The sequence below is a fragment of the Sphingomonas phyllosphaerae genome (genome assembly GCF_029623345.1).
GTDB lineage: Bacteria > Pseudomonadota > Alphaproteobacteria > Sphingomonadales > Sphingomonadaceae > Sphingomonas > Sphingomonas phyllosphaerae_C.
The window spans coordinates 230,687-288,357 of sequence record NZ_JAPYKH010000002.1 but is presented as its reverse complement, the minus strand read 5'-3'; the positions used below and the strand labels follow the sequence as shown (position 1 = coordinate 288,357).

Annotated in this window: 40 protein-coding genes and 1 pseudogene (1 of these 41 cut by a window edge); 25 read left to right on the top strand and 16 right to left on the bottom strand. The window is 69.1% G+C overall.

All coding sequences use genetic code 11. The features are described from left to right. Positions 1–139: the end of an amidohydrolase family protein gene (locus QBJ89_RS03150; protein ID WP_277979087.1), read on the top strand. Its footprint begins 947 nt before the window's first position; 139 of the gene's 1,086 nt are visible here — the last part of the coding sequence; its start codon lies beyond the left edge, outside the window; the stop codon is at positions 137–139. A 156-nt stretch (positions 140–295) separates the two neighbouring features. Here the strand turns inward: QBJ89_RS03150 and agaR are convergent, their stop codons facing one another. Then, complete coding sequence (agaR, locus tag QBJ89_RS03145; protein ID WP_223010620.1) at positions 296–1,075, bottom strand: transcriptional repressor AgaR; 780 nt, start codon at positions 1,073–1,075, stop codon at positions 296–298. Positions 1,076–1,230: 155 nt separating this feature from the next. Between agaR and QBJ89_RS03140 the strand changes: the two genes are divergently transcribed. The 3 genes from QBJ89_RS03140 to QBJ89_RS03130 all read left to right on the top strand — a co-directional run bounded on the left by QBJ89_RS03140 (position 1,231) and on the right by QBJ89_RS03130 (position 5,743). Beyond that, positions 1,231–4,149 (top strand): TonB-dependent receptor, encoded by a 2,919-nt coding sequence (locus QBJ89_RS03140; RefSeq protein ID WP_277979086.1) that lies wholly within the window; start codon positions 1,231–1,233, stop codon positions 4,147–4,149. Between the two features lie 137 nt (positions 4,150–4,286). Further along, positions 4,287–4,916 carry a pseudouridine synthase gene (locus tag QBJ89_RS03135; protein ID WP_277979085.1) on the top strand — a complete coding sequence of 210 codons (630 nt, stop codon included), beginning with the start codon at positions 4,287–4,289 and terminating at the stop codon, positions 4,914–4,916. Continuing rightward, positions 4,913–5,743, top strand: a complete 831-nt coding sequence (locus QBJ89_RS03130) for a 23S rRNA (adenine(2030)-N(6))-methyltransferase RlmJ (protein ID WP_277979084.1) — start codon at positions 4,913–4,915, stop codon at positions 5,741–5,743. The genes QBJ89_RS03135 and QBJ89_RS03130 overlap by 4 nt, the downstream gene beginning before the upstream one ends. Positions 5,744–5,814: 71 nt before the next feature. Here the strand turns inward: QBJ89_RS03130 and QBJ89_RS03125 are convergent, their stop codons facing one another. Continuing rightward, positions 5,815–7,266, bottom strand: coding sequence for a glycoside hydrolase family 125 protein (locus QBJ89_RS03125; protein WP_277979083.1), 1,452 nt, complete (start codon positions 7,264–7,266; stop codon positions 5,815–5,817). Positions 7,267–7,441: 175 nt separating this feature from the next. Between QBJ89_RS03125 and QBJ89_RS03120 the strand changes: the two genes are divergently transcribed. Continuing rightward, positions 7,442–8,869 (top strand): glycoside hydrolase family 125 protein, encoded by a 1,428-nt coding sequence (locus QBJ89_RS03120; RefSeq protein ID WP_277979082.1) that lies wholly within the window; start codon positions 7,442–7,444, stop codon positions 8,867–8,869. 10 nt (positions 8,870–8,879) lie between these two features. On the opposite strand, the gene QBJ89_RS03115 is transcribed toward QBJ89_RS03120, so the two are convergent. Further along, entirely contained in the window at positions 8,880–10,067 is a 1,188-nt protein-coding gene (locus tag QBJ89_RS03115) for an ROK family transcriptional regulator (RefSeq protein ID WP_277979081.1), read from the bottom strand. A 260-nt stretch (positions 10,068–10,327) separates the two neighbouring features. Here QBJ89_RS03115 and QBJ89_RS03110 point away from each other — a divergent pair, with 260 nt between their 5' ends. From QBJ89_RS03110 to QBJ89_RS03085, 6 genes are read left to right on the top strand one after another with little or no spacing between them, the layout of a single operon-like run. After that, the gene (locus QBJ89_RS03110; RefSeq protein ID WP_277979080.1) at positions 10,328–11,665 is read left to right on the top strand and encodes a sugar porter family MFS transporter; all 1,338 of its coding nucleotides are present in this window, start codon (positions 10,328–10,330) and stop codon (positions 11,663–11,665) included. Next, complete coding sequence (locus QBJ89_RS03105) at positions 11,662–12,591, top strand: ROK family protein (protein ID WP_277979079.1); 930 nt, start codon at positions 11,662–11,664, stop codon at positions 12,589–12,591. The genes QBJ89_RS03110 and QBJ89_RS03105 overlap by 4 nt, the downstream gene beginning before the upstream one ends. Continuing rightward, the gene (locus tag QBJ89_RS03100) at positions 12,578–14,311 is read left to right on the top strand and encodes a class I mannose-6-phosphate isomerase (protein ID WP_277979078.1); all 1,734 of its coding nucleotides are present in this window, start codon (positions 12,578–12,580) and stop codon (positions 14,309–14,311) included. The genes QBJ89_RS03105 and QBJ89_RS03100 overlap by 14 nt, the downstream gene beginning before the upstream one ends. 38 nt (positions 14,312–14,349) lie before the next feature. After that, on the top strand, positions 14,350–17,136 hold the full coding sequence (locus QBJ89_RS03095; protein WP_277979077.1) for a TonB-dependent receptor: 2,787 nt from the start codon (positions 14,350–14,352) through the stop codon (positions 17,134–17,136). Further along, positions 17,136–18,287: a glycoside hydrolase family 76 protein gene (locus tag QBJ89_RS03090; RefSeq protein WP_277979076.1), complete on the top strand. Its 1,152-nt coding sequence runs from the start codon at positions 17,136–17,138 to the stop codon at positions 18,285–18,287. Before QBJ89_RS03095 ends, QBJ89_RS03090 begins: the two co-directional genes overlap by 1 nt. After that, positions 18,254–19,093, top strand: coding sequence for an SGNH/GDSL hydrolase family protein (locus QBJ89_RS03085; RefSeq protein ID WP_277979075.1), 840 nt, complete (start codon positions 18,254–18,256; stop codon positions 19,091–19,093). Before QBJ89_RS03090 ends, QBJ89_RS03085 begins: the two co-directional genes overlap by 34 nt. Before the next feature lie 110 nt (positions 19,094–19,203). Here the strand turns inward: QBJ89_RS03085 and QBJ89_RS03080 are convergent, their stop codons facing one another. The 3 genes from QBJ89_RS03080 to QBJ89_RS03070 all read right to left on the bottom strand — a co-directional run bounded on the left by QBJ89_RS03080 (position 19,204) and on the right by QBJ89_RS03070 (position 21,159). Next, positions 19,204–19,539, bottom strand: coding sequence for a hypothetical protein (locus QBJ89_RS03080; RefSeq protein WP_277979074.1), 336 nt, complete (start codon positions 19,537–19,539; stop codon positions 19,204–19,206). A gap of 161 nt (positions 19,540–19,700) precedes the next feature. Then, a complete protein-coding gene (locus QBJ89_RS03075; protein ID WP_277979073.1) occupies positions 19,701–20,897 on the bottom strand; it encodes a DUF2252 family protein in 1,197 nt (398 codons plus the stop codon). A gap of 106 nt (positions 20,898–21,003) precedes the next feature. Beyond that, positions 21,004–21,159, bottom strand: coding sequence for a hypothetical protein (locus QBJ89_RS03070; protein ID WP_277979072.1), 156 nt, complete (start codon positions 21,157–21,159; stop codon positions 21,004–21,006). A 213-nt stretch (positions 21,160–21,372) separates the two neighbouring features. Here QBJ89_RS03070 and QBJ89_RS03065 point away from each other — a divergent pair, with 213 nt between their 5' ends. Both QBJ89_RS03065 and QBJ89_RS03060 read left to right on the top strand, forming a co-directional pair. Further along, complete coding sequence (locus QBJ89_RS03065) at positions 21,373–21,807, top strand: pyridoxamine 5'-phosphate oxidase family protein (protein ID WP_277979071.1); 435 nt, start codon at positions 21,373–21,375, stop codon at positions 21,805–21,807. Positions 21,808–22,022: 215 nt separating this feature from the next. Next, complete coding sequence (locus QBJ89_RS03060) at positions 22,023–24,110, top strand: catalase (RefSeq protein WP_277979070.1); 2,088 nt, start codon at positions 22,023–22,025, stop codon at positions 24,108–24,110. Positions 24,111–24,642: 532 nt separating this feature from the next. Here the strand turns inward: QBJ89_RS03060 and QBJ89_RS03055 are convergent. Further along, on the bottom strand, positions 24,643–24,843 hold the full coding sequence (locus QBJ89_RS03055) for a hypothetical protein (protein WP_277979069.1): 201 nt from the start codon (positions 24,841–24,843) through the stop codon (positions 24,643–24,645). 213 nt (positions 24,844–25,056) lie between these two features. Between QBJ89_RS03055 and QBJ89_RS03050 the strand changes: the two genes are divergently transcribed. Then, positions 25,057–26,859, top strand: coding sequence for a glycoside hydrolase family 9 protein (locus QBJ89_RS03050; protein WP_277979068.1), 1,803 nt, complete (start codon positions 25,057–25,059; stop codon positions 26,857–26,859). A 14-nt stretch (positions 26,860–26,873) separates the two neighbouring features. Further along, positions 26,874–28,007, top strand: a complete 1,134-nt coding sequence (locus QBJ89_RS03045; protein WP_277979067.1) for an endo-1,4-beta-xylanase — start codon at positions 26,874–26,876, stop codon at positions 28,005–28,007. Between the two features lie 45 nt (positions 28,008–28,052). Here the strand turns inward: QBJ89_RS03045 and QBJ89_RS03040 are convergent, their stop codons facing one another. Beyond that, the gene (locus QBJ89_RS03040; protein ID WP_277979175.1) at positions 28,053–31,526 is read right to left on the bottom strand and encodes a TonB-dependent receptor; all 3,474 of its coding nucleotides are present in this window, start codon (positions 31,524–31,526) and stop codon (positions 28,053–28,055) included. A 310-nt stretch (positions 31,527–31,836) separates the two neighbouring features. Here QBJ89_RS03040 and QBJ89_RS03035 point away from each other — a divergent pair, with 310 nt between their 5' ends. Genes QBJ89_RS03035 through QBJ89_RS03015 form a run of 5 tightly spaced genes read left to right on the top strand, consistent with a single transcriptional unit; the run spans position 31,837 to position 38,957 of the window. After that, a complete protein-coding gene (locus QBJ89_RS03035) occupies positions 31,837–33,351 on the top strand; it encodes a tryptophan halogenase family protein (protein WP_277979066.1) in 1,515 nt (504 codons plus the stop codon). Next, complete coding sequence (locus QBJ89_RS03030) at positions 33,348–34,835, top strand: tryptophan 7-halogenase (RefSeq protein ID WP_277979065.1); 1,488 nt, start codon at positions 33,348–33,350, stop codon at positions 34,833–34,835. The genes QBJ89_RS03035 and QBJ89_RS03030 overlap by 4 nt, the downstream gene beginning before the upstream one ends. After that, positions 34,832–36,433 carry a tryptophan halogenase family protein gene (locus QBJ89_RS03025; protein WP_277979064.1) on the top strand — a complete coding sequence of 534 codons (1,602 nt, stop codon included), beginning with the start codon at positions 34,832–34,834 and terminating at the stop codon, positions 36,431–36,433. Before QBJ89_RS03030 ends, QBJ89_RS03025 begins: the two co-directional genes overlap by 4 nt. Continuing rightward, positions 36,430–37,956 (top strand): tryptophan halogenase family protein, encoded by a 1,527-nt coding sequence (locus tag QBJ89_RS03020; protein WP_277979063.1) that lies wholly within the window; start codon positions 36,430–36,432, stop codon positions 37,954–37,956. The genes QBJ89_RS03025 and QBJ89_RS03020 overlap by 4 nt, the downstream gene beginning before the upstream one ends. After that, the gene (locus QBJ89_RS03015) at positions 37,953–38,957 is read left to right on the top strand and encodes a cupin-like domain-containing protein (RefSeq protein WP_277979062.1); all 1,005 of its coding nucleotides are present in this window, start codon (positions 37,953–37,955) and stop codon (positions 38,955–38,957) included. Before QBJ89_RS03020 ends, QBJ89_RS03015 begins: the two co-directional genes overlap by 4 nt. Positions 38,958–38,993: 36 nt before the next feature. On the opposite strand, the gene QBJ89_RS03010 is transcribed toward QBJ89_RS03015, so the two are convergent. The 3 genes from QBJ89_RS03010 to QBJ89_RS03000 form a co-directional block, all read right to left on the bottom strand. Next, positions 38,994–40,025, bottom strand: coding sequence for a cupin-like domain-containing protein (locus QBJ89_RS03010; protein WP_277979061.1), 1,032 nt, complete (start codon positions 40,023–40,025; stop codon positions 38,994–38,996). A 351-nt stretch (positions 40,026–40,376) separates the two neighbouring features. Continuing rightward, the gene (locus QBJ89_RS03005) at positions 40,377–41,414 is read right to left on the bottom strand and encodes a PEP-CTERM sorting domain-containing protein (protein WP_277979060.1); all 1,038 of its coding nucleotides are present in this window, start codon (positions 41,412–41,414) and stop codon (positions 40,377–40,379) included. Between the two features lie 82 nt (positions 41,415–41,496). Continuing rightward, positions 41,497–43,335, bottom strand: a complete 1,839-nt coding sequence (locus QBJ89_RS03000) for a toll/interleukin-1 receptor domain-containing protein (RefSeq protein ID WP_277979059.1) — start codon at positions 43,333–43,335, stop codon at positions 41,497–41,499. A gap of 236 nt (positions 43,336–43,571) precedes the next feature. On the opposite strand from QBJ89_RS03000, the gene QBJ89_RS02995 reads away from it, so the two are divergent. The 3 genes from QBJ89_RS02995 to QBJ89_RS02985 all read left to right on the top strand — a co-directional run bounded on the left by QBJ89_RS02995 (position 43,572) and on the right by QBJ89_RS02985 (position 47,774). Next, a complete protein-coding gene (locus tag QBJ89_RS02995) occupies positions 43,572–45,356 on the top strand; it encodes a DUF4231 domain-containing protein (protein WP_277979058.1) in 1,785 nt (594 codons plus the stop codon). 135 nt (positions 45,357–45,491) lie between these two features. Beyond that, a complete protein-coding gene (locus QBJ89_RS02990; protein WP_277979057.1) occupies positions 45,492–46,517 on the top strand; it encodes a c-type cytochrome in 1,026 nt (341 codons plus the stop codon). Positions 46,518–46,673: 156 nt separating this feature from the next. Continuing rightward, complete coding sequence (locus QBJ89_RS02985; RefSeq protein ID WP_277979056.1) at positions 46,674–47,774, top strand: Gfo/Idh/MocA family protein; 1,101 nt, start codon at positions 46,674–46,676, stop codon at positions 47,772–47,774. Positions 47,775–47,920: 146 nt separating this feature from the next. Here the strand turns inward: QBJ89_RS02985 and QBJ89_RS02980 are convergent, their stop codons facing one another. The 3 genes and pseudogenes from QBJ89_RS02980 to QBJ89_RS02970 all read right to left on the bottom strand — a co-directional run. Beyond that, positions 47,921–51,559, bottom strand: coding sequence for a tetratricopeptide repeat protein (locus tag QBJ89_RS02980; protein ID WP_277979055.1), 3,639 nt, complete (start codon positions 51,557–51,559; stop codon positions 47,921–47,923). 101 nt (positions 51,560–51,660) lie between these two features. Then, positions 51,661–51,993 (bottom strand): c-type cytochrome, encoded by a 333-nt coding sequence (locus QBJ89_RS02975; RefSeq protein WP_277979174.1) that lies wholly within the window; start codon positions 51,991–51,993, stop codon positions 51,661–51,663. Next, positions 51,991–52,194, bottom strand: a pseudogene (locus tag QBJ89_RS02970) (cytochrome C oxidase subunit II); the annotation flags it as partial. The pseudogene QBJ89_RS02970 and the gene QBJ89_RS02975, both read right to left, overlap by 3 nt. 371 nt (positions 52,195–52,565) lie before the next feature. Between QBJ89_RS02970 and QBJ89_RS02965 the strand changes: the two are divergent. Continuing rightward, positions 52,566–53,315 carry a sulfite exporter TauE/SafE family protein gene (locus tag QBJ89_RS02965; protein ID WP_277979054.1) on the top strand — a complete coding sequence of 250 codons (750 nt, stop codon included), beginning with the start codon at positions 52,566–52,568 and terminating at the stop codon, positions 53,313–53,315. 163 nt (positions 53,316–53,478) lie between these two features. On the opposite strand, the gene QBJ89_RS02960 is transcribed toward QBJ89_RS02965, so the two are convergent. Both QBJ89_RS02960 and QBJ89_RS02955 read right to left on the bottom strand, forming a co-directional pair. Then, complete coding sequence (locus QBJ89_RS02960; RefSeq protein WP_277979053.1) at positions 53,479–55,680, bottom strand: PQQ-binding-like beta-propeller repeat protein; 2,202 nt, start codon at positions 55,678–55,680, stop codon at positions 53,479–53,481. A 568-nt stretch (positions 55,681–56,248) separates the two neighbouring features. Then, positions 56,249–56,404, bottom strand: a complete 156-nt coding sequence (locus tag QBJ89_RS02955; protein ID WP_277979052.1) for a hypothetical protein — start codon at positions 56,402–56,404, stop codon at positions 56,249–56,251. Between the two features lie 748 nt (positions 56,405–57,152). Between QBJ89_RS02955 and QBJ89_RS02950 the strand changes: the two genes are divergently transcribed. Then, positions 57,153–57,662 carry a hemerythrin domain-containing protein gene (locus tag QBJ89_RS02950; protein ID WP_277979051.1) on the top strand — a complete coding sequence of 170 codons (510 nt, stop codon included), beginning with the start codon at positions 57,153–57,155 and terminating at the stop codon, positions 57,660–57,662. Positions 57,663–57,671: the final 9 nt, after the last annotated feature.

The window sequence follows — 57,671 nt, the reverse complement described above, 5'->3', positions numbered from 1 at the left end:
CTGGCGCTATCTCGCGACGCCGCTGCCGCAGCGCGTCGAGGCGATCCGTGCCGACGCCAAGGGGCTCAACCTGCCGCGTGCGGTGATCGACAAGATTTACTGGGGCAATGCGCGCCGCTTCTTCCATCTGGCGGGGTGAGATGCCGGGGTGGAGGCACGAATGTTCCTGCCAGCCCGCCGCCCCGGCGGAAGCCGGGGCCCAGGTGAGAAGGCCCTAGTGAGCGCCGCCGTCTTCACCTGACTCCACCCCGGCGTCCACCGGGGTGCTTGGCATGGTGAACGATGGCGGCGCCTCTCACGCTACGTGCAGGCGGAACCCCAGCCGCTCGGCCGCGGCGGGCAGCCCCTCGGGGGCTTTGGCGTCGGTGACGAGGTCGTCGATCTCGGCGATGTTGAGGATGCGATGGAGACAGACGCGGCCGAACTTCGACTGGTCGGTCACCGCGATCACCTGCCGCGCCGCGCGCACCATCTTGCGGTTGAGCATCGCCTCGGGCTCGTAATGCGTGGTGATGCCGCGCTCGAGATCGAAGCCGTCGACGCCGAGGAAGAGCTTGTCGACGTGCAGGTCGTCGAGCGCCGCCTCGGTCTGCGCGCCGTAGAAGGCGCGGTTGCGCCGGCGCAGCGCGCCGCCCAGCATCACCACGCGGATCCGCTCCTTGCGCGCCAGCGCGCACAGGATGTCGAGATCGTTGGTGAGCACGGTAATCTCTTCGTCATCGGGCAGATGGTGCGCGATCTGCAGCGTCGTCGTGCCCGAATCGAGCACCACCGACTCGCCCGGCCGCACCATCGCCGCCGCCATCGCGCCGATCCGCGCCTTTTCGTCGACGTGCGCCGCGCGTTTCGCTTCCACCGCGGGCTCGGCGATCACGTTCACCGCATCGGCCACGATCGCACCGCCGTAGGAGCGCTCGGCCACACCGCGTTTCGCGAGGAAGTGCAGGTCTTTGCGGATCGTCTGCATCGACACGCCGAAACGCTCGGCGAGCGGCGCCACCTGCACGCTGCCGCGCTCGCGCACCATCGCGCTGATCTGCTGCCGTCTGCCGCTGGTGTCCCGTACCGTGGACATCGCATCCTCCCGTTCACGCACCGGCTTACCAGCCGTGACCGGCGGCTACAATGCTCCCACTAGGTTTCGTTTCTTTTCTATTTGACAGTATTGCTACGCTCACGATAGCAAGTCGCAACGTTTCGCACCGGGTGCGGGGAAGAGGGAGAGTGGCGATGACGCAGCTGCAGCACGGGCGCGGCAAGATCCTAGCCGGCGCGAGCCTGGCCGCCCTGCTCATCGCCGGCCAGGCTGCGGCGCAGGACGCCAGCGCGCCGGTCGACGGCACGCAACAGTCCTCCACCGCCTCGCCCGACCCGCAGGCGGTGCTGTCCGACCCGTCGCAGCAGCCCGGTGAGACCGGCCAGCCCGACGGCCCCGTTACGACCGGCGGCGACATCGTCGTGCGCGGCGTCCGCGGCAGCCTGCTCCGCTCGATCCAGGCGAAGCGCAACGCCGACACCATCGTCGACGCGATCTCCTCCGAAGAGCTCGGCAAGTTTCCCAACCGCAACGTCGCCGAGGCGCTCGCCAACATTCCGGGCGTGACGGTGGGACGCGACGGCCGCGGTGAGGGGCGCGACATCACCGTGCGCGGGCTCGGCTCCAATTTCGCGATCACCACGCTCAACGGCCGCATCCTGCCGACCGACGGCACCGACCGCTCGTTCCAGTTCGACGTGCTGCCCTCCGAGATCATCTCGGGCGCCGAGGTGAAGAAGGCGGTGCGCGCCTCTGAGCTGGAAGGCAGCATCGGCGGCAACGTCGACCTGCGCACCGCGCGTCCGCTCGACCGCCCCGGCTTCCACGCCTCGGCCGCGCTCGAGGGCCAGTATAACGACCTGGTCGACAAGGGTGGGTACAAGGCCAGTGGCGTCGTCAGCACCACCTTCGCTGACGACACGATGGGGCTGCTGGTCGGCGCCAGCTACAACAAGTACAAGTTTCGCACCGACAATCTCGGCGAATATTCGATCACCGACGGCACCGAGGCGGGCTATGGCATCGACTTCAACCGCGACGGCAAGGTCGATCCGAACACCGCCGGCCCGGCCTATATCTGGCCCGATTACTACAGCGTCGGCTATGTCACCGGCGAGCGCGAGCGGATCGGCGCGGCGGGTGCCTTCCAGTGGAAACCGTCGAGCCGCTTCGAGTTGACCATCGACGGCGTCTACAGCCATTTCGACGTCACCCAGCACAACTACCGCTCGTCCAACTATCTCAACCCGCTCGGCGACGACGGCTCGCCGCGCTGGGATCCGTCGTCGATCCAGGTCGACCGCAACAACGTGGTCACCGGCTTCGCGATCAACGACCTCGTCTCCGAGGTGTTGACCACCGACGAGCCGCGGCAGAGCCAGACCTATCAGATCGGCGGCCGCATCGACTGGCGCCCGGTCGACCAGCTCAAGCTCGCCTTCGACGGTTATTACGGCAAGGCCACCAACACCACCGGGGGGCGCAACCGCTTCGTCGTGGCGGGCATCCCCGGCGCCTCGGCGACGTTCGCGACGCGCGACAACGGTCTGCCCGACCTCGCCATCACCCTGCCGGGCGGGCGCACGATCGACCAGGCCACCAACGACGATTATCGCGCGCATTACATCGGCATCCAGGGCCAGGACGTCTCGGACGAGATCAAGAGCGGCAAGATGGACGGCGAGTATCGTGTCGATAATGGGACGTTCAAGGCGATCAGCTTCGGCGTTACCTGGACCGACCGGCGCAAGAACGTCACCACCGTCGACAACCAATATACCACGTCGTGCAACTATTGCGGCTATCCCTTCACCTTCGGACAGATCGGCGCCGACGTGGTGCGCCCCGGGCAGGGCAACATCTTGAGCAAGCTGCCGGGCAACTTCCCGCGCAACTTCCCCAATTTCGACATCGACACCTATCTCGCGGCGCTGCCGCGCGCCGACAACAACCCGGCGGTGCTCAACCCCAACAGCTGCCTCGATGCGAGCGGCGCGACGATCGACGGCTGCGCGCTGTCGCCCTACCCCGCCGGCTATTCGACCCAGATCATCCAGGACGATCTGCCCGCCTCCTACCGCATCCGCGAGCGCACCTGGGCAGGTTACGTCCAGTTCAACCTCGCGGGCGAGAAATGGCGTGCCGACATCGGCGGGCGGCTGGTCGCCACCAAGGTATCGTCGGTCGGCTATGGCGCCTCGATCGCGAAGATCATCCCGCGCGCGGGCACGCAGGACAATGCGGTCGCCTTCAACGATGTCGAGCCGATCACGGGTGGTGGCGACTATCTGCGGCTGCTCCCTGCCGCCAACTTCGCCTATGACCTGACCGACGGACTGCGCGTCCGGCTCGCGGCGTCGCAGGCGATCTCGCGCCCGACCTTCGCCGAGCTGTCGCCGGCCAAGGACGCCACCTCGGCGCAGTCGGGCACCTATATCATCTACGATGCGGGCAACCCGAACCTGAAGCCGACCGAGGCCAACCAGCTCGACGTGTCGCTCGAATATTACCCGTCCAATCGCCTCGCGCTGACGGCGGCGGCCTTTTACAAGCATATCACCAACTTCGTCTCGACCGTGCCGGTCGACGTGGTGGTCACGCCGACCGCGCAGCCGGGCAACCAGCAGCAGAATTTCGACTTCGTCGAATATCAGGTGCGCAACGGCGACAGCGCCAACGTCTATGGCGTCGAGGTCGGCGGGCAGTATTTCCTCGACAACGGCTTCGGCGTGCAGGCGAACCTCACCTACAATCGCTCACGCGCCACGTCGGGCGACGTCACCACCGACCTGCCCGGCGCCATCCCCTTCTCCGCCAATGGCAAGTTGTTCTACGAGAACCACGGCATCGGCGCGCAGGTGTCGTATAGCTTCCAGTCGCGCTTCACCTACGCACAGTCGGGCAACCTCGCCTATCTGCCGGTGAAGGAGGATCCGTACCACGAGGTTTCGGCGACCCTGTCCTACGATCTGAACAGCCACCTCACCGTCTATGCGCAAGGTTCTAACCTGCTCGGCCAGGCCGTGAAGCGCTTCAACGACCTGCGCAACGTCCCCAACTTCTACGAATATTCGGGCCGCGCCTTCTTCTTCGGGGTGCGCGGCCGGCTGTGATCGCCGTGACACGACCGGCGCTCAGCGCATCTGGATCGGTGCCGGTCGACCGTGCTGCTTTCCCCCGGTCTGTCGGGCTCGCCGCGGCCGTGCACGCGCCAGGAGACATCGCCGCGAACGAGCGATAAGGGCGCCGGATGAGCCGGCTACTCCTGTTCAACAAACCGTTCGGGGTCCTTTCCCAATTCACCGACCGGGGATCGCCGACGGCTCGGTCGACGCTGTCAGATTTCGTCGACGTCAAGGGCGTCTACCCCGCCGGGAGGCTCGATCGCGACAGTGAGGGCCTGCTGTTGTTATGCGATGACGGCCGGCTACAGGCGCGCATCGCCGATCCACGCTTCAAGATGCCCAAGACCTATCTCGTCCAGGTCGAAGGCGATCCGCTGGAGCCGGAGCTAACGCGCCTGCGGCAGGGCGTGCGGCTCAAGGATGGCATGACCCTTCCCGCCGGCGTCGAGCGCATCGACGCGCCGGACCTGTGGCCGCGCGATCCGCCGATCCGCCGGCGCGCGACCATCCCCGACAGCTGGCTGAGGCTCACCATCCGCGAAGGCCGCAACCGGCAGGTCCGCCGCATGACCGCGGCGATCGGGCTGCCCACGCTGAGGCTGGTCCGCTGGTCGATCGGCGACTGGTCACTCGACGGGATCGCGCCGGGCGAGTTCAAGGTGTTGTCGGAACTCAGCGACGTCGCCAGCGGCCCGTCTGCAAAGACAGGGCGCGGCGAGACAACGGCGGATCAGCAGGGCCCAAGTAGCAGATGAATTATCGTCACTCCTTCCATGCCGGCAACAGCGCCGATGTCGTGAAGCATAGCCTGCTGATCGCGCTGGTTCGGGCACTGCAGCAGAAAGACGGTGCGTTGACCCTGATCGACACGCACGCCGGCTGCGGGCTCTACGACCTCGGCGGCGAACAGGCTCAGCGAACGGGCGAAGCCGCGCACGGCGTGCTGCGGGCCTTCGCCGACGCGAACCCGTTGCTGAACAGCTATCGCGCCGCCGTGCAGGCAGTGAATGACGGAGCGGAGCCGCGCCGCTATCCCGGCTCTCCGCAGGTCCTGGCGCAGCTGCTGCGCCCGCAGGACGTGCTGATCGTCAACGAGAAGCATCCCGAGGACGCGCAAGCCCTGCGCGCCGCGATGCGCGGCACGCCTGCTGCCGTGCATGAGCGCGACGCCTACGAGCTTTGGCTGGCACTGCTGCCGACACGCACCGGTCGCGGCGTCGTGGTGGTTGATCCGCCGTACGAGCAGACCGACGAACGCGCCCGCATCACGGCCACCGTGGCCGCGGCGCACCGTAAGTGGGCGCATGGCGTGACGGTGATCTGGTATCCTCTGAAAGATCGCTTGACGCATCAGCGGTGGAAAGACTCGCTGCAGCGGCTCGGCATCCCGAAGTTCTTGTCGGTCGAGCATTGGTTGTACGACGCCGATGCGCCCGGCATTTACAACGGCGCAGGCCTGTTCATCGTCAACCCACCCTATGCCTTCACCCAGGCGCTGCCACCCCTGCTCGAAGCCCTCCGCACCGCACTGGCGCCGGAAGGACATCGTGGCGAGATTACAGCGGATTGGTTGAACGAGTGAAACTGGTCAGACCTAGACGGCAGGCGCGGCGGCGCTGCTGCCGATGATCGGCCTCAACCGCGCACCATGACCTAGAGGCGCTGGCGCAACGTCTGCGGCCTGTCCCGTGCCAGGGTGACGATCAATTCGCCCAGCAGCCCGTTCGCCCAGGCAAACCACGGCCGGGTGAACCGCGTGGGATCGTCCTTGTGGAAGGTCTCGTGGACGAAGCCGGTGTCGGCGTCGGTGTCGCGGATCGACTTGAGGCAGGCGCGGACCAGCGCGTCGTCGCGGCTCGACGCGGCGCGCACCAGGGTTGCCATCGGCCAGATCAGGTCGAAGCCGGCGTGCGGCCCGCCCAGCCCCTCGCCGGCGCGGCCGCGGACGAACCAGGGATTGCGCTCGCTCCATGCCGCCGCCTCGGTGCGGCGCCACAGCGGGTCATCGCGCGCAGCGCAGCCGAGGAACGCCAGTCCCGAGAGCGACAGCTCGCAGCAATCGTCCATGAAGAGCGCGTTGCCGAAGCCATCGACCTCGAAGGCCCAGACCTCGCTCCCGTCCGCCAGCCGCATGCGGCCGTGCGCGGCGAGTGCGGTCTCGATCTCCGCCGCCAGCGCGGCGGCGTCGGCGGCGAGGGCGGTGTCGCCGCGCGCCTCGGTCGCGACCACGGCAAGCTCACGCAGCGTGCGGGCGGCGAAGATGTTGGCTGGGATCAGGAACGGCAGGATCGTCGCGTCGTCGGAGGGGCGGAAGCTCGAGTGGATCAGGCCAACCTTGCGCGTCGGATTGCCGACGCTCCACAGCTGCGTCTCGGTCGGCTGCACGCTGCTGCGCTGGAAGCGGTACGGACCGGCACCATCGCGGCGCTGCTGCTCGCGGAAAGTGCGGACGATCGCGCGCGCCGACTGCGCCCATTCGGCGGTGAAGGGCGTGCGGTCCTTCGTCGCGCCCCAGTAGCTCGACGCGAGCCGGAGGACGTAGCAGAGCGAGTCCACCTCCCACTTCCGCTCCGCCACACCGGGCTTCATCTCGGTCTGATCGTGCTGCGACGAGTCCAGGTCGGTGCGCGCGCTTGGGTCCTGCAGGAAGGCGTTGGCGTAGGGATCGATCAGGACGCAGCGCGCCTGGCGCGCGATCAGCCCGCGGAACAGCCTGGTCAGCGCCGGGTCGCCCGCCGCTAGGTGGAGATAGGGACGCAGCTGTGCCGACGAGTCGCGCAGCCACAAGCACGGGATGTCGCCGGTGATGACGAAGGCGTCGTCGTCGGTGACCGACAGCACCGTCGTGTCGAGCGTGTTCGGATAGCAATTCTCGAACATCCACGCGAGCTTCGGGTCTGCGATCAGCCGCTTCACGCGCACGATCTCGCGCTCCACCGCGGCACTGTGGAAGCGGCGCTCGGATGGCGGCGGCCGCTTCGACAGCCGCGCCGGCGCCGCGGCCCAGGCGGGGTGAGTGACGGCGAGCGCAGCGGGTGCGGCCAGCAGTGTGCGTCGGTCGAGGCCCAGCGTCGCGTCCGCTCCGGCGCCGTGTCGACCGTCCATGCTCAGCCCTCCTCGTCTGCCAGCCCGCACTGCATCGGCGCGCGCCTCTCGTCCGCTTGGCTAGCATACTCTCGGTTCAATCTTCCACCTACTTTCTTTTTGATTGTCGTGCCTGCATCGGCGTGTCACACCGTCCGTGAACACCGGCAACACCGGGGCAGACCAGGAGAGAGACATGCACCCGACGCGACGCGCCGTGATCGGCGGCGCCGCCGCGCTGACGATCGGCGCACCCGCCGCCGCGGCGCCGGCCAGCTTCGTCAGCCAGCGCCCGGCGGCAGCGAAGCGACGCTTCGTCAGCGTCGCGGTGGAACGCGAGCTCAGCCGCCTCAAGGCGCGGATCGCCGATCCGGAACTCGCCTGGATGTTCGAGAACTGCTTTCCCAACACGCTCGACACCACTGTCTTGACTGGCACGATCGACGGCAAGCCCGACACGTTCGTCATCACCGGGGATATCGACGCGATGTGGCTGCGCGACAGTGCGGTGCAGGTCGAGCCCTATCTTCCGCTCGCTCGAAACGACCGGCACTTGCGCGACATGTTGCACGGCCTGATCCAGCGCCAGGCGCGATGCATCCTGATCGATCCCTATGCCAACGCCTTCGTCCGCGATCCCGGCGCGCGCTCCAACCTCGACTCGGCCACGCTCGACGATACCGAGATGCGGCCGGGCGTCGCGCAGCGCAAATGGGAGATCGACTCGCTCTGCTACCCGATGCGGCTCGCGCACGATTACTGGGCGACCACGGGCGACCGCGCGCCGTTCGACGAGCTGTGGCGCCGCTCCGCCGCGCTGATCGTCGAGACGCTGCGGGTGCAGCAACGCAAGGACGCTCCCGGCCCGTACCGCTACCAGCGGCTCACCAAGATCCCGACCGACAGCCTGATGCTCGACGGTTTCGGCCCGCCCTCGAACAAGGTCGGCCTGATCCACTCGGCGTTTCGTCCCTCCGACGACGCCTGCGTCTACCCGTTTCTCGTGCCCGCCAACCTGTTCGCGGTGTCGAGCCTGCGCCAGCTCGCGCGCGTCCACCGCGAGGCGCGTGGCGATGACGCCGCCGCGGCCGAAGCGGAAGCGCTGGCGAGCGAGGTCGAGGCGGCGCTGCGCTTGCACGCGATCGTACCCGACGGGCGCGGCGGACAGGTCTGGGCCTATGAGGTCGACGGCTTCGGCAACTGGCTGTTCGCCGACGACGCCGGCATCCCCAGCCTGTACGGCTTGCCGCTGATCGAGGCGGCGTCGGTCGACGACCCGCTCTACCAGCGCACCGCGGCGCTGGCGTGGAGCCCGCGCAACCCCTTTTTCGTGCAGGGAAGCGCCGGGAGCGGTATCGGCAGCCCGCACATGGGGCTCGACAAGGTGTGGCCGATGGCGATCATCGCACGCGCAATGGTGACGCGCGACGAGGGCGTGGTGCGCGACTGCCTGCGCACGCTGAAGGCGACCCACGCTGGGACCGGCTTCATGCACGAATCCTTCCACAAGGACGATCCGGCGCGCTTCACCCGCGCGTGGTTCGCCTGGGTCAACGGCATGTTCGGGCAGATGATCGGCACGGTGGCCGCGCGCTACCCGCAGCTGCTTGCCGAACAGTTCTGAGGCGCCGTCCTCAGTCGTTAGCTGACAGGAAGACGAGGTCGTTAAAGGGCAGGATCGCAGCGCCGATCGCGGGCGCGTCGGCGGCGAGCTGCGCGGTCAGCACGGGTGCCGCAGGCACCACCGGATCGACCACCGCGTCGCGGTGCCGCTCGATCGCGGCGGTGAGCTCATCGATCAGCGGCACCGGCAGTCGCCCGCCGATCACGATCGCTCCGGGATCGATCAGGCAGCTGATCGTGGCGATCGGCCCCGCCAACGCCGCCGCGGCGCGCTCGATCCAGCTTCGGATCACCGCGTTGGCGTCGGCCTCGGCGCTCGCCAGCGCGACAGGCGCGATCGACGCGATGCCGTGCGCGGCGAGATCGGCCTTGAGTGCCGACAGCGAGACGATCGACTGGAGCGGCGCGCCGGCGCGATCAGTGAGAAAGCCGATCCGCCCCGCGCGGCCGGTCGCGCCGTGGTGATAGTTGCCCGCGACGACCAGCCCGCCGCCCAGTCCCGCCGAGAGCAAAACGTAGAAGAAGCTGCGGTGAGTCAGCCCACTGCCGAAGCGCGCCTCACCGATCGCCGCCGCGGCCGCATCATTCTCGGTGATCACGGGCCATGTGCCGAGCGGCGCGAGCAGCGCGGGCAGGTCGACGCTGTCCCACTCGGCGTAGGCGCGCGGCAGGCCGGGCAGATCGACGTGCCCCAGCCCGCCGGGCAGCGCGACTCCCATGCCCAGCACACGGTCGCGCTCGATCAGCCCCTTCCCCAGTAACGTGGCGACGGCGTCGCCGATGAAGGCGGTGACCGTCCGCGGCGCCGCGAAGTCGATCTCCTGCGTGTAGCGCGCGCGCACCGTGCCGGTGAGATCGAGCGCGACCAGCGTGACATGGTCGCGGTCGATGTTGACGCCGTAGCTGAAGCAGCCGTCGGGATTCACCGCGAAGCGGATCGCGGGCATGCCGCGAACGCCGGTACGCCGGCCTTTCTCGAACACGAAGCCACGATCGGTCAGCCGCTGGGTGATGTTCGCGATCGCCGCGGGCGACAGGCCGGTCTGCTCCGCCAGCTGGAGCCGAGTCGACTCGCCGGCGCGCAGGATCGCCTCGAGCACCAGCCGCTCGTTGCGCTCGCCCGCGCGCGCCGGGTTGGTGCCGTGCAGCGCCCGCTGCCCCGCCCCGCTCGCGCCGGTCGCATGAGGTGGCAGGGGCAACAAGGATCTCCGGGTCGGATACGGGGAAAGCGTTTTTCACAGGTAAACGCGACGCGTGCTGCGCACAACCGCCGCGTTCCGCTAAACTTACACCTACTTTCTTTTTTAATTGACGTCCTCGTTCGTTCGCGGGAAAAGTCGCCAACTGCTCCGATCGCGGCGCACCTTCCGAGGGCGTGACGCAAAGCGCGACACGGCGAGGCAGGAGGGAGAGGGTGGCGTGATCGCATCGCGTCGCCTCCGGTCGGGAGGAGCGTGCCATGGGCAGTGCAGCGCCGCGTGCGCGCCTGTTGTTCACCGCTTTCGCGGTCTCGCTTTCCGGGCTGCTCTTCGGCTTCGACACGGCGGTGATCGCCGGGGTGACGGGTGCGTTGCGCGTCCAGTTCGGCCTGTCGCCCGCCGCGCTGGGCGTGACGGTCTCGTCCGCGCTGCTGGGCACGATGGCCGGTGCCGCGGTCGCCGGCGTGTACGGCGACCGGCGCGGCGCACGCGCCGGCCTGCGGCTCGCCGCCGCGCTCTACCTCGTCTCGGGCCTCGGCTGCGCGCTGGCGTGGAGCTGGGGCGCGCTCATCCTGTTCCGCGTCATGGCCGGAGTCGCGATCGGCGCCTCGTCGGTGTTGGCGCCGGTCTATCTCGCCGAGGTGGCGCCGGCCGCGCGTCGCGGCGCGATCGTCGGCAGCTTCCAGGTCAGCATCGTCACCGGCATCCTGCTCGCCTATGCCAGCAACGCCGCGGTCAGCGCGCTGCTGGCGGGCGCTGCGGCGGCGTGGCGGTGGAAGCTCGGCCTGACCGCGCTGCCCGCCGCGTTGTTCCAGCTGTTCCTCGTCGTGGTGCCAGACAGCCCGCGCTGGCTGATGCTGCGCGGTCGGCGCGACGAGGCCGCGGCGGCGGCGCTGCTGCTTCATGGCGACGAGGCAGTCGACGCCCCCCCTGCCCCGCCGGCGCGCGCGGTGTCGCTGGCGTCGCTGTGGCGCGAGGCGCCGCGGCCGATGATCCTGGCGATGGTGCTGGGCGCGCTCAACCAGCTCACCGGCATCAACGCCATCCTTTATTATCTGAACGACATCTTCGCGGCGGCCGGGTTCCGCCAAGTGTCCGCCGACCTGCAGGCGATCGCGGTCGGTGCGGCCAATCTCGTTTTCACCCTCGTCGGCATGGCGCTGATAGACCGGCTCGGCCGCCGCCCGCTCCTCCTGGTCGGCGGGGCGGCCATGGCGGTGCTGCTGCTCGCCGCAACCGCGATCATGCTCGGCCTCCTGCCACGCGCGCTGATGCTGGCGGTGCTGATCGGCTTCATCGCCGCCTTCGCGACCTCGCAGGGCGCAGTGATCTGGGTCTATCTCAGTGAGATCTTCCCGGCGCATGCGCGCGCCGCGGGCCAGGCGCTGGGCGCCGGCACGATCTGGCTGTTCGACGCGCTGGTCGCAGCGATCTTTCCCGTCGCCGCAGCGGCCTCGCCGGCCGCGCCCTTCCTGTTCTTCGCGGCGTGCATGGCGGCGCAGTGCGTGCTGGTGCTCCGCTGGTTCCCGGAGACGCGCGGCGCCTCGCTGGAGCAGATCGAACGGCAGATGCGCGGCGATCCGGAGCCGGCGCGATGACCGCCTATCTCGCGGTCGACGTCGGCGGCTCTCACATCGCCTGCGCGCGTGTTCGCGGCGGCACGGTGGAGGGCCGGCGCGAGATCCGGCTCGCCGCACCGACTTCGCTGGCAGCCGCACTGCCGGGGCTCGAGGCCCAGCTGGCAATCCTGCGCGGCAGCGAAAGCGTCGCTGGCGTGTCGATCGCCTTCCCCGGCCTGATCGACCCGCGGTCGGGGCGCGTGGTCTCGACCCCCGCAGGCAAGTTCGAGGATGCGATCGACTTCGACTTCGCCGGCTGGGCGAGCGAGCGGCTCGGCCTGCCGCTGCTGCTCGAGGTCGACGGGCGCATGGCGCTGCTCGGCGAGCATCGCTACGGCGCGCTGCGCGACGCTGACGATGCGGTGCTGCTCAGCCTTGGCACCGGGATCGGCTCGGCCGCGCTGATGCAGGGCACGGTGGTGCGCGGGCGCAGCGGACATGCCTCGGTGCTTGGCGGCCATCTCACCGTCGCGATCGACGGGCCGACGTGCCTGTGCGGCAACCTGGGCTGCGCCGAGGCGCTGGCGTCGAGCTGGGCGCTGCCGCGGCTGATCGCTTCGCTGCCGCGTCGCGGCGCGCTCCACGACCTCCCCGCGCCCGACCTCAAGGCGGTGTTCGACCTCGCGCGCGGCGGCGACGCAGGCGCGGGCGCGGTGCGCGCCGCCTGCCTCGCCGCCTGGGCCGCTGCCGCGCTCAACCTCGTCCACGCCTATGACGCGACGCGCGTGCTGGTCACCGGCGGGGTCGCCGCGGCGGAGGAGGTGGTGCCCTTCATCCAGGCGCATGTGCGCCGCCATGCCTGGTGCCTGGGCGAAGCGCCGCTGGTGCTGCGCGGCGCGCTCGGCGCCGACGCCGCGCTGCTCGCCGCCACGCCGCTGTGGGAGAGCCATCGTGACCAACTATGACAAGCGGCCCGTCGTCCGCATCGACGACGCGGCGGACGCCTGCCTGGTCGGCTGGGCCGCGATCCTGCCCCACCTCGCCGCGGCGCGCGATCTCTGCGTCGAATGCTATCCGGGCGCGCCGGTTGCGGCGATCGTCGCGGCGCTGCGCGAGGCGTGGCCCGAGGCGGAGGTAGTCGACACCGCCGCGCTGTTCCGCAATCCAGCGGTGCTCGACGCCGAAATAGACGCCTCGCTCGGCGACGACCCGGTGTTCGCGCGCTTCCCGTCGATCGGCATCGCCGACTTCCTCGACGCGGCGAAGGTCGCGGCGTGGCGCGCAGGGCGCGTATCGGGGCGTCGCACGGTGGTCGTCGGCCCGGGCGCCGCGACCGTCCTGCCCGCGCGCGAGCTATTGGTCTATGTCGCCATGGCGCGGTGGGAGCTCCAGCAGCGCCAGCGCCGCGGCGAGATCGCCAACCTGGGCGGAAGCGACCGCTCCGCGCGCGCGGCGGCGCTCTACCGCCGCGCCTTCTTCGTCGACTGGCGCGTCGGCGACGCGGTCAAATACGCGCTGCTGCCCGAGGTCGACTTCGTCGTTGAGGCGAACGGGCCGGTGCCGCGGATGATCGCCGGCGACACCTACCATCGTTCGCTCGACGCGGTCGCGGCGCGCCCGTTCCGCGTCGTGCCCTTCTTCGATGCCGGGCCGTGGGGCGGGCAGTGGATGCGGCGCACCTTCGACCTGCCCGACGGCCCACCCAATTATGCCTGGTGCTTCGACTGCGTGCCCGAGGAGAACAGCCTGCTGCTCGGCTTCGGCGAGGAGGCGTTCGAGCTCCCCGCGCTCGACCTCGTGCGGCTCCGCCCCGACGCGCTGCTCGGCGGCGACGTCATCGCGCGCTTCGGCGCCGAATTTCCGATCCGCTTCGACCTGCTCGACACGATGGAAGGCGGCAACCTCTCGCTCCAGGTCCACCCGCGCGCCGACTATGCGCGTGCCGCCTTCGGCCTGCCCTACACCCAGGACGAGAGCTATTATCTGCTCGATGCCGGCGCGGACGCGTGCGTCTATCTCGGGCTCACCGACGCGGCCGAGCCCGCCGCTGTCGCCGCCGCGCTCACCGCAGCGCAGGCGGGCGGCCCACCGCCCGACGTCGACGCGCTGGTGAATCGCCTGCCGGCGCGCGCGCACGATCATTTCCTCATCCCGGCCGGCACGATCCACTGCTCCGGGTGCGACGCGATGGTGCTCGAGATCAGCGCCACGCCGTACATCTTCACCTTCAAGCTGTGGGACTGGGGACGGCTCGGGCTCGACGGTCGTCCGCGCCCGATCCACCTTGAGCACGGCCTCGCCAACATCGACTGGACGCGCCGCGAGACGGTGACGCGCACCGAACTGGTCAACCAGGTCACGCCCGTCGCGAGTGGAAGCGACTGGCGCCGCGAGCGCACCGGACTTCACCCGCTCGAATTCATCGAGACCGAGCGCGCCTGGTTCGAGACGAGCGTCGAGCTCGACACCGCGGGCACGCTCAACGTCCTCAACCTCGTCGCCGGCACGGCGGCGGCGGTGGAGAGCCCGGACGACGCGTTCGCGCCCTTCGAGGTCCATTATGCCGAGACCTTCGTGATCCCGGCGGCGCTCGGCCGCTACCGGCTGCGCTCGCTCGCGCCGCCGGGCGCGGCCTGCGCGGCCTGCGCGGTGATGCGCGCCTGGGTGCGACCGACCGACCAGTGAAAACGACAGCAACGACAAGAACGCAGGGGAGAGTGACCATGATCCAGTTGAACCAGCTCGCGCGGGCCTCCGCGCTCGCGCTCGCCGCGGCCTCGCTGTGGCCCGCCGCGGCCGTAGCGCAGGACGCGCCGGCCGCGACGCCGCAGGGCGAGGCACCCGCCGAGGCCGGGCCGCCGGCCGCGGCGGACGGCGCGGTCGCCGCGGCGCCGGGCTCGGACGACATCGTCGTCACCGGGCTGCGCCGCAGCCTCCAGACCGCGCAGGCGCTCAAGCGCGATTCCGACCAGATCGTCGACGCGGTGGTGGCCGAGGACATCGGCAAGCTGCCCGACAACAACGCCTCCGAGGCGCTGGCGCGGATCACCGGCGTGCAGGTTAACCGCAGCAGCGACGAGGCCGGTGGCGTGCAGGTGCGCGGGCTGCCCAACCTGACCACGACCTACAACGGCCGCGAGATGTTCACCGCCGAGCTGCGCAACGTCGCGCTGCAGGACTTCCCCGCCGGCGCGCTCGCCGGGCTGGAGGTGTACAAGACCACCAGCGCCGACCTGATCGAGGGCGGCATCGCCGGCTTGATCAACGTGCGCTCGCGCCGTCCGTTCGACTTCGACGGCTTCCAGATCGCGGGCGCGGTGCGCGGCACCTACGGCGACCAGGCGCGCAAGTACGATCCCAACTTCAACGTGCTCGTGACCGACCGCTGGGACACGCCAATCGGTGAGCTGGGCGCGCTGGTCAACGTGTCCTACACCCAGCTCCACTATCTGACCTCGTCACGCTACATCAACGGCAACATCGTCAGCCCCGGCGCGAACCAGCCGGTCGACGGCCCGCGCGACTTCGTGCTGCCCGAGAGCGCCGGCGTCTATTATGACCGCGGCAAGCGCTGGCGGCCGTCGGTCAACGGTACGATCCAGTGGCGCCCAGCCCCCAACCTAGAATTCTACGTCGACGGGCTGTTCCAGGGTGCGCGAACGGACGTGGCCAACGACTTCGCCGGCTTCGACCTCGTCAACAACAACCCGACGCTGAGCAACATCGTCCGCAACGCCGCCGAGCCCGGGACGCTGGAGAGCGTCACCGTCACCCCCGACTTCGCCAACGGCCGCGGCATCGACTTCTCGCGCAGCACGCGCGCGGGGCGCACCAATGCCTATCAGGGTGCGATCGGCGGATCGTGGAAGACCGGCCGCGCGACGCTGACGACCGACTTCGCCTATACCGACTCCAAGGCCGAATATACCGACTATAACGTCGACTTCGCGCCCGCGACCGCGCAGTCGGCCAACCTCGTGTTCGACATCGGCGGCGCGGACGGCGGGGCGCAGTTCGGCCTGCCCGGCTTCGCCGCCAACGATCCCAGCAGCTACATCCTGCGCGGCATCTACGATCGCCGTTCGCTGGCGACCGGCAAGGGCATCCAGTGGCGAACCGACCTCAAGCTCGACACCGAGCTACCCGTGATCACCCAGCTCGACGTCGGCTTCCGCCTGACCGACCGCGACGCGCGGCTGCAGAGCGGCGGCCGTTACGCCACGCTGCGCTCGCTCGGGCTGCGCCTCTCCGACATCCCGGGCGGGGACACCGGCACGCCGATCGACCGCGGCTTCCGCGGCGGCCAGGCCCCCGGGCTGAGCCAATGGTATGCGTCGACCCGCGCGGGGATCGTCGACAATATCGAGGCGCTGCGCGATCTCGCGCGCAGCGGGCTGGAGCAGATCGGCACTCCCGCCGCATTGACCGAACGCGCTTTGTGGGACTCCGACATCCCCGCCTACGTCCAGAACGAGCGGCTCGACGCGCTGGAGAAATCCTACGCCTTTTACGGCCAGTTCCACTATGGCTTCGACGTCGGCGGCGTGCCGGTCGACGGCGTGGTCGGCGCGCGGATCGTCAACACCAAGGCGCAGCTGACCGGCAACGCGCTGGTCGGCGGTGAGCTTCAAACCACCACCTCGCGACAGAACTATGTCGACGTGCTCCCCAGCGCCTCGTTCCGCGCCAAGTTCACCGACCAGCTCCAGCTCCGCCTCTCGGCGACCGAGACACGCACCCGGCCCGAGTACAACCAGCTCAACCCGGCGGTGACGATCGGCAGCCCCGGCGTGACGCCGATCACCGGCAACAGCGGCAACATCAACCTGCAACCGATCCTGTCGACCAACTACGATGCCTCGCTGGAATGGTACTTCTCCAAGACCGGCTCGCTGACCGGCGCGATCTTCCGCCGCGACGTGCAGGGCTTCATCACCAACCTCAACAGCCAGGTCGACCTCGGCTTCGCAACGCCGGTCACCGTCAACCGGCCCGAGAACGGCGGCAAGGGTCGATTGCAGGGCGCCGAGGTGGCTTTCCAGACCTTCTTCGACTTCCTGCCCGGCGTACTGAGCGGCTTCGGTACCCAGCTCAACGCGACCTATATCGACGCCTCGCAGGCGCTGCCCGTCTCGCTCGGCGAAGCCGGGCAGGACAGCGACATACCCGGCGTGTCGAAGTGGAGCTACAATGCGGTCGGCATCTATGAGAAGGGTCCAGTGTCGGCGCGACTGGCGTACAATTGGCGCTCGCGCGTGACGAACTTCTTCGCCACCGACAACGCCGGCCAGCTGATCGGCGCCGAGTTCAACCGCCCGATCGAGCGGCTCGACTTCTCGCTGTCGGTCGCCGCGATCGAGGCGGTGACGCTGACCTTCGACGTAAGCAACATCACCGGCTCGCCCTATCGTGCGCTGCGCGCGGTGCCGGGACTGGCCAATGCGAGCTACCCGCGCGACGTCCGCTACGAGAGCCGCGTCTTCGCGCTCGGCGCGCGGTTCCGCTTGTGATGGCGGCGCATCCGACGCGCCGCGCGTTCGTCGGCGGCGCGCTGGCGCTCGCCGGCGCGCGCGAGGCGGCGGCGCCCGCCGCCCCCCCCGGCGCGCGCGCGCTCGCCTGGCACGCGGCGCTCGAGAAGGCGTTCGCGGTGGGCGACGGAACCGGTCTCTACCGCGAGTACCACCCGGCGCGTGCGGGCGACGAGCGCTACTCGACCGAATGGCCCTTCTCGCAGGCGCATGTCGCGCTGCTCGACCTCGCCATGATGCCGGGCGCAGGGGGGCGCCGCTTCGCGCCCGCGCTCGTCAAAGTACGCGCGGCGCAGCAGCGTTACTGGTCGAACAGCTCCACCACCGGCATCGCTGGCCACCTTGCCAAGGTGGTCGCGCCGCTCGGCCACGGCGACGACCTCTATTACGACGACAATGAGTGGGTCGGGCTTGCCGAGGTGCAGCACCACCTCTTCCGCCGCGACGCCGAGTCGCTGCGACGCGCGCGCGCAATCTTCGCGCTGGTGCGATCGGGCTGGTCGGAGGAGAAGGGGCTCCCCTCGCCCGGCGGATTGGTGTGGACGCAGAAGCGCGACAACGGCGACCGCAACACCGTGTCGAACATGCCCGCGGCCGAGCTCGGCGTGCGGCTGTACCTGATCACGCGGGAGCGCGCCTATCTCGACGACGCGCTGCGTTACTATCGCTGGACCAACGCGACGCTGCAGCGCCGCGACGGCCTCTACGCCGACCATATCAAGCGCGACGGCACGATCGAACCGCGCGTGTGGAGCTACAATCAAGGCGTGCCGGTGGGCGTCAACGTGCTGCTGTGGCGCGCCACCGGCGAGGCACGCTATCTCGCCGAGGCACGCCGCATCGCCGCGGCGAGCCGTGTCCAGCTCGTCGCGGGCGAGCAGGTCGACGACCAGCCGCCGCCCTTCAACGCGATCTACTTCAAGAACCTGCTGCTGCTCGCCGACGCGACCCACGACCGCCGCGACCTGGACGCGATGCGCGGCTACGCCGACCGCATGTGGCGGCGCCGCCGCAACGCCGCCGGGCTCGTCCAGTTTGCCGGCCGCCGCGCCGAGCTGATCGACACCGCCGCACTGGTGCAGGTGGAGGCGGTGTCGGCGTGGCACCGGGCCGACTGGGCGCTGCTGTACTGATGCGCGGCGCCGTCGCGCTGCTCGCGCTCGCCGCGGCGCCAGCATCCCCCGCCGCGCTGCCGCCGGGCTCGACCTATGTGGCGCTCGGCAGCTCCTATGCGGCGGGCGCGCGGATCGGCGCGGCGGCGCCGTCCGCGCCGGTGCGCTGCGGGCAGACGGTCAACAACTACCCCCGGCTCGTCGCGGCACGGCTCCGCCTCGACCTCGTCGACGCGAGCTGCGGCGGCGCCACCACCGAGCATCTACTCCACGCCTGGAACGAACTGCCCGCGCAGCTCGACCATCTCACCCCCGCCACCCGGCTCGTAACGGTGACGATTGGAGGCAACGACGTGCATCTCGTCGGCGATCTCGCCCGCGCCGAATGTGACCCCGCGCGCGACGGTGCGGCTCCGCGCTGCGGCCGGCCACCCCTCCCGACCGCAGCGGAATGGGCGCGGCTGGAGCGTCATCTCACCGAGGTCGCGCGCGAGGTGCGCCGCCGCGCGCCTCGCGCCCGGCTCGTGTTCGTCGACTATCTCGACATGCTGCCGGCGCGGCCTTGCGCTTCCGTCCCCTATGACTCGGTTGGGCTGGCGCGGGCGCGCGCGACCGTCCGCCATCTCGCGGGGGTCACCGCGGCGGTCGCGCGGCGGGAGCACGCGGCGCTGCTGCGCGCCGGCACGCTGTCGCGCGGCCACGACTCCTGCGCCGCCGAGCCTTACGCTGTCGGCCGCTCGGCGACGGGAGTGTCGTGGCATCCCACCACGGCGGGGCATGCCGCGGTCGCGGCGGCACTCGTCCGCCTGCTGAGCGACCCCGGCTGATCCTCGCACACGTCGGCGTCATTGGCGGGCTGAAAGCGCTCGGGCACCACCGCGGCGCGCAAGCGCGAAGACAAGCAGCGTCCGCCGCGTGCGAACGGGTTGTCCTTCTGTCAGCGCTGTTTTTTCGTGATGGTCGCGGTGAACTCCGGATCTTTCTTCGCCACCCAGTCGACGAATTTGCGCACGTTCGGGTGATCCAGCAGACCGCTCACATCCATGCCGTGCCGCTGCAGTTCGGAGTTCGTGAAGTTCGCGATCAGGGTCTGCTGGCAGATCGGATGCATCGGCACGACGTCGCGGCCACCCCGGCTCTTCGGCACGGGATGGTGCCAGACGATCGTCTTGCCGGTCGGCCGCCCGCAGAGCCAGCATGGCACCGGCGCGGACGCGACCTCGTCCCCCTGGGGCAGATGATCGTAGGGATCGCGTTTTGAACGTCTGGCCATCGCTCGATCCATCTGCACCGGGGTCGCCAGCCTGTAGCCAAGCGGTTCGGCGCGTCCAACCGAAAGCTGCCGAGCATGCCGTCGCCGCTGGCCTCGCGCGGGACAGCCATCGCTCTTCGCCAGACCCGACCGCGGCGCGTCGTTCCGCTTCAGCGATCCCGCTACGCTGCCGCTCGGCGCAGCGCGACCGTGCGGCAATGGTCGAGGTAGCCGCTCTCATGCTGCCCGGCGAGCGCCACCACGCTGCGCCACAGCCACGTCGGCGTGCCCTGGGTGCTGGTCGTGTCGGCGAGCAGGCGCTCCTCCCACACCGCGCGGCTGCTCGCGTCCATCTGCCGGCTGTGCGCCCCGCCCACGACGAAGGCGAGGTAGCGCGCCGCTCTCACGGCCTCGGCGCGGGAGAACTGATCCACCTCGATCTTGAGGTCCTGCGGCGCAAGCTCGCGGATGAAGAAGGAGCCGTCGAGCATGGCTACCGGCAGCATACGCGAGCCCAGCAACGGAGACAGCGCGCAGGCGGCGTGACGCACGCGTTCGGCCTGATCGGCGGGCATCGCGGCGGCGTGCGCGGACGGCGCGACCGACGTCACCGCTTCCTTGATGTCGACCAAGGCGTAGCGCGAGCGCCGCCGCGTGCGATCGAGCGCGACGAGCACCGCATAGCGCCTCAGCCCAAGCGAGCTGCACCCCTTCATCCAATAAGCCGCGTCGACGAGCCGGACGCGGCGCCGGCGATTGCCCGGGTCGAGCGAGAGCACCATGTCGCACACGTCGGGGCGGGAGAAGAGCTCGTCGAGCGCCTCGCGCTCGCGCTCTGTGAGTGGCCAGAACTTGTCCCCGAGTGACAGGCGCGGCTCGCCGCCTTCCAGGCGTTCGCGCGCGAGATGCTTCCAGCGGCGGCGCGCGGCGCGTCGCCGCACGCTCTTCACCGCATCAGGCTCCACCCCGGCGTGGCCCGCGACCGGATCGGCGATCCCGGCGACATAGCCAGCCAGCATCGCGTCGAGGATCTGCATCGTCGCGAGGCCGGGCAGGTCCGAACCGCGCGCGGCGGTGGCGAGCGACAGGCCGAGCCGGATGAGGTCGTAGATCGGATTGCCGATGACCGCCTGATCCAGGTCGCGGATGTGCACGTCCAGTCCCTCGCCGCCGTCGGAGATCGCGCCGAGGTTGCCGAGATGGCAGTCGCCGCAAATCCACACCGCCGGTCCCTCGGGTAGGCGGACCGGTGCGGCCGCCAGCCACTCGTAGAAGCGCTCGGTGTTGCCGCGAACATAGGCGTGGGCGGATCGGGCCATCTTGGCGTCGCGGGCGGCGCTGAGCGCGCCTTGGCGGTGCGACGGAGCGACGCCGCTCAATAGCGGCGCCTGACCTGGATTATCTTCATCTCCGCCGAACGGCGCTGGGCGTGCGTCGTTCCGTCGCCACGGTCGCCTGCGGCACAGGAGAGCCACCTCGGTCCGCTTATTGGCCCATCTCGTCGATCAGCCGCTCCGCCTCGCGCTTGGAGCGGAACACGATATCGATCCAACGATCCTCGCTTGGCAGATAGAGACCCCATTGCTCCTCGCCGTCCACAGAGGGGCGACGCGCGGCGAGGTAGCGGACATCTTCGGACACAATCTTTGCTTATCCCACCGCGGCGGCGATGACAGAGGGGCTTAGGTCCCGCGTTGGGACAGGCGCCGGCACAATGACCGCTGACAAGCCGACGCACCGCCAGGTGAACAGCCGAGATCGATGAACCAGATTGCCCACGCCTCGTTGGGGAGGCCGCGGTGAATCGGAGCGTTGGTGATGGTCGCCGACGTGCATCACCGATCGCGGGGGCACATGGCCAAGCTGACGTTGCACGAACTGTCTCGAAAGATGGCGAAGCTGGATTTCGCCATGTTGGCCACGCGATCCGCCGCGGGCGGGCTTACCGCGCGCCCGATGAGCAACAACGGCGACGTCGAGTACCAGGGTGACAGCTATTTCTTCGCCTACAGCGACTCGCGCAAGGTCTCCGACATCCGCGCTGATCCCGCGGTGACGCTGAGCTACACCGGCGCCGCCGGGATGCTGGGCGGCCCGCCGCTGTTCGTCGCGGTCGAGGGACAGGCCGCGCTGATCGAGGACAAGGCACAGTTTGAGGCGCATTGGACCAAGGACCTCGACCGTTATTTTCCGGAGGGCATCGACACCCCCGGCATCGTTATGATCATCGTCCGAGCGGACCGCATCCGCTATTGGGACGGCGCCGACGAAGGCGAGATCGCCGCTTGAACCACGGCGCAGGGGCGGCCGGCGCGCCGGCCGCCCTCGCCATCTGCGTGCCCGCGCGCGACGAGATCTGCGTGCCCGCGCGCGACGAGGCGCCGCGCTCTTCCTCGCCGGCCGCTTGGCGGAGGCGCCTCCTCTCACAACGTATTAATTTTGATCACACATGTACCCGACGGTCGCGCTGATCCGTTCGCTCGGTTAAGTCCCAAGGAGCTAACATGGCCGAGACATTCTCACGCGACACCGGCGCGGGTGGTGAAACGCATCAGGTTGCCGACGATGCGCATCCCGTCCTTACCACCAATCACGGGACACCGATCGCCGACAACCAGAATCAGCTCAAGGCCGGTCCGCGCGGTCCAGTCCTGCTAGAAGACGAGATCTATCGCGAGAAGATCAATCACTTCGATCACGAGCGCATCCCCGAGCGCATCGTCCACGCGCGCGGTTCTGCCGCGCACGGCTATTTCGAGTGCACGAAGAGCCTCGCCGACATCACCGTTGCCGACCTGTTCCAGAAGGAAGGTCAGCGCACCGAGGTGTTCACGCGCTTCTCCACCGTCGCGGGCGGCGCGGGGTCGGTCGATACGCCGCGCGACGTGCGTGGCTTCGCGGTGAAGTTCTACACTCGCCAGGGCAATTGGGATCTCGTCGGCAACAATATCCCCGTCTTCTTCATCCAGGACGCGATCAAGTTCCCCGACCTGATCCATGCCGCCAAGATGGAAGCCGATCGCGGCTACCCCCAAGCGGCAACCGCGCACGACACCTTCTGGGACTTCATCAGCCTGATGCCTGAATCGACCCACATGATCATGTGGGCGATGTCGGACCGAACGCTGCCGCGCACCTTCGCCAACATGGAAGGGTTTGGGGTCCACACCTTCCGGTTCATCAACAAGGACGGGAAAAGCACCTTCGTCAAGTTCCACTGGAAGCCCATGGCGGGTCTCGCCTCGACCATCTGGGACGAGACGGTGAAGATCGCCGGCGCCGATCCCGACTTCCAGCGCCGCAACCTGTTCGAGAGCATCGATCGCGGTGACTTCCCGACCTGGGAGCTGGGCGTCCAGCTGTTCGACGAGGAGTTCGCCAACAGCCAGCCGTACGACGTGCTCGACGCGACCAAGATCATCCCGGAGGAGGTCCTGCCCGTCACGATCGTCGGCAAGATGGTGCTCGACCGCTACCCCGACAATTTCTTCGCCGAGACCGAACAGGCCGCCTTCGTCCCGAGCCATGTCGTCCCCGGCATCGGCTTTTCCAACGATCCATTGCTGCAGGGTCGGCTCTTCAGCTACACCGATACGCAGTTATCGCGCCTCGGCTCGGTCAATTTCCACCAACTGCCGATCAACGCTGCCAAGGGACGTGCCGCCGCGGCGGGCTGCCCTTTCATGAACCAGCAGCGCGACGGTCACATGCAGATGGCGGTGCCGAAAGGCCGCGCCAATTACGAGCCTAACAGCCTTGCCCGCGCGGGAGAGGAAGCCGGCGCCCGCGAAGACCCGGCCGGAGGTTACATTACCTTCCCGTCGCAGGAAGAAGGCCCGAAACTGCGCGTCCGCCCCGAGAGCTTCGCCGACCATTACAGCCAGGCGCGCTTGTTCTTCCGCTCGATGGATCCGGCCGAGCAGGCGCATATCGCCTCGGCGCTGGTATTCGAGCTGAGCAAGGTCAGTCTCGAGCATATCCGCGTCGCGGTGTTGGCCAATCTCCGCAACGTCGACGAGAGTCTCGCCAGCCGCGTCGCCGACGGCCTCGCGATGGACCTGCCGCCGGCCTCGAAGACGGCGGCGCCCGTGCTCGACATGGATCCTTCTCCCGCGCTGCGCATCATCCGCGGGCCGCTCGAGAAGCACACGCTGGAGGGTCGTACTGTCGGCATCCTGATCGCCGACGGCACGGACGCCGGCGAGCTCAACGCGGTGAAGGACGCGGTGAAGCAGGCTGGCGGCACGCCGATGACGATCGCGCCGAAGGTCGGCAAGGTGCCGCTCTCCGGCGGCCCTGCAATCGCCGCGGACGCGCAACTGTTCGGCCAGCCGTCGGTGACGGTGGACGCATGCGTGGTGATCCTGGCGGAGGCTGCCTGCGCCAAGCTGCTCAAGGAAGGCGCCGCCGTCCAATGGGTGATGGATGCTTTCGGTCATCTGAAAGCGATCGGGTACAATGCGGCCGCCAAGCCGCTGCTCGACAAGGCCGGGGTCGAACCTGACGACGGTGTCACCGACCTTGCCGGCTTCGTCGAGGCGGCGAAGAAGCGCTACTGGGATCGGGAGCCCAAGGTTCGTACGCTGGCGTGATCGACGACGCGGCCGGCCCTTGCGCGCAGGACCAGCCGCGTCGTTCCATCGCTTGAGCGTCCGTGTCGCTCGCCCCTTCTCTCTGCGTCCGCCCCTCGATCTCCGGGTGCGCGCGATCCGGCGAGGCGAGCGCCGGTCCTCATCCGCGCTGTTGCAGCATATCCGGCGTCATCGACTCACTCGTCATGAAGAAAACCTGCGCGCCTCACTCGCTCGACAAGGCAAGCGCCTGAGCGCTGGCCTGTTCCATGAAGAGATCGGTGCGGCTGGAAGCAAGGATCGCGGCGAGACGTGCGCCATCATCACTCGCCCGGGCGAAACGGACGGAGGCCATGACGCGCTTGGTGACCCTGTGCTGCAATCTGTAACTCGGCGTTGATTCATCCCCCCGGTTGCGCCTTCTCACCTTCCGATGTGTGGCTGGCTTCACCGTTCCGCCTTGATCCAGCGACGCGACGTTACGCCGTGCCGCGGTCGAGAGGCGGCTTACGGCGTCGACACGCGTCGATAAGGCCGATGGCCACATCGGCCTTCAACGTTCGATCTCACCCTGCCGGTCGATTTTCCACGGCGCAGCCCGGCTGGCGTTACCTGCCGCCATCACGGACGCGCGACCATCGATGCTGGTCGCGGCCGCTTCCAACCCGAACCAATGTGGTCGATCGACCGCGACGAGGATCGCCAGAAGACCGCCTGCCACGGCAAACCACACAGCGAGCCCTCGTACCGTCATCAGCTTGCTTCCCTCGATGCTTGTGGGTCTTCGACACGATGAGTGATCTATGCTTGGCGTAAGGCCCACGATTAGCTCGCGGGTGACAAAGTTTTTCCGAGCGGAGCAACGCCGGTGCATGAGTCTCGACCAGCGCTGGGGCAAGAACCCCTTCAAAACGCTTCGCTTTTCGGCAGGCGTCACTAGACTGAACGCATGTATCTTCGCCGTTTCATGCCCATCCTGCTGGTGACCGCCGCCTCGATCGGCGCAGCGCCGCCGCCCTCCGCGATCCATCTCAATCAGATCGGCTTTCTGCCGGATGCCAGCAAGCGAGCGATCGTCGCCGACGCGTCGACCACACCGTTGCCTTGGCAGGTGCGCGACGTCGACGATGTCGTGGTAGCCACAGGCGAGACCGTGCCCGTCGGCGACGACGCGGCGTCGGGCGATCACGTCCACCTCGTCGATCTCTCGCGCCTTACCGAGCCGGGTGCCTATCGGCTGTCGGTGGCGGGAGAGACCAGCCGGCCCTTCGTCGTCCGCGCCGACCTCTACGCGCCGCTCGCCGCGGCCGCGCTCCACTATTTCTACCAGACTCGCGCGGGCATCGCGATCGAGCCGCGTTACGCCGGCGAGCCGCGCTGGGCGCGCCCCGCCGGCCACGTGAAAGAGATCGCACCGTGCTTCTCCGGCGCGGACGAGCGCGGCGTGCCATGGGTCGGTTGCGACTATCGCCTCGACGTCGCCGGCGGCTGGTATGATGCCGGCGACCACGGCAAATATGTCGTCAACGGCGGCATCGCCCTGTGGACGCTGCAAAACCTGTATGAGCGCGAGGCACGCGCCAACCGCTTCCCCTTCGCCGACGGTCGCGGCAACCTGCCCGAGAGCGGCAACGGCGTCGATGACCTGCTCGACGAGGCACGCTGGGAGATGCGCTTCCTGCTGGCGATGCAGATTCCCGACGGTGCCCGTGCGACCGTGCCGGTCGGCGCTGCACCCGCAGCCTTCCGGACGATCGACGCCGGCGGCATGGCGCACCAGAAGGTCGCCGATCGCCGCTGGACCGCACTGCCGACCCGCCCTGCCGACGACCGCGAGGACCGGCTGCTCTACCCGCCGACCACCGCCGCGACGCTCAACCTCGCCGCCACCGCGGCGCAGTGCGCGCGGATCTGGCGGACGATCGACCCGGGCTTCAGCGCCACCTGCCTCGACTCCGCGCGCCGCGCCTATGCCGCCGCGCAGCGCGCGCCGCAGGTCTATGCCACCAACAGCTTTACCGGCAGCGGCGGCTATGGCGACGACGACGTGAGCGACGAATTCTATTGGGCCGCGACCGAATTGTACGCCACCACGCACGAGCCGCTTTTTGCGGCGGCGCTGCGACGCTCGCCGTGGCACGTCGCGGCGGTGCGCGCGCCCGACTGGGGCCATGTCGCGGCTGCGGGCACGATCACGCTCGCCACCGTCGCAGGCGTGCCGGCGAGCGAAGCAACGCCGGCCCGCCGCGCGCTGATCGCCGCGGCCGACGGCTTCCTCGCCGAGGAGGCGCGGAGCGGCTATCGCATCCCTTATGCCACGCTCGACTATCCCTGGGGATCGAACGCGGTGATCCTCAACCGCGCGATGATCCTCGGCGTGGCGCAGCGGCTCACCGGTACGGCGCGCTATCGCGACGGCATGGTCGACGCAATGGACTATGTGCTCGGCCGCAACCCGCTCGACCAGAGCTATGTCTCGGGCTTCGGCGCGCGACCGTTGACCAATCCGCACCACCGTTTCTGGGCGCACCAGCTCGATGCCACGCTGCCCGGCCCACCGCCCGGCGTGGTCTCCGGCGGCCCCAACTCCACCGCGATGGCGGACCCGATCGCGGCCAAGATGAAGGGCAGTTGCGCGCCGCAGCGCTGCTGGACAGATGATATTCGCGCTTATGCGCTCAACGAGGTGGCGATAAACTGGAACGCGCCGCTGCTCTGGGTCGCTTCAGCGCTGGACCAACCGGGCGCGCGCACGACGCACCGACGCTGAGAGAGGAGCCGCGCATGAGCTGGTCGCCGACACGACGCGAGGGACTGGCGGCGCTCACCGCGGCGCTGGCGGCCGGGCCCGGCATGGGGGCGAGCGGTGCGCCCGGGCTCGACGCCATCGCGCGCCCACGCGGACTCCGGTTCGGCTCGGCGCTGTCGAGCCGACCGCAGGGCGCCTCTCCGGACAACCCGCGCTATGCCGCGCTGCTGCGCGCCGACTGCGGCGTGCTCGTCGCCGAGAACGAGATGAAGTGGCAGCACCTGCGCCCTGCCCCGGACCAGTTCGACTTCGCCGCCTTCGACCGCATCGCGAACTATGCCGCGCGCGAACACATGGCGCTGCGCGGGCACAACCTGCTGTGGCAGCGGCGCAAGTGGATGCCGCGCTGGCTCGAGGCGCATGATTTCGGTGCGCGTCCCGCGACCGAGGGGGCGCGCATCCTGCGCGAGCATATCGAGACGGTCACGCGCCGCTACGGCACGCGCATCAGCAGCTACGACGTCGTCAACGAGGCGGTGACGCCCGAGACCGGCGTGCTGGAGGAAACCGCGCTCAGTCAGGCGATCGGCGGCACCGCCGCCACGCTGGACCTTGCCTTCCGCACCGCGCGAGCGGCCGCCCCGCACGCCGAACTGGTCTACAACGATTACATGAGCTGGGAGCCTGGCAACGCGGCGCACCGCGCCGGCGTGCTGCGGCTGCTGGAAGGCTTCCGCCAGCGCGGCACGCCGGTCGATGCGCTCGGGCTGCAATCGCATATCGTCACCGCCGGCAGCGACACCGCGGCGAGCGCGCGCACCTATGAGGCCGAGTGGCGGCGCTTCCTCGATGCGGTGACCGCGATGGGCTATCGCCTGCTGATCACCGAGTTCGACGTGCGCGACAACGGTCTGCCGGTGGAGCTCGCCGCGCGCGACCGCGGCGTCGCCGATTACGCACGCCGCTACCTCGACGTGACGCTGAGCTACCCGGGGCTGCGCGACGTGCTCGCCTGGGGACTGAGCGACCGCTTCAGCTGGATTGGCCCGTTCGAGCCGCGCCCGGACAAGGCACCCCGCCGTCCCTGCCCCTATGACGTCGACTATCGCCCAAAGCCGCTGCACGCCGCGATCGCGCGCGCGCTGGCGGAGGCACCCGCGCGCGCGTGATGCGTCGTCATCGCCCGCCGGAGCACGGTCCGGCGGGCGAGCTCGTCAGTAATTGGCGCGCAGGATGATCGAATAGCGCCGATCGTTGGTGAAGTAGGAACGCGGCGCGAGATCATCCGAGCCGCCTTTATAGGCTTGGAGCAGCTTGGTCGTCGTGTTGGTCAGATTGACCCCCTGGACGCCGAGCTTGACCCATTTGTTGAGGTTGATGAAGGCCGACGCGTCGAGCTGCCCGGTCGCGTCGTTGAAGATCGACGTATAGGGGAAGATCACGTCCGCCGCGGTGAGCAGGAAACGCGAGCGCCAGTTGTATGCGGCGCGCAGCGACACCGGGCCTCTTTCGTAGAAGAGGGTGGCATTGACGTTGTGCTTCGATAGTCCCTCCAGCGGCAGATTGCCCTTCGGGATCGTCGAACCCGAGGACGGCGTGCCGCCGTTGAGGAAGGAATTGGGCAGACCAGAGCTGTCGATATAGGTGTAATTGCCGTTGAAACCGAAGCCGCCGAGAAAACTCGGCAGGAAATCGAAGGTCTGCTGATAGGCGACCTCGAAGCCCTTGATCTTGCCCTTGCCGTCGTAATTGGCAGGGCCGCGAGCCTGGATGTTCTGGGTGATGCCGTTGTTGGTGATCGAGCGATTGACCAGCGACTGGTAGAAAAAGCCGTCAACCGTTTTGTAGAAAGCGTCGAGCGAGATCTGGCCGACGCGGCCGAAGTACCATTCGATGGTCGCGTCGAACTGCCACGCGGTAGCCGGCTTGAGGTACGGATTGCCCGCGTTGATCGTCACCGTGCCCGAGCCCGGTTCGAGCGCGTAGGTCACGTACGGCCGGATGTTGGCGAAGTCCGGCCGGGTCAGCACCTTCGACCCTGCCAGGCGGACGATCAGGTCATTGGTGACGCCGAACTTGAGGTTCGCGCTCGGCAGGAAGTAATTGTAGCTGTTGGTGAAGTTCGCCGGCTGCGAGGCATAGCCCGGCGTCGCGAAGGTGCGCAGCTGCTCATATTGCGTCTCGCCAAGGGCACAAACCCCGCCCGGCTGCACGGTCTGAGACGTTCCATCGGGTAGGTTGCGCACACTCGCGACACAGCGCGTGGAATAAGGATCGGTGACGCCGAGCTCGGTCTGGTTCGGCACCGCGGTCTCGGTGCGCGACCGGACCGTGGTGCGGACGTAGCGCAATCCCACGTTGCCCGACAGCCGGATGCCGCCGAACACCGGCTCGTTGTTGCCGAACTGGAGCATCGCATAGGCTGCGGTGTCCTGCTGGTTGACGTTCGACACCTCGGACGGAAGGAACGCGGTCCCGGGGATCGCGCCGACGCGCTGGCCCGCGGCGAGGAAGCGATTGGTCGCGGTCGCCCCGTTGGTGTTGCGCCAGATGTCATTCTGCGTCTGGAAGAAGTTGGTGGCGCCATTGTAGTCACCGACCAAGTCGCCGTTGTAGTAATAAGCGCTGGGCGGTGCGGCAGTCTGGCCGCGGAAGAAATTGTCGAACGAGTAGAGCGAAGAACGGCTGGTGTCGCCCTGGTTGAACGAGACCGGCAGTCCGGAGGTGCCGTCAGCCCGCCCCGACCAGACCTCACTGATCGCACCCCAATTGTAAGCGGTATAACGCACGTCCTGCGAACGCTCGGCGTAGCGCGCGCCGAATTTAACGCGCTGCAGGAAGTCGCCGTCGTCGAACTTGTACGCGAAGTCACCCTTGATCTGATATTCCGAGCCGACGCTATGCTCGATATGGTCCATCGCCGCGCGCCAGAACTGGAAGTCGCGGTTCTGGAAGTAATCGGAGTCGCTCGCCGCCGCCATCGCCGGGTTCGGCGACGCCCAATTGGCCGCGAGTGTCAGCGGCTTGTGCGGGACGACGACGGGCAGGTTGCCGGTCAGATCGAGCTCGGAGTCGGCGAAGGTCGAACCGAAAACGCTGAGATCGGTGACGTCGTGCTTGGCATAGGTATAGTCGACGTCGAGGTTGATCGACCAACGATCGTCCGGATTGATCTTCAGGTTGAAGCCCGCATCCTTGACGAGGTTCTCATCATAGACCTGGCGCCGCGAAAGTGACTGCTGCGTGCCGCCGGTCGGCACCCTGGTCGTCGGGTCGCCGCTCGACGAGGTGCGCCAGCCGTTGCCGGGCAGCGTGATGAAGCCGCTCTGGAACAGTCCGCCGTCATCATAGGCGAAATTCGGATACGGTCCGCCCCCCGGGTTGTAGCCGTTGCCCCGCTGGTTCTCGCCGAACTGGAACTGGCCGGCGCCGTTCAGCTGGCACTCGGCGCGCGTGGTGCTCTGGTTCGCGCCATTGAGCGGGCCGTTGCCGTTCTGCTGGCAGCCCGCCGGATAGGTGCTGTACTCGGACAGATCGGGCGCGGTCTCGAACGTATGCTCGCCCCAGGCGCTGCTCGAATGGGTGCGCAGGAACTGCGCGGTGAAGGTGGTGCGCTCGTCGGTGCTCTGCCATTGCACCGCCAGCGCCTGGCCGTCGCGCTTGCGGTCATAGTCCTGGCTGCGGAACTGCCCGCCGATCGGCGCATAAGCGATCGCGGTGGGGTCGGCATAGCCGTCCGCGCCCGCCGTGCCCTGCGCACCGCAGACGTTGGCGGGGTTCGGGAAGGACTGGCCACCGACGCCGTTGACCGTGCCGGGCAGCAGCGTGAAGCCGTCGGTCGTGCCGGGCAGCTGGTTGCGGCACGTCACGGTGGTGTTGGTGCCCGTGCCGGTCGCTGCCTGGACGCCGTCACGCGTCTGGAAGTTGGTGACCTGGATGCCGTCGGCGCGGCTCTTCAGCCGCGAGTAGGAAGCGTTCGCCAGGATGCCGAATCGGCCGATCGGCGTGTCCCAGGTGTTCGAGACCAGCAGCGAGCCCGTCGGCGACCATTTCTTGGCGAAGTCGCCATAGTTCGCCTCGACCCCGCCGCCGATGTGAAAGCCCTTGTTGTCGAACGGCTTGCGCGTGTTGAGATTGACCGTACCGGCGAGCCCGCCCTCGACCAGATCGGCGGTGGCGTTCTTGTATACTTCGACCGAGCCGAGCAGCTCGGAGGGGACGTCGGCGAAGTTGATCGCCTGGCCGCCAATGCCGGCCGAGAAGGTGTCGCGTCCGTTGAACTCGGAGCGGACGAAATTGAGGCCGCGAACGTTCACACCCGAGCCCTCGACCGAGAAATGGTCGGGGTCGTTGTTGCCGGCGAAGCGGTTGATCGAGACGCCCGGCACGCGCTGCAGCGCTTCGGTGACCGAGCGATCGGGCAGCGCGCCGATGTCCTGCGCAGTGATCGCATCGACGACGGTGTCGGAGTTGCGCTTGATGTTCTGGGCGTTGGCCAGGCTCTGCCGGATGCCGGTGACAACGACATCGTCCGCGCCTCCAGCGTCCGTCGCGGGCGTGTCACCGCTGTTTTGCGCCGCCGGATCCGCGCCCGGCGTGTTCGGCGAGGTGGCCGCGCCGGCGGTGTTCTGCCCGGTCGCCGGGCCGGTCTGCGCGAACGCCGGCGCGGCCAGCGCGACGACGCACATCGCCGTCACGGAAACCCCGGTCAGAACGGCCCTGTTACGAAATCGGGTATGGCCGCCGCGGGCTGGCCTGTCCTCGAAGATCATCACATCCCCTTCCAAATAATCATACTACGATGTTCTCTCCGCGGCGACCGCGTGGCATCTTCTATTTCTCGGTACGACTGCCGCAGCCCCGCTGCAACGGAAATGTTTGCGCTATCATTTTTCCTTATTCGGGGTGGCTTTCCGGCATTCCCGCCGCCGCTGCTTGCGCTATGACGGGACCGATCGCGGCGCCGGTACGGACGTTCGCGACAGGAGTCGGAGACGGATGGAACGGGCGGAGCGACAGCGCGTGGTGGTGATCGGCGGGGGGACCTCCGGCTGGATGACCGCGGCTGCGCTGGCCAAGCTGCTGCCGGCGCGCTGCACGGTCGACCTGGTCGAATCGGAGGCGATCGGGATCATCGGCGTCGGCGAGGCGACGCTGCCGCACATCCGCGCCTTCAACGAGCGGCTGGGCATTGCCGAGGCCGAGTTCATGGCGGCGACCCGCGCCACCTTCAAGCTCGGCATCGAGTTCCGCGATTGGGCGCGGGTCGGCGACAGCTACATTCACCCGTTCGGCACGTTCGGCCGCGGCACCGGCGAGGTGCAGTTCCACCATTATTACGCGCGGCTGCTCCAAGCTGGCGCCGCACTGCCGCCGATCGAAGCCTTCTCGATGGCCTGTTCAGTCGCGCGCGCGAATCGCTTCGGCGCGCCCGCGACCGACCCGCGCCAGATCGCCTCCACCTTCGGCTACGCCTATCAGTTCGACGCGGTCGCCTTCGCCCCCTATCTGCGCCGGCTCTCCGAAGGCCTGGGCGCACGCCGCACCGAGGGCCGGATCGTCGACGTCGCGCGCGACCCGCTCAGCGGCGACGTCACCGCCGTCGTGCTGGAGGACGGCCGCCGCATCGAGGGCGACCTGTTCGTCGACTGCTCGGGCTTTGTCGCGCTGTTGATCGGCAAGGCGATGGGCGAACCGTTCGACGATTGGTCGCGCTGGCTCCCCGCCGACCGTGCGGTGGCGATGCCGTGCCGCACCGCCACGGCGGTGACGCCCTATACCAGCGCGATCGCCATGCCCTCGGGCTGGCGCTGGCGCATCCCGCTGCAACACCGCACCGGCAACGGCTATGTCTTCGCCAGCGACTTCCTCGACGAGGGCGCCGCCGCGGACGCGCTGGTGGCCGCAGTGGAGGGTACGCCGCTCGCCGAGCCGCGCCTTCTGCGTTTCAAGGCGGGACGGCGCGCGCGCAGCTGGGTCAACAATGTCGTCGCGATCGGGCTCGCCTCGGGGTTCCTCGAGCCGCTCGAGTCGACCAGCCTGTATCTCGTCCAGCAGGCGATCACCGCCTTGGTCGAACTGTTCCCCGAGCGCCGCATCGCCGCGGCCGATCGCGACGAGTTCAATCGCCTCGTCAACATGGAATATGACCGAGTCCGCGACTTCCTGATCCTGCACTATCACGCGACCCAGCGCGCCGATTCACCCTTCTGGGACTATGTTCGCACCATGGAGATCCCGGCCAGCCTCGCGGAGAAAATGACGCTGTTCCGCCGCCGTGGCCGCGTGGTGAAGTATCGCGAGGGCGCCTTCCTCGATGCCAGCTGGGTGTCGGTCTATCTCGGCCAGCGCGTCCTGCCCGAGGGTCACGACCCGCGCGCCGACGTGCCGACGATCGACAGCCTCGCCGCGGGCATGGAGCGACTGCGCGGCGAGATCGAGGTAGCGGTCGGCGGCATGGCGGACCATCGCGACTTCCTCGCGGGCTATTGCCCGATGCCGGCGGCGGCATGACGATGCTCGACGCACCGATCCGCAGCGTCGCGGTCGTGGGCGGCGGCATCGTCGGCTGGTCCGCCGCGGTGGCGCTGCGACGGCGCGTGCCGGGGCTGGAGGTGACCATCCTGGCCACCGCGCCCGCCCCCGACGCGCTTGCCGATCGCCTGCCGCACACCTTGCCCTCGACAATCGGCTTCCACGACGACCTCGGCCTGCGCGAGGAGGATGCGGTGGTGCGCGCGGGCGGCGCGTGGCGGCTCGGCACCCTGTTCGAGGGCTGGGTCGAGGGCCTGCCGCCCTATGTCCACGCCTACGGCGGCTACGGCCGGCCGTTCGGCACCGCCTCGTTCCACCATCACTGGGTCCGCGCCGCGCACGCGGGCGCCGCCGCGCCGTTCGACTCGCACGCCGCCGCAGCGGCGCTGGCGCGCGCTGGCCGGATCGCGACGGGCGCGGCGGACCCGCTGCTCGGCGACGTCCAGCCCGGCCTGCTGCTCGACGTCGAACGCTATCGCGCCATGCTCGCCGCCTTTGCACGCCACCTCGGCGTGGTCGTGCGCCAGGGGACGGTGGCCGCGGTGCGGCTGCGCGGCGACGACGGCTTCGTCGACCGGCTCGTGCTCGACGACGGCGCGACGCTCGAGGCCGACCTCTACGTCGACGCAACCGGCCCCGCCGCCACGGTTCGCGGCACGATCGACCAGGAGCGCGAGGACTGGTCGGCGTGGCTGCGCTGCGACCGGCTCGTCACCGGCGAGGGCGCGCCCGAGCCGCTCTCGCCGCTCGATCGGGTCACCGCGACGGACGGCGGCTGGCGCTGGCGCAGCGCGGCACCGGGCCGGACGCTGCACGGCTTCTGCTACGCCGCCGCCGCGCTGGACGACGCGGCGGCCACCGAGGCGCTCGCCGCGGCAGGCGCCTCCACCATCGCCGCGCCGGTGTCGTTCCGCCAGGGCACGCGACCGGCACCCTGGGCGCGCAACTGCGTCGCGGTGGGGGACGCCGCGACGGTGATCGAGCCGCTCGACTTCACCAACCTCCACCTCGCGCAGAGCGCGATCGACCGGATCGTCGCGATGCTGCCCGGGCGCGCCTGCCACCCGCTCGAGCTCGCCGACTACAATCGCCAGGCGAGCGCCGAGGTGGCGCGCGTGCGCGATTTCGTGCTGTGCCACTATGCCACCGCGCGACGGCCGGGCGCCTTCTGGCAGCCGCCCGCCACGCTGCCCGAAAGCCTCGACCGCACGCTGCGGCTGTTCGTTGAGCGCGGCCGCCTCCCCTTCTTCGAGGAGGAGACGTTCGCGCGTGACGACTGGCTCGCGCTGCTGCTCGGCCAGGGCGTCCTGCCGCGACGCGTCGACCCGCTGATCGACGTCACCGCCGCGGCCGACAGCGACCGCGCCATGGCGGCCTATCGCGCCGCGATCGCGCAGGCGGTGGCGCGCTGCCCTACCGCCGACGATTATCTCGCCACCGCACGGGGACAGCTCGCCCGATGAACGACCATACCATCCGCCATGTCGTCATCCTGGGCGGGGGCACCGCCGGCTGGATGGCCGCGGCGGCGCTGTCGCGCTTCCTCAACAACGGCGTGACCCGGATCACGTTGGTCGAGTCGGAGGAGATCGGCACCGTCGGCGTCGGCGAGGCGACGATCCCGCCGCTGCTCACCTTCAATCGCATGCTCGGCATCGACGAGCAGGAATTCATCCGCGCCACCGGCGGCACCTTCAAGCTGGGCATCGAGTTCGTCGACTGGGGCGGGCTGGGCGAGCGCTACTTCCACCCGTTCGGCGCGCACGGCCACGATCTCGGCGGCGTCCACTTTCACCAGCTCTACCTGCGCGAGCGCCAGCGCCGCGTCATGCAGGACATCTCGGCCTGGTCGATGAGCGCGGTCGCGGCGCAGGCGGGCAAGTTCGCGCCGCCCTCGCCCCATGCGCAGTCGGCGGTGAAGGAGCTGCTCTACGCCTACCACTTCGACGCCGCGCGCTACGCCGACTTCCTGCGCGGCTATGCCGAGCGCAATGGCGTGCGTCGCGTCGAGGGCAAGGTGGCCGCGGTCGCGCAGCGTCCCGAGGACGGCTACGTCACCGCGCTGCGGCTGGAGGACGGCCAGGTCATCGCGGGTGAGCTGTTCGTCGACTGTTCGGGCTTTCGCGGGCTGCTGATCGAGGAGACGCTCGCCACCGGCTACGAGGACTGGCGCCGCTGGCTGCCGTGCGACCGCGCGGTGGCGGTGCCCAGCGCGCTCGCCGGCGACCCCGACCCTTATACCCGCGCCACCGCGCGCGGTGCCGGCTGGCAATGGCGCATTCCGTTACAGGAGCGGATCGGCAACGGCTTGGTCTATTGCAGCGACCATCAGACGCGCGAGTCAGCCGAGCGGGAACTGCTCGGCCATCTGGAAGGCACGCCGCTCGCCCAGCCGCGCCACCTCGCCTTCACCACCGGCCGGCGCACCTTGGCGTGGAACCGCAACGTGGTCGCACTGGGACTCGCCTCGGGCTTCGTCGAGCCGCTCGAGTCGACCTCGATCCATCTCGTCCAGTCGGGCATCGCCAAGCTGATCGCTTTGTTCCCCGACCGTCGCTTCGCCGCCATCGAGCGCGACGAATATAACGCGCAGATGCACGAGCTGTACGAGGACGTGCGCGACTTCGTCATTCTCCACTATAAGGCAACATGGCGCGACGACACGCCCTTCTGGGAGCGCTGCCGCACGATGGACGTGCCCGCCAGCCTCCAGCGCAAGATCGATCTGTTCCGCGCCAAGGGCCGCGTCTTCCGCGAGGGCCGCGAGCTGTTCGCCACCACCAGCTGGGTCGCGGTCTGCCTCGGCCAGCATGTCGTGCCCGACGAGCACGAGCCCGCGGTCGACGCGCTCGACGCGGATCGCGTCGCCGAGGCAATCGAGCAGATGCGACGCGACTATCTCGCGGTGGCGGACAAACTGCCGCGCCACGGCGACTTCCTCCGCCATATCGGCGCCGGCGCGGCGCCGGCCGCGCCGCCCTCGCCCGCGGCGCCCGACCCGGGGCCGACCTTCTCCTTCGCCTCCGAGACGCCGTTCAACTTCTCGGCCGACCCGCTGTGAGGGCGGATTCGATCCGCCGCGTCGTGATCGTCGGCGGCGGCACCGCGGGATGGATGGCGGCCGCCGCGATCGCGCGCGTGCTCGGCGAGATCCCGGGCCTGTCGATCGAGCTGGTCGAGTCCGAGGCGATCGGTACCGTCGGCGTCGGCGAGGCGACGATCCCGCAGATCGTGCTGTTCAACAAGATGCTCGGCATCGACGAGGGCGAGTTCCTGCGCGAGACCCGTGCCACCTACAAACTCGGGATCGAGTTCGTCGACTGGCTCCGGCCGGGCCATCGCTACGTCCACCCCTTCGGCTTCTACGGGCTCGACATGAAGGGGATCGAATTTCACCATTACTGGCTCAAGGGCCGCGAGCTGGGCGACGACACTCCGCTCGACGCTTACTCGCTCGCGGTGGTGGCGGGGCTGCAGGGACGCTTCGCGCACCCGCGCCCCGATCAGCCCGGCTCGCCGCTCTCCAAGCTGGGCTATGCCTTCCAGTTCGACGCCGGCCTGTACGCACGCTTCCTGCGCCGGTTGGCCGAGGCGAACGGCGCGCGCCGCATCGAGGGGCGGATCGTCGACGTCGAGCGGGACGGCGAGAGCGGCCATGTCGCCGCGGTCGTGCTCGAAACGGGCACGCGCGTGGAGGGCGACCTGTTCCTCGACTGTTCGGGGTTCCGCGGATTGTTGATCGAGGAGACGCTCGGCGCCGGCTTCGAAGATTGGAGCCACTGGCTGCCGTGCGACCGCGCAGTCGCGGTCCCCTGCGCCAACGGCGGCGATCGCCAGCCGTTAACCCGATCCACCGCGCGCGCGGCGGGCTGGCAGTGGCGCATCCCGCTCCAGCACCGCATCGGCAACGGCTATGTCTACGCCTCGCAGCACCTCTCCGACGACGAGGCGGCGGCGACGTTGCTCGCCAATCTCGACGGCCCGCCGCTGGGTGACCCGCGCCCGCTGCGCTTCACCGCCGGACACCGCCGCCGCGCCTGGGTCGGCAACACGGTCGCGCTCGGGCTGGCGGGCGGCTTCCTCGAGCCGCTCGAGTCGACCAGCATCCACCTCGTCCAGTCCGCCATTGCGCGGCTGCTGACCTATTGGCCGACACGCCGCTTCGACCAGCGCGAGATCGACCGTTTCAACGCCGCGCACGTCGCCGACTATCTCGACATCCGCGATTTCCTCGTGCTCCATTATAAGGTGACCGAGCGGCGCGACTCGCCGTTCTGGGACTATTGCCGCACGCTCGAGCCGCCGCTCGGGCTCGCCGATAAACTCGCGATCTTCGCCGCCAACGGCCGCGTCTTCCGTGAGGGCGACGAATTGTTCACCGAGACGAGCTGGCTTTCGGTGATGGTCGGCCAGGGGGTCGCCGCGGGAGGCTATCATCCCGCGGCGGACCTGCTGAGCGACGCCGAGACGCTGGCGCGGCTGGACCATATCCGCCGCGTCGTGGCGGAGACCGCGGCGCTGCTGCCGCGGCAGGACGATCACCTGCGCGGGCTCGGCTGCGACCTGGTGGGACTGGCGGCGTGACTGCACCGCTGCCCGAGCTGACCGGCGTCGACCGCCGCCGCTTCGAGGAGGAGGTCCGCCCCGCCGCGCGCCCGGTGGTGCTGCGCGGCATCGCGCGCGATTGGCCGGCGGTGATCGCAGCGGGCGAGTCGACCGAGGCGGGCGTGGGCTATCTCAAGCGCTTCAGCCGCCCCGCCCCGGTGCCGGCGATCCTGGGCGAGCCGTCGATCGCGGGACGCTTCTTCTACACGCCCGATCTCAAGGCGCTCAACTTCGTGCGCGGGCAGACGCCGCTCGACCCGTTCCTGGACCGCCTGCTGCGCGACCGCGCGCATGCCGAACCCTATGCGATGGCGATCCAGTCGGTGCCGCTGCCCGAGCTGCTCCCCGGCTTCGCCGAGGCGAACGCCTGCGCGCTCGTCCCCGCGGGCGTGATCCCGCGCATGTGGCTCGGCAATGCGATCCGCGTCGCGACGCACTATGACCTGATGGAGAATATCGGTGTGGTGGTGCTGGGCCAGCGGCGCTTCACCCTGTTCCCGCCCGACCAGATCGCCAACCTCTACATGGGTCCGCTCGAGCTGACCCCGGCGGGCACGCCGGTCAGCCTGGTCGACCCCGACGCGCCCGACCTCGACCGCTTTCCACGCTTCGCCGACGCCTTGCGGACGGCGCAGACCGCCACGCTGGAACCGGGCGACGGCATCTACATCCCGTTCCACTGGTGGCACGCGGTGGCATCGCTCGGGCCGATCAACGCCTTCGTCAACTACTGGTGGAACCCGGCGCCGGCGGGGCTGGGCAATCCCTATGACGTGCTGCTCCACGCGCTGGTGGCGATCGCCGCGCTGCCGGCGGACCAGCGCGCGGCCTATCGCGCGGTGTTCGAGCATCTCGTCTTCCGCCCCGACGGCGAGCCAGCGGCGCACCTGCCCGGCGACGTCAAGGGCGTGCTCGGCCCGCTCGACCCGACCGTTGTCGCGCGCATCCGCGCGACCTTGGTGGACAGTCTGGGACGATAGGCTCCTGGCGATCCTCCCCGCTCGCAGGGAGGATTTTCACACCCGCCCGCCGAGCAGACGGATGAGAAAGCCGCGCATCCGCTCGGTTCGCGCCGGGCTGCCCGCGCCGAGGATCCCGCGCGCGGCGGGCGGCAGGTGCGCCGCGGCCTCCTCCGCGTCGGGTGCGAAGACATAATGGTCGAACCAGCCGCGCCACGCCGCCTTCTGCGCCGGGGGCAGGTCGCGCACGCTCATCAACGCGTGGACCAGCGCGCCGAAGGGCGACGCGGTCGCTTCCTGCTCCCACCAGTAGTTGACGAGGACGTTCAGCGGGTCGAGCGCGCGTACGTGATGCCACCAGATCGCCGGGATGAAGAGTGCGTCGCCAGGCCCGAGCTCGGCGACCTGGGCGTGACGTCTCGCCTCGGCGAAGCGCGGGTAGCGCGCCAGATCGGGCGAGTCCGGGTCGACCATGCTCGACGGCGGCCCCGCCATCGTGTGATCGAGCGGGCCGACGTACAGGTTTGCGATCTGATCGGGCGGGAAGAGCGTGAACCGCCGCCGGCCGTGCACCACGCAGGCGACGTTGTTCGACTGGTCGTAGTGGGTCGCGACCTGGGTGGCGTTGCCGATCCACAGCCGCGCTGGTGCCTCGCCTGTGGGCAATTCGAGCGCATTCTCGTCCTGCCAGCCGGGCAGATGATCGGGCGCGGTGGCCGCATTGGCGTAGAGCGCGTGGGGCGCCGCTATCCCCTCCTCCGCGAACCGAACGAGCTCGCCGAGCAGCTGACCCAGCGTCACCGTCTGGCGCGTGAAGTTGAAGCCGCTCAGCGTCTCATCGTAGAAGAAGCGGCCCCCAATCGCGGGCGCGCCGATCATCACGTCGAGCGGGCGCCCGCCGCCGAAGCGCGCGAGATAGGACGCCATCGCACGATCTCCCTGCGCACCGGCGCGCACTGCGGCCCATTGGCTCACCTGCCCACGCAACACGATCGGGACATAGCCTCCCGCGATCTCGCGCGCGAAGGTGGCGCCGTCGACCGCTGGCGACTCGGCGACGAACGTGATCGGAGCGGCGACGCTGGCCATGTTCACTCCTTATCCCCGCTCCCCGCGATTAGCGACCTCAGGTCACGCGAGCGCGCTGCCAAATCAGTTATCGGCAAAGAGTTAGGGGAACCAGGTGCGCGATATCGGCTCAGGCCGACAAAACGTTCTGGCCGATCACGGATGCGGGCCAATCACGCGCATAGGTGAGGTCGAACAGCTGTCCTGCCGGGGACCGACAAGACCTCGCGCACCTTCCGCTGACGGCGGCTTCGCGAAAAGCGACCGCCAAGTACGTCGAACCTCGACCAAAGCTGCCCGGCCGAGCAGGACGACGAACACGACGAATTGGCCGATCGAGAGACCATGAAGCGTCGCTGAGGTTCAAGCAGCTTAGGACTGACCGATCGGCGCACCGGCTGCACGCACCCGGCGCAGCATCATGCCGACGAGGCCCATACCCACGATCAGGCTCAACCACGTCCCCGGCTCGGGCACTGCGCCGAGCTTCAGCGGGTCGTAGCCGCCGTCATAGGTCACCGGCCCTTGCGCCGGCGGCAGCTTGGGAAAGGGGCTGCCGGAGAGGTTGAAGGCATAGGGCACCTCCACCGCGTCATAGTCGCGGTTGATCAGCGTCACCGCCTCGTCGCTGGCAAGCCCGCGCGCGAAGCTGGCGACGCTGCCGTTGCGGCGCGGATCGCCGAAGACGACCTGCAAGCCGCTGCAGCTGTTGATGTCGCCGCACTCGCCGAAGGCGGTGACGAAATAGGAGGCGTTATATTCCACCTCGGTGGTCGCGCCCGCGGCGAGCGTGCCCAGCTCGAGATTGAGCGGCGTGGTGCTCCAGTCGAGCACGCGACCATAGCCGAAATCGGTGAAGGTCTGGCCAAGGAAGGGATCGCTGTTGAACTTGTCGTCGCCGACCCTCAGTTCCTCGTCACTGGCGTTGCCGTACGCCGAGTACAGCACGTTGTCCTGCTGCCCGCGCGTGCGCTGGGTCACGCTGAATTCGAAGCCGCCGCGCGCCGGCGCGCCGTCGACGATGGCGAGATGCCCCGGCGTGATCAGCGAGTCGAAGCGCAGGTCGACCGCGTTCGGGCCGTTATTGGTGACGCTGAAGGTGATCACCGTGCTCGACGCGATCGAGCAGCCGCCGACGCAATAATCGTTATGCAGGAAGAAGAAGCTGCCCGAGCCCGCCTCACCGACGAGGTCGACGCCGAGATCGGACTGGGTCGGCGCGCGCTGGCCGGTGAAGATTTGCTCGCGCGTACCGCCGGGATTGCGCCCCGGCAATGATCCGTCCAGGCCGAACGCATAGCCGAGGCCGTTGCTCACCGTCACCGTCTCGATCAGCGCGGCCTGCGCCGGCACCGCCGCCGCCGCCAGCCCCGCCGCCGCGGCGACCGCGAGCGCTCTTCCCCTGTTCATCGCGACATCCCCCCGCGTTTGATGGTTAATTTCTAGCGAGACACCGCGGCACCGCCAGGTAAAAACTTGCCGTTTCTTGACTTTATTTGCTCGCCTCGCAGCCGGCGCGCGCCGCCGGTGCCGCGGCCGGGTCGATGCGGCGCTGCAGCGCGAGCGCGTCGTCGCAGGCCGTCGTGGCCAAGGCAGCGCGACCGCCCGCGGCGAGCACGCGCGCGCGCAGCAGGCGCACCTCGACCTGGTCGGGATCGGTCGCGGCATAGGCCGCGTCGTAGATCGATCTGGTCGCGGCGACGTGGCGTAGCGCGGCGTCTGTATGACCTGACGCCGCCTCGGCCTCGGCGGCGTAGAAATGCGTGTCGCCGACGGATGGTGCGGTGGGGCCGTAGAGACGTGTGTAGATCGCGGCCGCGCGGTCAAGCACGGCCATTGCGCCCGGACCGTCGCGCTCCGCGATGCGGATGCGTCCCATCAACACCAGCGCGTCTGCTACCGCGGGATGGTCGCGCTCCAGCACGCGGTCGTAGATGCGTAGCACCTGCGCCATGCGACGCTCGGCCACCGTGACTCGACCGTTCTCGAAATCGGCGAAGGCGCGGTTCTGCAGCGCGCGCGCGGTAAGCACATGGTCGACGCCGAACTTCGCCGCATAGGTTGCCACCGCGCGCGAGAACAGCGGATCCGCCGCGGCGTAGCGGTGCAGCCGCACCAGCGCGATCGCCTCGTTCATCCACACGCCGCCGAGCGCCTCGCGCTGGTCGCCGTCGAGCGCTTCGCGCCGCCGCGCCGCATCGGCGAGGTCGCGTACCGCGCCGGCATAGTCGCCGGTCAGCACGTTGGCCTGTCCGCGCGCCTCGGCCAGCGATGCGGCTAACGCGGAAGCGTCGCGCGCGCGCGCGGGCACTGCCGCCGCCGCCGCGGCGATCGCGCGTTGGGCGGCAGGGGCGTCGCCGCGATCGAAGGCGACTCGCACCAGCCGCAGCTCGGTGAGGGCGCGCTGCTCGCCGCTCGCCGGCAGCCGCGCCAGCGCCGCGCGCAAGTCGCGCTCCGCCTCGCGCGGCAGGCCGAGGTTGGCGTAGATCTCGCCGGTGGCGCGCAGCAACCGCGCGCCGACGGCTGGCTCGTCGGCCAGCTCGGCGCGCGCGCTGCGGCTGGCGCGCGTCAGCACCGTCAGCGCGGTGATCGTGCGCGGGTTCTCGGTCGCCGGATTGGCGATGTTGAAGGTGCCGATGAGGAATTCGAGGCTGCGGTCGGCGAGGCGGCGCTGGCGTTCGGCGACGCGGCGCTGGCCCTCCGCATAGACTGCCAGCCCGACGGTGACGAGCGCCACCGCCACCGCGGCGGCGGTGATCCACATCAGCCGACGTTGCCGCCGCGCGAGGTCGCGACGCACCAGCGAGTCGAGCCGCACGTCGGCCAGCGCGGCGATCAGCTTGAGCGCGGCGAGCCGCCGGCCGTCCTTGCCCGGGCGCACGTCGGCCGCGATCGGCTCGGCGGGCACGTCGCTGAGCTCGCCGTCGGCGCCGATCCGCCAGCGCAGCGCGGGCGGGAAACACTCGTTGTCCGGATCGCCGGGCTCGCCCGCGACGATCAGCGCGAGCACGCGCCCCTCCCCGTGGAGTCGCTTGAAGCTGAGCACTTCCTCGTTGACCCAGCGCGACCGCGCCGCGTGCGGGCTGCACACCACGATCAGGCAGCGCGCGGCGGCGAGCGCGGCGCGTAGCTCCTGGCCGAGGTCGCCGCTGGCGGGCAGCTCGTCGCGATCGCGGAACACCGGCGGCAGCCGTCGCGGCACCGGGCCGAACGCCGAGTCGGTGCCGACCAGCGCGCGCGGCAGGCGATAGGTCTCGATCCGTTGATGCAGCCAGCGCACCGCCGCGGTATCGGCGTGGCTGTAGCTGATGAACGCGGCGTATTGACGCATCGGCCCCCCTACGCCGCAGCTGGATCGAATGATGAAGGATGCCCGGTGCCGCCGCGCCCGCCGCCCGGTTCTCTCCCCCATGGGCAAGCGTGGCAGAGCGCGCGGAGGCTGGCAATGCAATGGTTAACGGAGATTAGCGCAAGGCGCTTGCTCCAACGCCCCGAAGCCTCGTAGCAGGGGGTGGAAGACGCGCGGTCGGGGGGCCGAGATCAGATGCCGGTCGGCGAGGTTCAGTCGTGAGTCACCCGCCGCGCCCCGGCTTCGGGCTGGCGGTCGGGATCACCGGGCACCGCCCGCCGCTGTTGGACGCCGCCGCAGCGGCGCGCGCCGCGCCGCGGCTGCGTGAGGTGCTGGCGGCGCTGGCCGACGCAGCGGCGCGGGTCCATGCTGCCGAGGCGCGCTATTTCGCCGACGCGCCGCCCTCGCTGCGCTTCGTCACCCCGCTCGCGGAGGGCACCGACCAGCTCGCCGCCGAGCTCGCGCTCGTCGCGGGCTTTCGGATCGAGGCGATGCTGCCGCTACCGCGCGACGACTATCGCGCCGACTTTACCGACGCCGCGAGCGACGCCGCGTTCGACGTGCTGCTCGATCGTGCCGGCTGCGCGCTCGAGCTGCCCGCGTTGCCCGCGGGGCGGCCCGCGAGCTACGCGCTGGCGGGGCGCGCGGTGCTGGCGCACAGCGACGTGCTGGTGGCGTTGTGGGACGGCGCGCCCGGGCGCGGCATCGGCGGAACCGCCGACATCGTCGCGCGCGCGCTGCGCCAGGGGCTGCCGGTGATCCACGTGCCGCTCGATAGCGCCGCGACGGTGATCCGCTGGGCCGGCTATGACCCGCTCGCCAACCCGGAGTCGTTCGAGCAGGTGCCGGCACGCGCCTTCGACGCCGCCGCGGCGGACGCTCTGGTGGCACAACTGCTCGCGCCACCCGCCGCCGCGATCGAGCGCGCCTGCCTCGACCGTTTCCTCGGCGAGACCGAGCTGCGCGTGCGCGCGCGCGTCGAATATCCGGCGCTCCTCGCGGTGCTCGGCATCAAGCGCCTGCGCCGCGCCGCTTTCCGCAGCGGGCCCTATGATGCCGACACACGGCGCGAGTGGGAACGCTTCCGCGCCTTCTGCCACGGCGGCGGGCATGGCGTGCGGCCGCGGCTCGACGCGATCGAGGCGGCCTATGGCTGGAGCGACCGGCTCGCGCAGCATTTCGCGCAGAGCTATCGCAGCGGGCACGTGCTGAACTTCCTGCTCGGCGCCGCGGCGGTGCTGCTGGCGCTCTCGGGATTATTGTTCAAGGAGCTCAAGTTCTGGCTGGCGCTGTGCGAGCTCGCCGCGGTGGCGGGGTTCGTGCTCAACACGCGCGTCGGCGTCGCGCGCGAGTGGCATCGACGCTGGCTCGACTATCGCCAGCTTGCCGAACGGCTGCGGCCGATGCGCAGCCTCAAGCTGCTCGGCGTCGGCCGCCCTGCGGTGCGCCCCGGCGCGGCGCGCGAGCCGCGCTGGCTCGACTGGTACGCCGCCGCGGTGTGGCGCGCGAGCGGCTGCGCCAGTGGCTGCCTCAGCGACCGGCGCGCGGTGGCCGCCTTCATCGCCGAGGAGGAGCTGGGCCCGCAGCTCGCCTACCATCGCAGCGCGGCGCACCAGCTTCACCTGCTCGACCATCGGCTGCACCGGATCGGTATGTGGCTGTTCCTCGCCTCGCTGTTGAGCTGCCTGGTGTTCCTGGTCGGCTATGTCGCGGCGCACGAGTGGGTGCGCGCCAACGCTGGTGTGTTCGTCGCGCTCTCGGCCGGACTGCCGGCGTTGGGTGCGGCGATCTTCGGCATCCGCGTGCAAGGCGATTTCGGCGCCAGCGCGGCACGGTCCAGCGCGACCGCGGCCGATCTGGCGCGCTACGTCGACGCGCTGGAGACCAACGGCGACGATCTGCCGCGCGTCGTCGACTTGGTCGAGGGCGCCGCCGCGACGATGCTGGCCGACCTCAGCGACTGGCGCCAGGCCTATGAGCGCCGCCAGCTGGAACTTCCTTGAGCGGGCCGGCGGATTGGCGCGGCGCGGACGCGGCGGGCTAGGCGCGCTTGGAAGAGAGCGCTAGTCTGCGGGTTCGGGGCGCAAATCCACTGCGCCAGCGCTCGACGGGCGCGCACACAGCGAAGGCGACACACCATGTTCTCGTTCAGATCCGCTCTGCTGAACGGCGCGGTGGTGGCGGCCCTCGCCTCCGGCTTCGTCGCCTGCCGCGCCTATCAGGCGTTCGCCGCCGAGAAAGCGTCGTTCGATCCCCCGCCGGCGCTGGCACGAACGGACTTCCCCGCATGGCCGTATCCACGCGGCATTCCGGACGACGAGAAGGAAGAGGGCAAGGTGTTCCACGTTCCCGGGAGCAAGCAGGCCTTCACCTTCACCCAGATCAACGGGCAGCGGGCGACGATCGATTGGTTCCCGGAGCGCCATCCGACGCCGCCACCGCCGGTGATCAGCGGAAGAGAGGGCGCTTACAATGCCTGCGGTCAATGTCACCTCATCGATGGCGGGGGCAAGCCGGACACGAGCGACCTTCGCGGTCTGCCCGTCGACTACATGCTGCAACAGCTCGCCGATATGAGGGACGACCATCGGCACGCATCGATCAACGGTGCGCCGCTCGCCAAGATGGTGGGGATCGCGAAAGCACTGCCCCTCGACGATGCGCGGCAAGCCTCCGAGTATTTCCACTCCATCAAGCCCGTGAAGAGGCTCCGCCTGATCGAGGGCGATATCGTGCCGGTCACCCATCCTGCGGCGCACGCGATCCAGAAGGTCGATCCGAGCGGCGCGACGGAGCCGCTCGGAACCCGGATCATCGAAGTGCCGCAGAGCTTCGAGCGTACCTCGCTGCGCGATCCGTCGTCCGGCTTCATCGCCTATGTACCAGCGGGCAGCATCGAGAAGGGCAGGGCACTGGCGACGAGCGGCGGAGGGGGCAGAACACTGCCGTGCGCCTCATGCCATGGTGACGACATGAGGGGATCGGGCGCCGAATTCCCTGGTATCGCCGGTCGATCCCCGACCGCCATGGCGCGCCAGCTGTATGATTTCAAAAGCGGCACGCGCAATGGCAAGAATGCGGTGGCAATGAAGCCGGTGGTCGCGCGGCTCACCGATGCGGACATCGTGAACCTCACGGCCTATCTGGCGTCGCTCGACCCTTGACGTGGTCGATCCCGCGCCGCCCTCGTTGGCGCGCCGCAGAAATGGGGCGTTGCAGCGGCTTGGAGGCGGCACGATGGCGGTCTGGCGCTGAGCTTCGCCCCCGCCGTGCGTCGGACCAGAGATGGAGCCGGACTCGCGCGGTCCGCTGGAGGTGACATGTACCGGCTGATCGCTTTTCTGATGATCATGTTCGCCGCGACGGCGGCGACCGCGCCGCAGCGGGCCGATCGACCGGTGCGCGTGGCGATCGCCCGCCTCACCCACGGCCATGTCGGCGGACTTCTCGGTCGTCGCGCGATCGGCGACGTCGAAATCGTCGGCATCTACGAGCCCGATCGCGCCGTCGCCGCGCGCTACGTCCGCGATTACCACCTCGACCCCGCACTCGTGCACGACCGGCTCGCGCCGATGCTGGATCAGGTGCGACCCGAGGCGGTGCTGGCCTTCGGATCGGTGGCGGAGCACCGCGCCGTCGTCGAGGCGGCCGCACCGCGCCGTATCCACGTTATGGTCGAGAAGCCGCTGAGCTTCGACGCGGCAGAGGCCGGCGCCATGGCAAGCTTGGCGCGGCGGCACAACATCCAGCTGCTCACCAACTATGAGACCAGCTGGTATCCGAGCCGAACCGGGCTGGGTCGAGCGCTCGCCGCGGGCGCCGTCGGTGCGATCCGCAAGGTGGTGTTCCGCGACGGTCACTATGGCCCGAAGGAGATTGGCGTACAGCCCGAGTTCCTTTCCTGGTTGGTCGACCCGAGCGCCAACGGCGGCGGCGCGATCGTCGATTTCGGCTGCTATGGCGCCAACCTGATGACCTGGCTGATGCAGGGCAAGGCGCCGATCAGCGTCACCGCGGTGACGCAGCGGCTCAAGCGCGATCCGGTCTACGCGCGGGTCGACGATGAGGCGACGATCGTGCTGGCCTATCCCGCTGCCACGGCTGTCCTGCAGGCGTCGTGGAACTGGCCCGACCATCGCAAGGACATCCAGCTGTTCGGCGAGACCGGCGTGCTGTCGACGCCCGACGGGAAGACGCTGCTGCTGCGGCGCCGCGGCGAGGCGGCGGATCGTGCGCTCGAGTCGCCTTCACCCCCGTTCGCCGACCCTTTCGCCTTTCTCGCCGCGGTCGTCCGCGGGCGCGCCAAAGTGGCCGACGCGGATCCGTCCTCGCTCGATAATGCGCTGACTGTGGCGCGCATCCTTGATGCCGCACGCCGCTCCGCCGCGACGGGACGAACGATAGTTTTGGATCAAGACTGAAGGAAGCGGAGGTAAAGACCGACGTGCGGTGATCGAGACCGCCAGCATCCGCGTGCGAGGCTCCGCCACCGGCTCATCTCACGCCACTGCTGTCGCACGGCGACACTGCGCTGTACACGGGACAATGCGAGCGACGCTCGTCGGACTCACAGCTGCATGCCGTACTCCGCATATCGCGCGCGTACGTCGGGATCCGCCTTCTCCGCCGCTGCCGCATCGGCGGCCGCTTTCGTCGTGTCGCCCTTTCGCGCCCAAGCCAGCGCACGCGCATAGCGTGAGACGGCCATCGTGGGTACCTCGGCCAGCACGCGGTCATACACCGCGATCGCCTCGTCCGCCCGTCCCAGCCGCAACAGCACAAAGCCGCGACTGTCCAAGATCGCAGGCGCGTCGGGCAACTTTGCCAACGCCGCATCGCAATCCTGCAACGCGGACTCCAGCGCCACGCCCGCCGTCGCCTTGGCCCAGCACATGTTGTTCAATTGCATCGGTTGCGCCGCCTTTTCGCGCGCGCGCGCGAAGTCGGCGTCCGCGCGCACCCGATCTCCCGCGCGCGCATAAGCGATCCCCCGCGCCGTCAGTAGGCCGTCATCCTCCGGAACCGTCGCCAGCGCGGCCGTATATTGCGCGATCGCTCCCGGCAGGTCGCCGCCGTCAGCGAGCAATTGCGCCTTGCCGGCCAGCGCCACGACCAGCGTCGGGTCCAGCTTCAGCGCGGCGTCGAGGTCGGCCCGTCGCGCCGCGATGTCGGCTTTCGGATGCGACAGGCTTCGGTTGTAATAGATATAGGCTTCGGGCTTGATCGCCAGCGCGCGGTCGTACGCTGCGCGCGCTTCCTCCAGCCGATGTGCGGCGTCCAGCAGTCGAGCGGCCACGACCTGCGCGTAGGCGTCGTTCGGATTGGCCGCGGTCAACGCCGCTGCCTCCGCGAGAGCGGCGTCGAATTTGCCCTGTCCGCGCAGAATATTAGCGCGCAACAGGTACATATCGGTCCAGATCGGCGATTGCCGGATCGCCGCCGCCGCGTCCTGCAACGCCGCATCTTCATGCCTCAGTGCGTGCTGCGCCTCGGCGCGGTGACCAAGCGCGAACGCATTGTCGGGTTCGACGGCGAGCGCTTGCGTGAAGGCATCCACCGCCGCCTGCGCATCGCCTTTCTGTAAGGTCAGCAGCCCGCGGGCACGCAACACCACCACGTTGCGCGGATCGATCACCGCCGCGGCGTCGAGATCCTTCGTCGCGCCGGCCGCGTCACTTTTCCACAGGCGCGCCATGCCACGATTCGCCACGGCCCAGACGTTGTCGGGCTCCAGCTTTTGCGCGCGGTCGAAGTCCGCGATCGCCTCGTCATAGCGTGCGGCGTTCATGTACGCATTGCCGCGCGTAACGTAGCGTGTCGCATCGTCGGGCTTGCGCGTCACCCACTCGGTCAATGCCGTCAGCGCGCTCTGCTGATCGCCCATCATGGCATAGCTCGTGGCGCGCTGCTCGGCGGCAAAGCCATTGTCTGGTTCCAGCGCGAGCGCGCGCGTGTAGGCCTTCACCGCATCGCCCCAGCGTCGCTCGCGCCGAGCGAGCATCCCGCGCGCGATGGCGGTCAAGATGAAATCGGGATCGATCGAGTCCGCCTTGGCAAGATCGGCCTTCGCCCCGGCCAGATCGCCGACCTGCACGCGCGTCATGCCGCGGTTCGCCCAGGCGTAGACATTGTCCGGGTCCAGCGCGATCGCTTTGTCATAATCCCGCAGCGCGTCGGCGCGCAGATCACGATCGATGAACGCCTTTGCACGGCTCACGTAACCGGCCGACGTGGTCGGCACCGTCGCCCGCAAAGCCTCGGTATCTTTACCGGTGTAGCTATAGTTCACCGGCGTCCGCAACGTCGCGCTCCGATCGGCGAGCGCTCGAAGTGCGGCCTGTTCCTTCGCTGCGTCGGCGGCGGGGAATTCGGTCGTCACGCTACGCTCCGTCTTCTCGACCGAGAAGATGTTGTCGGCGATGCTCGCGTGGCGGCGATAGTCGATCCCGCCCGCGACCTCGTTGACCTCGATTCCAGCGCCGAGCCGGAACGTACCAGCCCCCTTGGGCAATACGATCGTCTCGCGCGTGCGGATGTACCAAGGAAAGGCTACGGCGAACGGTGCATCCTGGTCCCGGCCAGGGTCGCGGCTGAAGTCGGCGCGATAGCCGACGCTGGTGCCATCGGTCTGATAATTGCCGTTTGACCAGTCCAACGTGGCCTTACCGGTCATCGACAACCGCTCCTCGCCGGTCGTCGCATCGAAGGTGGCGGCGGTCGTCGCCACCTCGATGAAGTCATATTGCCCCTTCCAATATTCCTTCAGCGCGCGATCGCGGGCCTCGCCGCCGAGACTCGCCAGCGCGATGCCGGTGCCGATCGCCTCATCACCGCGCAACACTGTCTCCACCGTCGTCGGCGCGGGCGCGGAGATGCCGGCGCTGGCATCGATGCGGATCGTGGTGTCGCGCATCGGCTGCGGTGGAACGGCCGGTAGCATCCGCACCAGCGCCGCGCCTCGCTCGACCAGCGGCAGCCCCCAACCGACGTCGGGCACGCTGATCCGGTCGAGATCGGTGTCGCGCGTCCGGGTTCCGTCCAGCCAGTAGACGCGACCGGCGATCGTCGCCCGCACCAGCACATGATCGAACAGTCCCGCCATCGGCAAGCGGGCATCGATCCCGTCGCCGGCCATACTGTTGACGACCACCGGCACTGCCTCGATCCCCAGCCCGTGCAACAGCCCGAGCAGCAGCGCGGTCTTGGCCTTGCAATCGCCGTAGCGCCGTGCCCAGGTCGTTTCCGCATCGGCGGGCACGTATCCGCCCGCCCCCATCGTCAACGCCACGTAGCGGATGCGATCCTGCACCAGCGCCAGCGCCGCCTGCGCGCGCACCTTGGGGTCACTGGACATGGACGCGATGCGATCGAACTCGCTGCGCAGCGGCCCCTGCGCTGCGATTGTCGCCGCCTGCGCGTACAGAGGTGCCATCAATGCGCCGAGATCGGCCCAGGAAGCGAAATCGGTGAATTCCACCAACCGCCCGAGGCGATAGCGTGTCGGCGCACCTTTCGGCGGTGACGACAGCGCGACATCGGCCAGCGTCGTTTCGAAGGCGGTTGTGCCGCCGCTGACCTTGAGCTTGGTTGGAGGCAGCGCGGCGGTCTGCCGCATCCGTACCGGCAACGCCGCCGGCCATTGGACGCGCAGGTGCGCCCGCTTGATCGGCACGCCGTTGAAACCGCCCGCCCCGAATTGCTCGACATGCCCCTTCAACGTCGGATCGTTCGACGACACTGATGCCGCGAAGTCGAGGATATCGCCGACCTGCAGGCCCTCGGGCTGGATATTGGCGGTCAGCACGCCATCCAGCATCGCGCTTTCCAGATTTTGCTCGCGCCGTACCACGGTGAAGGTCTGGCCGGAGGCCAGCACGTCGATTACCTTGTCGCCGCGCCGGATGTGCAGCTTATGGACCGTGAGTTCGTCGACGTCCGGGCGCCAGGGATAAGAAATGTTGCCCGCGCTCAATCCCTCAGGTGTCTGGATGCGCAGCGCCATCTCGACATACACGACCTGCCGTCCGCGCTCCAGCTTGACCTGCTGGTCCGACAGCAACACGCTGACCGGTGCGTCGGCAGTGGCGCCCGCATCCGAGGGGATCGCTACTGGCACCACCCATGACGGCGCGGGGCCGATCGCCGGCTTGTCGGCGGCATGCGCCACGCCCGCCACAACGCTCGACGCCATTAGCGCCGTCACCACGATTCTCATAATCCCCCCACCCCTGTAAGCACACCATAGCGTGATCGTTACGGAAGAAAATGACGAAGCAACGCGGGATGGGGACACTTGCCGACGCGGATTCAGCCCCTCGTCAAATGCGGGAATACGTTGTCTGCAGCTCGCGACGTTTTGACACCTAGCCTCTCACCAGAAGGACGCTGGTGCGCACCGACCAAGACGAGCTCGCGCGTCATCGTCAGCGTCCCGGCGGCGAGCGAGCGCCGCGCTGCGACATGGGTGAGATCGGGCCCGGCGCGTCCGGCCGCGCCCGCGCCGCGGATCGCGTGGCAGGCAGCGCAGGTCGCCTGGAAGACCGCCGCCCCCCGTGCGCCCACGGTCGCGGCGGGCGCCACCTGCGCGGCGAGCCATGCGCGGAACGCGGCGGGCGTTTCCACCTTCACGTCGAACGCCATGTGCGCGTGCTGCGTGCCGCGAAACTCGGCGCATCGGCCGCGGTACCAGCCGGGGCGGCGCGCGGTGACGTCGAGGAGGTTGGTGCGCCCCGGGATCATGTCGAGCTTGCCCGCCACGTTGGGCACCCAGAAGCTGTGGATCACGTCCGCCGAGTTCAGCACCAGCCGCACCGTGTCCCCCTGCGGCAGGTGGAGCTCGTTGGCGGTCTCGACCCAACCGCCGCCAGCGGAGTCGCGCTACTGGATCCGCCACCACCATTGGTGACCGGAGACGCGCACCTCGAGCGCCGCGCGTCGCGCGTCGCGAACAGCGCGCGATCCGCGAAGAAGCTGCCTGTGATCAGCGCGGTGAGCGCCAGGACGATGGCGCCGGCGACCACGGGCAGCGAGCGGTCCAGGCGTGAGTCGACGGCGCCGACCGCCGCCGCCTCCGCGCACGGTCATCGTCTCGAACGCAGCTGACACCAGCGGCGAGCGTCAGACGCAGAGGACCACCGAGCCAGCTTGCGACGGCGCTCACCTGATCGAGCTTGCCTGTGGGCGAGAACGGCCGAACCGGATAACGGCATTCCATGATCACCGACTGGCACTTCTATGTCTTGGCCATACCCGCCATCATCCTGCTCGGGCTCGCCAAAGGCGGTTTCGCTGGCATGGGCGCTTTGTCGCTCCCGCTGCTCGCGCTGGTGATCGATCCGGTCCGGGCTGCGGCGATCACGCTGCCGCTTCTCATCGCGCAGGACGTCGTCGGCGTCTGGGCGTTCCGGCGCACCGTCGATTGGCGCCTTATCGGCTGGATGCTCCCGGGCGCGATGGTCGGCATCGCCCTGGGATACGGCTTCGCCGCGAGCGTGTCGCCGAAAGCGGTGATGGCCGCGGTCGGCGTGATCTCGATCTTGTTCGGCCTGTACCGGCTCTGGCTGACGCGCCATCCGCGTCCGCGCGGAATCGCGCGTTGGCCCGAATGGCTCGGCACCCTCTTCGGCGTGGCCTCGGGCTTCACCAGCCAGATCGCGCACGCGGGCCAGCCGCCGTTCCAACTCTGGGTGCTGCCACGTGATCTGCCGCGCGAGCGTCTGGTGGGCACCACCGCGATCTTCTTCGCCGCCGTGAACTGGATCAAGGTGCCGGCGTATCTAGCGCTCGGCCAGTTCACGCGGGCCAACCTCCTCACGTCGCTGTTGCTCCTACCGATGGCGCTCGCTGCCACGGTGGCCGGCGTGGCGTTGGTTCGCCGCATCGCACCGGAGCGTTTCTTCACGGCCATCTACGTGTTGATGATAGCGGTTGGCACGTTGCTGACCTGGGAGGCGCTGGCGTGACGGCGATTGGGCCACGCCCCCGCAGCCGGGCCACGCTCCCGCAGCAACGACGAGTGCATCTCGAGTGAGGCGCGCGCTACGCTGGTGATCGGATCGACCAACACGATTCGCCGTCAGCGGGCAGCCGGGTGTCCCTGAATCGGCGTCGAAGTTCGCGTCGTGCTCACTGCGGCAGCGCGAAGGCGATCACCGAGCCGCCCGGCCGACGCGCACGATCCTTGCCGCCGCCCGCCGCGATCGCGACATATTGCCGGCCGTTTACAGCATAGGTGGCGGGCGTCGCGAGCCCCGCGGCGGGCAGTTCGGTCGACCACAACAACCGTCCGCTGCGCTTGTCGTAAGCGCGGAAGCGGCGGTCGTAGACGGTCGCGGCGATGAACAGCAAGCCGCCGCGCGTGACGACCGCGCCGCCGTAATTCTCGCTGCCCGTCTCCGCCGGGCCGAGCTCGGGATAGCGGCCGAGGGGCACGCGCCACACCCATCGACCGGTGTTGACGTCGAGCGCGGACAAGGTGCCCCAGGGAGGTGTCAGCGCGGGATAGCCTTCGGGATCGAGCAGGCGATGATAGCCGTCGAACACATAGGGCTCGTCGAAGGCGGGGGCGGCGGGCGGTGTGGCGTCGCTCTCGTTGCCGCGCGGCGCCGCGCCCGCGCGATCACCGCGCAGGTCACGCACCAGCGCCAGCACCTGCGCCGGCGACAGCGTGCCCGCAAAGCCTGGCATACGCCCGCCGCCCTGCGCGATCTGGCGCTCGAGCTGCGCCGCGCTGAGCCGTGCGCCGACATCGCGCAACCCGGGCACCTGCGGCGGATCGCCCGCACGATCGGCGCCGTGGCAGGCCGCGCAATGGTTGGCGTACAGCGCCGCGCCCGAGCTGCCCGCGGCGCGCGCCGGGCGCGGCTTCAGCCGCAGCGTCCAGGCCATTTCGTTGGCGTTGACGTAGAGCAGGCCGCTGTCGGGATCATAGGCCGCTCCGCCCCATTCCGCGCCACCGTCCATGCCGGGCAGCAGCACCGTGCCCTGAACGCTCGGCGGATCGAACGGGCCGCGGTTGCGGAGTTTGGCGAGCTGCGCCGTCACCGCGGCATGGGCTGCCGGCGTCCGCCGGGTGACGATGTCGGGCGTGAGCCGCTGGCGCGCGAAGGGCGCGATCGCGGTGGGCATCGGCTGGGTTGGCCACGCCTGCTCGCCGGGCATGTCGCTGGCGGGCACCGGCCGCTCCTCGATCGGGTAGAGCGGGCGACCGTCGCGCCGGTCGAAGACATAGACCAGCCCCGACTTGGTGGTCTGCGCGATCGCGGGCACGCCGCGCACCGTCACCAGCGTCGGCTGCGCCGGAAAGTCGCGGTCCCACAGGTCGTGATGGACGCTCTGGAAGTGCCAGCGCCGCCGGCCGGTGCGCGCGTCCAGCGCGACCAGGCTGTTGGCGTAGAGATTGGCGCCCGCGCGCGTCGGCCCGTAGAAGTCACGGTCGCCCATCCCGCTCGACGCCACGGGCAGGAACACCAGGCCGCGCGCGACGTCGACGGTGAGCCCGGCCCAGACGTTGGCACCGATCTCGGTCTTCCAGGCGTCGCGCGGCCAGGTCTCGGCGCCGGGCTCGCCGCCGTGCGGGATGGTGTGGAAGGTCCAGCGGATCGCGCCGGTGCGCACGTCGAAGGCGCGGACGTCGCCCGGCGTATGGCCGGTCGAGCCCATGATGATCAGGTCCTCGAACACCGCCCCCGGCGTGACGTTGTTGACAGTCAGCTGCGCGAGCGGCCGGCCGAAGCCCGCGCGCAGGTCGACGCGGCCGCCGCGGCCGAACCGCGCGTCGGGGAGGCCGGTCAGCGCGTCGACCGAGATCAGCTCCTGCCCGAACGTGAACAGGATGCGACGCTCGTCGCCGTCGCGCCAATAGGAGACGCCGCGCAGTCGCTGGCGGGTCGCGACCGGTGCGGACGCCGGGTCATAAGCCCAGATCTCACGGCCGGTCGCGGCGTCGAGCGCCACTAGCCGGCCCTTGGGCGTGACGATGTACAGGCGTCCGTCGACGACGAGCGGGTTGGCCTGCATATCCGATTGCGACCCGCCCTCGCCGAACGCATCGCCGCTGTCATATTCCCATGCCTTCGTCAGGCGAGCGACGTTGTGCACGGTGATCTGGTCCAGCGCGGAATAATGCGTCGCGGCGGGATCGCCGTGGTAATAGGACCAGTCCGCCGTTGCCGGCGGCGCCGCCTTGTCGCGCGGCGGCGGTGCCGCGCTTCCCAGAAGTAGCGCGCCCGCGAGCACGACCGTCGCTTTCCCTCGCCCGCCCGCGCGCATCGTTCCCCCCTTTTCGGCGTTGAGCCACCCTGCGCCCAGCGTAGGCGGTTGCGCCACGCCATGTCATCACCCGTGCGCGAACATCGCGTCGACTTAGGACCGGCCTCGCTCACAGCGAGGATGCCGAGCAGGGCACATGGTCCGCACAGCCCACGAAGGACGGGCTTTGTTCGACCAGCGTCAGGTCTCGCCCGGCTACCGCGGGAACGCTTCGTTATCCTAAGCTTACACGGATAAATGGCTCTGCCGACGATCTTGCGAGGTTGCTTAACCCCCGCCGGTAGCTGGATCGAGCCCTACCACCACGGTGGTCGACTCTATCAGGCACCATAAACCGGGCGTCACTGCGCCGGCTGCGCAAGGCCGTTTCCTTGCGCTAGCCCACCAAGCTCGCTCGCAATGATGCCTTAGGGCAGAGCACGGCCCGTCGATACTGGCGTGTTTTCATCCCGTACTCGGCCTTGATGCTCGTCGCTGGCTTCGGCGCGCTTATCGGTGGGCGGCGCACGCCCTGGCGCTACCGCGGGCTTCTGTGTCTACCCCTCGCCGGGATTCTGCTCTTGCTCATTCTCACCGTGGGCGGATCCTGGCGCATGAACGCGGCCGACGGTCGCACCTCACGCAACTAGTGGGCCGGTTTCCCCCGGTGCTCCGCCAACAGCCTGTCGAGCTCTTCGATCCGCAACCGTTCCGGCGTTCCCTTCGCGAGCCCCTTCAGCCGGCATTCGGCCCATAGCCGTTTACGCTCGGACTCAAGCGCGCGGAGATAGAGATCAGCCACTCGTCCTCTCCTGTTCCCAGCGCTGAGCAGCCCAATCGCCGGCGGTAGCTCGGTCGTCCTCTCCCGCTCGCTCGGGTAAACTGGACGCGATCGAATCCGCGGATCCAGCACCAGACACGTTCACCCTCCCGCAATGGACCGCTATGACGCGAACGGGTTGGCAATCGCGGCTCTGCTCGGCGGAAACCTGCTCGGGGCAGAAGCGCTTCCAGCCGAGCTGCGCGAGAACGGGATTTGACATCTCCAGCACCGTATCAGTGGGCTTGCCGCTCGCCTGACTGATCCCCGCCCGGTGTTTCGCGCTCAGCAGCACGCTTATCAGCCTTGGCTTGCGCCTTCTTTGCGGACTCGATTGCCTTGGTCTTTTCGCGCTCGCGGCGCTCAAAGTCGTAATTCGGTTTGCGTGGTATGGCGGTTGCTCCGAAACTCCGGGCTGCGGCGCGAGCAACCGCTCGGCCCTAAACCCTGGCCGATAAGGCTACACTGATCCATCAGTCGCCGCTAGGCTTGCGAGCAGGCGGATCCGGACCAACCTTGTCACTCGACCGTGGTCGAGGCCTCCCCCGTGGCGCAGGAGACCGGCCCGGAAACGGCCGTTCGGCTAACGGAGCAGTGTCCCAGATCTGCCGCTCGCTCACGGTCGGACGGTGGTCGTTGAGACCGGTTGCGGAGCATCTTTCATTTGCCGAGATCGGTCGAAATCTGGCATGAGCCTTGAGCACGGCTGACAAGTACGCCCGGAGATGACATGGACATCACCCAGCTTATCCTGGACGACCACCACGAGCAGCGTCGTCTGTTCGGCATCATCGAGCAGGTTGGTTCCGGGGACACTGCCAGTCTGGACGCGATTTGGCGCCGGCTGGCGACCTTCCTCGAGGTCCATGCAGAAACCGAAGAGAAGCTGTTCTATCCCGAGTTGCTACGAGTAGGTCGCGCGTCTGGTAAAAAGGATGGCGTCGAGGACGAGACGCTGGACGCGATTAAGGATCACAACGAGATCCGCGACGCCGTCGCCGCAGTCGGGCGCGAACAGGTAGGCTCGCCAGAGTGGTTCAAGGCGGTGGCCGCTGCGAACAAGGCCAACAGCGACCACATGGCCGAGGAAGAACGCGAAGGGCTGACCGACTTTCGCCGGGACGCGCCGTTACAGCTCCGGCACGACCTCGCCGTCGCCTTTGTCGCGTACGAATCCAAGCACGTCGACGGCGTCACTCCGGTTGACAAGGATCCGAAGCGCTGGGTCGTAGAGCATTGATCTGACGCT

Bases quoted from the DNA above. Each gene is read 5' to 3' on its own strand.
- agaR (WP_223010620.1), bottom strand. From the start codon at position 1,075: ATGTCCACGGTACGGGACACCAGCGGCAGACGGCAGCAGATCAGCGCG.
- QBJ89_RS03140 (WP_277979086.1), top strand. From the start codon at position 1,231: ATGACGCAGCTGCAGCACGGGCGCGGCAAGATCCTAGCCGGCGCGAGC.
- QBJ89_RS03135 (WP_277979085.1), top strand. From the start codon at position 4,287: ATGAGCCGGCTACTCCTGTTCAACAAACCGTTCGGGGTCCTTTCCCAA.
- QBJ89_RS03130 (WP_277979084.1), top strand. From the start codon at position 4,913: ATGAATTATCGTCACTCCTTCCATGCCGGCAACAGCGCCGATGTCGTG.
- QBJ89_RS03125 (WP_277979083.1), bottom strand. From the start codon at position 7,266: ATGGACGGTCGACACGGCGCCGGAGCGGACGCGACGCTGGGCCTCGAC.
- QBJ89_RS03120 (WP_277979082.1), top strand. From the start codon at position 7,442: ATGCACCCGACGCGACGCGCCGTGATCGGCGGCGCCGCCGCGCTGACG.
- QBJ89_RS03110 (WP_277979080.1), top strand. From the start codon at position 10,328: ATGGGCAGTGCAGCGCCGCGTGCGCGCCTGTTGTTCACCGCTTTCGCG.
- QBJ89_RS03105 (WP_277979079.1), top strand. From the start codon at position 11,662: ATGACCGCCTATCTCGCGGTCGACGTCGGCGGCTCTCACATCGCCTGC.
- QBJ89_RS03095 (WP_277979077.1), top strand. From the start codon at position 14,350: ATGATCCAGTTGAACCAGCTCGCGCGGGCCTCCGCGCTCGCGCTCGCC.
- QBJ89_RS03090 (WP_277979076.1), top strand. From the start codon at position 17,136: ATGGCGGCGCATCCGACGCGCCGCGCGTTCGTCGGCGGCGCGCTGGCG.
- QBJ89_RS03080 (WP_277979074.1), bottom strand. From the start codon at position 19,539: ATGGCCAGACGTTCAAAACGCGATCCCTACGATCATCTGCCCCAGGGG.
- QBJ89_RS03065 (WP_277979071.1), top strand. From the start codon at position 21,373: ATGGCCAAGCTGACGTTGCACGAACTGTCTCGAAAGATGGCGAAGCTG.
- QBJ89_RS03060 (WP_277979070.1), top strand. From the start codon at position 22,023: ATGGCCGAGACATTCTCACGCGACACCGGCGCGGGTGGTGAAACGCAT.
- QBJ89_RS03055 (WP_277979069.1), bottom strand. From the start codon at position 24,843: ATGACGGTACGAGGGCTCGCTGTGTGGTTTGCCGTGGCAGGCGGTCTT.
- QBJ89_RS03050 (WP_277979068.1), top strand. From the start codon at position 25,057: ATGCCCATCCTGCTGGTGACCGCCGCCTCGATCGGCGCAGCGCCGCCG.
- QBJ89_RS03045 (WP_277979067.1), top strand. From the start codon at position 26,874: ATGAGCTGGTCGCCGACACGACGCGAGGGACTGGCGGCGCTCACCGCG.
- QBJ89_RS03040 (WP_277979175.1), bottom strand. From the start codon at position 31,526: ATGTGCGTCGTCGCGCTGGCCGCGCCGGCGTTCGCGCAGACCGGCCCG.
- QBJ89_RS03035 (WP_277979066.1), top strand. From the start codon at position 31,837: ATGGAACGGGCGGAGCGACAGCGCGTGGTGGTGATCGGCGGGGGGACC.
- QBJ89_RS03030 (WP_277979065.1), top strand. From the start codon at position 33,348: ATGACGATGCTCGACGCACCGATCCGCAGCGTCGCGGTCGTGGGCGGC.
- QBJ89_RS03025 (WP_277979064.1), top strand. From the start codon at position 34,832: ATGAACGACCATACCATCCGCCATGTCGTCATCCTGGGCGGGGGCACC.
- QBJ89_RS03010 (WP_277979061.1), bottom strand. From the start codon at position 40,025: ATGGCCAGCGTCGCCGCTCCGATCACGTTCGTCGCCGAGTCGCCAGCG.
- QBJ89_RS03005 (WP_277979060.1), bottom strand. From the start codon at position 41,414: ATGAACAGGGGAAGAGCGCTCGCGGTCGCCGCGGCGGCGGGGCTGGCG.
- QBJ89_RS03000 (WP_277979059.1), bottom strand. From the start codon at position 43,335: ATGCGTCAATACGCCGCGTTCATCAGCTACAGCCACGCCGATACCGCG.
- QBJ89_RS02990 (WP_277979057.1), top strand. From the start codon at position 45,492: ATGTTCTCGTTCAGATCCGCTCTGCTGAACGGCGCGGTGGTGGCGGCC.
- QBJ89_RS02985 (WP_277979056.1), top strand. From the start codon at position 46,674: ATGTACCGGCTGATCGCTTTTCTGATGATCATGTTCGCCGCGACGGCG.
- QBJ89_RS02975 (WP_277979174.1), bottom strand. From the start codon at position 51,993: ATGGCGTTCGACGTGAAGGTGGAAACGCCCGCCGCGTTCCGCGCATGG.
- QBJ89_RS02965 (WP_277979054.1), top strand. From the start codon at position 52,566: ATGATCACCGACTGGCACTTCTATGTCTTGGCCATACCCGCCATCATC.
- QBJ89_RS02950 (WP_277979051.1), top strand. From the start codon at position 57,153: ATGGACATCACCCAGCTTATCCTGGACGACCACCACGAGCAGCGTCGT.